The organism is Streptomyces tibetensis, assembly GCF_007655005.1.
In the GTDB taxonomy this organism is placed as follows: Bacteria; Actinomycetota; Actinomycetes; order Streptomycetales; family Streptomycetaceae; genus Streptomyces; species Streptomyces tibetensis.
The window spans coordinates 112443-168617 of sequence record NZ_SZVW01000007.1 but is presented as its reverse complement, the minus strand read 5'-3'; the positions used below and the strand labels follow the sequence as shown (position 1 = coordinate 168617).

56 protein-coding genes and 2 tRNA genes (2 of these 58 running past the window's edge) are annotated in these 56175 nt (G+C 71.0%); 25 read left to right on the top strand and 33 right to left on the bottom strand.

Annotated elements, in window-relative coordinates; genetic code table 11:
• Positions 1-391 carry the 3' end of a S41 family peptidase gene (locus FDO69_RS14205; RefSeq protein ID WP_234387933.1) on the top strand. The gene continues 3188 nt to the left of window position 1, outside the view, so only the last 391 of its 3579 coding nucleotides appear in the window; its start codon lies beyond the left edge, outside the window; the stop codon is at positions 389-391.
• Between the two features lie 92 nt (positions 392-483).
• Here the strand turns inward: FDO69_RS14205 and FDO69_RS14195 are convergent, their stop codons facing one another.
• The 4 genes from FDO69_RS14195 to FDO69_RS14180 all read right to left on the bottom strand — a co-directional run bounded on the left by FDO69_RS14195 (position 484) and on the right by FDO69_RS14180 (position 4208).
• Positions 484-708: a hypothetical protein gene (locus tag FDO69_RS14195; RefSeq protein ID WP_104780154.1), complete on the bottom strand. Its 225-nt coding sequence runs from the start codon at positions 706-708 to the stop codon at positions 484-486.
• Between the two features lie 76 nt (positions 709-784).
• A complete protein-coding gene (locus FDO69_RS14190) occupies positions 785-1669 on the bottom strand; it encodes an SDR family oxidoreductase (RefSeq protein ID WP_104780153.1) in 885 nt (294 codons plus the stop codon).
• Complete coding sequence (locus tag FDO69_RS14185) at positions 1666-2697, bottom strand: alpha/beta fold hydrolase (protein WP_234387932.1); 1032 nt, start codon at positions 2695-2697, stop codon at positions 1666-1668. The genes FDO69_RS14190 and FDO69_RS14185 overlap by 4 nt, the downstream gene beginning before the upstream one ends.
• Positions 2694-4208 carry a flavin-containing monooxygenase gene (locus FDO69_RS14180; RefSeq protein ID WP_104780152.1) on the bottom strand — a complete coding sequence of 505 codons (1515 nt, stop codon included), beginning with the start codon at positions 4206-4208 and terminating at the stop codon, positions 2694-2696. The genes FDO69_RS14185 and FDO69_RS14180 overlap by 4 nt, the downstream gene beginning before the upstream one ends.
• 130 nt (positions 4209-4338) lie before the next feature.
• On the opposite strand from FDO69_RS14180, the gene FDO69_RS14175 reads away from it, so the two are divergent.
• The gene (locus FDO69_RS14175) at positions 4339-4980 is read left to right on the top strand and encodes a MerR family transcriptional regulator (RefSeq protein ID WP_104780151.1); all 642 of its coding nucleotides are present in this window, start codon (positions 4339-4341) and stop codon (positions 4978-4980) included.
• Here FDO69_RS14175 and FDO69_RS14170 read toward each other — a convergent pair.
• Positions 4977-5780, bottom strand: coding sequence for an exodeoxyribonuclease III (locus FDO69_RS14170; RefSeq protein ID WP_104780150.1), 804 nt, complete (start codon positions 5778-5780; stop codon positions 4977-4979). The genes FDO69_RS14175 and FDO69_RS14170 overlap by 4 nt on opposite strands.
• A gap of 60 nt (positions 5781-5840) precedes the next feature.
• On the opposite strand from FDO69_RS14170, the gene FDO69_RS14165 reads away from it, so the two are divergent.
• On the top strand, positions 5841-6317 hold the full coding sequence (locus FDO69_RS14165; RefSeq protein WP_104780149.1) for a GNAT family N-acetyltransferase: 477 nt from the start codon (positions 5841-5843) through the stop codon (positions 6315-6317).
• Between the two features lie 19 nt (positions 6318-6336).
• Here FDO69_RS14165 and FDO69_RS14160 read toward each other — a convergent pair whose 3' ends face one another.
• The 8 genes from FDO69_RS14160 to galU form a co-directional block, all read right to left on the bottom strand.
• Positions 6337-6783: a hypothetical protein gene (locus FDO69_RS14160; RefSeq protein WP_104780148.1), complete on the bottom strand. Its 447-nt coding sequence runs from the start codon at positions 6781-6783 to the stop codon at positions 6337-6339.
• A 153-nt stretch (positions 6784-6936) separates the two neighbouring features.
• A tRNA-Ala gene (locus FDO69_RS14155) sits at positions 6937-7010 on the bottom strand.
• An 83-nt stretch (positions 7011-7093) separates the two neighbouring features.
• Entirely contained in the window at positions 7094-8344 is a 1251-nt protein-coding gene (sepX, locus tag FDO69_RS14150; RefSeq protein ID WP_104780147.1) for a divisome protein SepX/GlpR, read from the bottom strand.
• Between the two features lie 172 nt (positions 8345-8516).
• Positions 8517-9134: a GNAT family N-acetyltransferase gene (locus tag FDO69_RS14145; protein WP_104780299.1), complete on the bottom strand. Its 618-nt coding sequence runs from the start codon at positions 9132-9134 to the stop codon at positions 8517-8519.
• 26 nt (positions 9135-9160) lie between these two features.
• Complete coding sequence (locus tag FDO69_RS14140) at positions 9161-9661, bottom strand: MogA/MoaB family molybdenum cofactor biosynthesis protein (protein WP_104780146.1); 501 nt, start codon at positions 9659-9661, stop codon at positions 9161-9163.
• Complete coding sequence (gene moaC, locus FDO69_RS14135) at positions 9658-10167, bottom strand: cyclic pyranopterin monophosphate synthase MoaC (RefSeq protein ID WP_104780145.1); 510 nt, start codon at positions 10165-10167, stop codon at positions 9658-9660. Before moaC ends, FDO69_RS14140 begins: the two co-directional genes overlap by 4 nt.
• 85 nt (positions 10168-10252) lie before the next feature.
• A complete protein-coding gene (glp, locus tag FDO69_RS14130; protein WP_104780144.1) occupies positions 10253-11590 on the bottom strand; it encodes a molybdotransferase-like divisome protein Glp in 1338 nt (445 codons plus the stop codon).
• A gap of 4 nt (positions 11591-11594) precedes the next feature.
• Positions 11595-12518, bottom strand: a complete 924-nt coding sequence (galU, locus tag FDO69_RS14125; RefSeq protein ID WP_104780298.1) for a UTP--glucose-1-phosphate uridylyltransferase GalU — start codon at positions 12516-12518, stop codon at positions 11595-11597.
• A 168-nt stretch (positions 12519-12686) separates the two neighbouring features.
• On the opposite strand from galU, the gene FDO69_RS14120 reads away from it, so the two are divergent.
• The gene (locus FDO69_RS14120) at positions 12687-13235 is read left to right on the top strand and encodes a 5-formyltetrahydrofolate cyclo-ligase (protein WP_420878507.1); all 549 of its coding nucleotides are present in this window, start codon (positions 12687-12689) and stop codon (positions 13233-13235) included.
• Positions 13236-13513: 278 nt separating this feature from the next.
• On the opposite strand, the gene FDO69_RS14115 is transcribed toward FDO69_RS14120, so the two are convergent.
• Positions 13514-16387 carry a penicillin acylase family protein gene (locus tag FDO69_RS14115; RefSeq protein WP_104780142.1) on the bottom strand — a complete coding sequence of 958 codons (2874 nt, stop codon included), beginning with the start codon at positions 16385-16387 and terminating at the stop codon, positions 13514-13516.
• A gap of 238 nt (positions 16388-16625) precedes the next feature.
• Between FDO69_RS14115 and FDO69_RS14110 the strand changes: the two genes are divergently transcribed.
• From FDO69_RS14110 to mscL, 6 genes are all read left to right on the top strand, one after another.
• Complete coding sequence (locus FDO69_RS14110) at positions 16626-18155, top strand: potassium/proton antiporter (protein WP_104780141.1); 1530 nt, start codon at positions 16626-16628, stop codon at positions 18153-18155.
• Between the two features lie 282 nt (positions 18156-18437).
• The gene (locus tag FDO69_RS14105) at positions 18438-19730 is read left to right on the top strand and encodes an MFS transporter (protein ID WP_104780140.1); all 1293 of its coding nucleotides are present in this window, start codon (positions 18438-18440) and stop codon (positions 19728-19730) included.
• Positions 19731-19797: 67 nt separating this feature from the next.
• Positions 19798-20118 (top strand): FmdB family zinc ribbon protein, encoded by a 321-nt coding sequence (locus tag FDO69_RS14100; RefSeq protein ID WP_104780139.1) that lies wholly within the window; start codon positions 19798-19800, stop codon positions 20116-20118.
• 77 nt (positions 20119-20195) lie between these two features.
• Entirely contained in the window at positions 20196-21056 is an 861-nt protein-coding gene (locus FDO69_RS14095; RefSeq protein ID WP_104780138.1) for an S-methyl-5'-thioadenosine phosphorylase, read from the top strand.
• A 151-nt stretch (positions 21057-21207) separates the two neighbouring features.
• Entirely contained in the window at positions 21208-21798 is a 591-nt protein-coding gene (locus FDO69_RS14090; RefSeq protein WP_234387931.1) for a CpaB family protein, read from the top strand.
• Between the two features lie 96 nt (positions 21799-21894).
• Positions 21895-22353: a large conductance mechanosensitive channel protein MscL gene (gene mscL, locus FDO69_RS14085; protein ID WP_104780136.1), complete on the top strand. Its 459-nt coding sequence runs from the start codon at positions 21895-21897 to the stop codon at positions 22351-22353.
• An 82-nt stretch (positions 22354-22435) separates the two neighbouring features.
• Here the strand turns inward: mscL and FDO69_RS14080 are convergent, their stop codons facing one another.
• A complete protein-coding gene (locus tag FDO69_RS14080) occupies positions 22436-22615 on the bottom strand; it encodes a hypothetical protein (RefSeq protein WP_053675926.1) in 180 nt (59 codons plus the stop codon).
• 56 nt (positions 22616-22671) lie between these two features.
• On the opposite strand from FDO69_RS14080, the gene FDO69_RS14075 reads away from it, so the two are divergent.
• The 4 genes from FDO69_RS14075 (at position 22672) to FDO69_RS14060 (ending at position 27351) form a co-directional block, all read left to right on the top strand.
• On the top strand, positions 22672-23901 hold the full coding sequence (locus tag FDO69_RS14075) for a low temperature requirement protein A (protein WP_104780135.1): 1230 nt from the start codon (positions 22672-22674) through the stop codon (positions 23899-23901).
• Positions 23902-24002: 101 nt separating this feature from the next.
• Positions 24003-25031: a P1 family peptidase gene (locus FDO69_RS14070; RefSeq protein WP_104780134.1), complete on the top strand. Its 1029-nt coding sequence runs from the start codon at positions 24003-24005 to the stop codon at positions 25029-25031.
• 166 nt (positions 25032-25197) lie between these two features.
• Positions 25198-26415 (top strand): L,D-transpeptidase, encoded by a 1218-nt coding sequence (locus FDO69_RS14065; RefSeq protein ID WP_104780133.1) that lies wholly within the window; start codon positions 25198-25200, stop codon positions 26413-26415.
• Positions 26416-26604: 189 nt separating this feature from the next.
• Positions 26605-27351: a DUF6227 family protein gene (locus FDO69_RS14060; protein ID WP_104780132.1), complete on the top strand. Its 747-nt coding sequence runs from the start codon at positions 26605-26607 to the stop codon at positions 27349-27351.
• A gap of 424 nt (positions 27352-27775) precedes the next feature.
• Here FDO69_RS14060 and FDO69_RS41165 read toward each other — a convergent pair whose 3' ends face one another.
• From FDO69_RS41165 to FDO69_RS14040, 5 genes are all read right to left on the bottom strand, one after another.
• Complete coding sequence (locus FDO69_RS41165; RefSeq protein ID WP_159030613.1) at positions 27776-27934, bottom strand: hypothetical protein; 159 nt, start codon at positions 27932-27934, stop codon at positions 27776-27778.
• Positions 27935-28051: 117 nt separating this feature from the next.
• Complete coding sequence (locus FDO69_RS14055; protein ID WP_104780131.1) at positions 28052-30196, bottom strand: PTS fructose transporter subunit IIABC; 2145 nt, start codon at positions 30194-30196, stop codon at positions 28052-28054.
• A 154-nt stretch (positions 30197-30350) separates the two neighbouring features.
• Positions 30351-31298 carry a 1-phosphofructokinase gene (gene pfkB / locus FDO69_RS14050; RefSeq protein ID WP_104780130.1) on the bottom strand — a complete coding sequence of 316 codons (948 nt, stop codon included), beginning with the start codon at positions 31296-31298 and terminating at the stop codon, positions 30351-30353.
• Entirely contained in the window at positions 31295-32056 is a 762-nt protein-coding gene (locus FDO69_RS14045) for a DeoR/GlpR family DNA-binding transcription regulator (protein WP_104780129.1), read from the bottom strand. Before FDO69_RS14045 ends, pfkB begins: the two co-directional genes overlap by 4 nt.
• Before the next feature lie 220 nt (positions 32057-32276).
• A complete protein-coding gene (locus tag FDO69_RS14040) occupies positions 32277-33782 on the bottom strand; it encodes an MFS transporter (protein ID WP_104780128.1) in 1506 nt (501 codons plus the stop codon).
• A gap of 62 nt (positions 33783-33844) precedes the next feature.
• On the opposite strand from FDO69_RS14040, the gene FDO69_RS14035 reads away from it, so the two are divergent.
• Positions 33845-34864, top strand: coding sequence for a helix-turn-helix transcriptional regulator (locus FDO69_RS14035; protein WP_104780127.1), 1020 nt, complete (start codon positions 33845-33847; stop codon positions 34862-34864).
• A 10-nt stretch (positions 34865-34874) separates the two neighbouring features.
• Here FDO69_RS14035 and FDO69_RS14030 read toward each other — a convergent pair whose 3' ends face one another.
• Positions 34875-35615, bottom strand: coding sequence for a TetR/AcrR family transcriptional regulator (locus tag FDO69_RS14030; RefSeq protein ID WP_104780126.1), 741 nt, complete (start codon positions 35613-35615; stop codon positions 34875-34877).
• 418 nt (positions 35616-36033) lie between these two features.
• Positions 36034-37032 carry a sigma-70 family RNA polymerase sigma factor gene (locus FDO69_RS14025; protein WP_104780125.1) on the bottom strand — a complete coding sequence of 333 codons (999 nt, stop codon included), beginning with the start codon at positions 37030-37032 and terminating at the stop codon, positions 36034-36036.
• A 194-nt stretch (positions 37033-37226) separates the two neighbouring features.
• Between FDO69_RS14025 and FDO69_RS14020 the strand changes: the two genes are divergently transcribed.
• Positions 37227-37745 (top strand): GNAT family N-acetyltransferase, encoded by a 519-nt coding sequence (locus tag FDO69_RS14020; protein ID WP_104780124.1) that lies wholly within the window; start codon positions 37227-37229, stop codon positions 37743-37745.
• A 37-nt stretch (positions 37746-37782) separates the two neighbouring features.
• Here FDO69_RS14020 and FDO69_RS14015 read toward each other — a convergent pair whose 3' ends face one another.
• Positions 37783-38568: a dioxygenase family protein gene (locus FDO69_RS14015; RefSeq protein WP_053675960.1), complete on the bottom strand. Its 786-nt coding sequence runs from the start codon at positions 38566-38568 to the stop codon at positions 37783-37785.
• Positions 38569-38658: 90 nt separating this feature from the next.
• On the opposite strand from FDO69_RS14015, the gene FDO69_RS14010 reads away from it, so the two are divergent.
• Positions 38659-39192 (top strand): MarR family winged helix-turn-helix transcriptional regulator, encoded by a 534-nt coding sequence (locus FDO69_RS14010; protein ID WP_104780296.1) that lies wholly within the window; start codon positions 38659-38661, stop codon positions 39190-39192.
• A gap of 96 nt (positions 39193-39288) precedes the next feature.
• Here the strand turns inward: FDO69_RS14010 and FDO69_RS14005 are convergent, their stop codons facing one another.
• Positions 39289-40836 carry an MFS transporter gene (locus FDO69_RS14005; protein WP_104780123.1) on the bottom strand — a complete coding sequence of 516 codons (1548 nt, stop codon included), beginning with the start codon at positions 40834-40836 and terminating at the stop codon, positions 39289-39291.
• 317 nt (positions 40837-41153) lie between these two features.
• The gene (locus tag FDO69_RS14000) at positions 41154-41798 is read right to left on the bottom strand and encodes a TetR/AcrR family transcriptional regulator (protein WP_104780122.1); all 645 of its coding nucleotides are present in this window, start codon (positions 41796-41798) and stop codon (positions 41154-41156) included.
• Between the two features lie 293 nt (positions 41799-42091).
• Here FDO69_RS14000 and FDO69_RS13995 point away from each other — a divergent pair, with 293 nt between their 5' ends.
• The 4 genes from FDO69_RS13995 to FDO69_RS13980 all read left to right on the top strand — a co-directional run bounded on the left by FDO69_RS13995 (position 42092) and on the right by FDO69_RS13980 (position 45931).
• Entirely contained in the window at positions 42092-43435 is a 1344-nt protein-coding gene (locus FDO69_RS13995) for a M6 family metalloprotease domain-containing protein (RefSeq protein ID WP_104780295.1), read from the top strand.
• A gap of 87 nt (positions 43436-43522) precedes the next feature.
• Positions 43523-45193, top strand: coding sequence for an IclR family transcriptional regulator domain-containing protein (locus tag FDO69_RS13990; protein ID WP_167526587.1), 1671 nt, complete (start codon positions 43523-43525; stop codon positions 45191-45193).
• A 203-nt stretch (positions 45194-45396) separates the two neighbouring features.
• Positions 45397-45469 (top strand) — tRNA-Arg (locus FDO69_RS13985).
• A 114-nt stretch (positions 45470-45583) separates the two neighbouring features.
• Entirely contained in the window at positions 45584-45931 is a 348-nt protein-coding gene (locus FDO69_RS13980) for a hypothetical protein (RefSeq protein WP_104780120.1), read from the top strand.
• Between the two features lie 90 nt (positions 45932-46021).
• Here the strand turns inward: FDO69_RS13980 and FDO69_RS13975 are convergent, their stop codons facing one another.
• Entirely contained in the window at positions 46022-47260 is a 1239-nt protein-coding gene (locus FDO69_RS13975) for a tyrosine-type recombinase/integrase (RefSeq protein ID WP_167526586.1), read from the bottom strand.
• A complete protein-coding gene (locus FDO69_RS13970; RefSeq protein WP_170320876.1) occupies positions 47261-47542 on the bottom strand; it encodes a helix-turn-helix domain-containing protein in 282 nt (93 codons plus the stop codon). It lies immediately after the preceding gene.
• Between the two features lie 465 nt (positions 47543-48007).
• On the opposite strand from FDO69_RS13970, the gene FDO69_RS13965 reads away from it, so the two are divergent.
• The 4 genes from FDO69_RS13965 (at position 48008) to FDO69_RS13950 (ending at position 52562) form a co-directional block, all read left to right on the top strand.
• The gene (locus FDO69_RS13965) at positions 48008-48241 is read left to right on the top strand and encodes a helix-turn-helix transcriptional regulator (RefSeq protein WP_170320875.1); all 234 of its coding nucleotides are present in this window, start codon (positions 48008-48010) and stop codon (positions 48239-48241) included.
• Between the two features lie 678 nt (positions 48242-48919).
• On the top strand, positions 48920-50086 hold the full coding sequence (locus FDO69_RS13960; RefSeq protein WP_104780117.1) for a DUF3631 domain-containing protein: 1167 nt from the start codon (positions 48920-48922) through the stop codon (positions 50084-50086).
• A gap of 521 nt (positions 50087-50607) precedes the next feature.
• The gene (gene mobC, locus FDO69_RS13955) at positions 50608-50895 is read left to right on the top strand and encodes a plasmid mobilization relaxosome protein MobC (protein ID WP_324826431.1); all 288 of its coding nucleotides are present in this window, start codon (positions 50608-50610) and stop codon (positions 50893-50895) included.
• Positions 50892-52562, top strand: a complete 1671-nt coding sequence (locus FDO69_RS13950) for a relaxase/mobilization nuclease domain-containing protein (protein WP_104780115.1) — start codon at positions 50892-50894, stop codon at positions 52560-52562. The genes mobC and FDO69_RS13950 overlap by 4 nt, the downstream gene beginning before the upstream one ends.
• A gap of 25 nt (positions 52563-52587) precedes the next feature.
• Here FDO69_RS13950 and FDO69_RS13945 read toward each other — a convergent pair whose 3' ends face one another.
• From FDO69_RS13945 to FDO69_RS13920, 6 genes are all read right to left on the bottom strand, one after another.
• Positions 52588-52887, bottom strand: a complete 300-nt coding sequence (locus FDO69_RS13945) for a DUF6087 family protein (protein ID WP_104780294.1) — start codon at positions 52885-52887, stop codon at positions 52588-52590.
• A 31-nt stretch (positions 52888-52918) separates the two neighbouring features.
• A complete protein-coding gene (gene tgmC, locus FDO69_RS13940; RefSeq protein ID WP_104780114.1) occupies positions 52919-54106 on the bottom strand; it encodes an ATP-grasp peptide maturase system methyltransferase in 1188 nt (395 codons plus the stop codon).
• Positions 54096-55058 carry an ATP-grasp ribosomal peptide maturase gene (gene tgmB, locus FDO69_RS13935; protein WP_104780293.1) on the bottom strand — a complete coding sequence of 321 codons (963 nt, stop codon included), beginning with the start codon at positions 55056-55058 and terminating at the stop codon, positions 54096-54098. Before tgmB ends, tgmC begins: the two co-directional genes overlap by 11 nt.
• 5 nt (positions 55059-55063) lie before the next feature.
• Positions 55064-55366: a putative ATP-grasp-modified RiPP gene (gene tgmA, locus FDO69_RS13930; RefSeq protein WP_104780113.1), complete on the bottom strand. Its 303-nt coding sequence runs from the start codon at positions 55364-55366 to the stop codon at positions 55064-55066.
• Between the two features lie 104 nt (positions 55367-55470).
• Positions 55471-55803, bottom strand: coding sequence for a hypothetical protein (locus tag FDO69_RS13925; protein ID WP_234387929.1), 333 nt, complete (start codon positions 55801-55803; stop codon positions 55471-55473).
• A 23-nt stretch (positions 55804-55826) separates the two neighbouring features.
• Positions 55827-56175 carry the 3' portion of an ATP-binding protein gene (locus FDO69_RS13920; RefSeq protein WP_104780112.1) on the bottom strand. Its footprint extends 74 nt past the window's final position, so only the last 349 of its 423 coding nucleotides appear in the window; its start codon lies beyond the right edge, outside the window; the stop codon is at positions 55827-55829.

The window sequence follows — 56175 nt, the reverse complement described above, 5'->3', positions numbered from 1 at the left end:
CGCCCTGGCGGACGAGGCGACCTCCTCCGACGGCGACATGATCACCGCGGCGTTCAAGCTGCTGAAGCTCGGCCCGGTCGTGGGACAGCGCACCTGGGGCGGTGTGGTCGGCATGACCGGCCGTCACGAACTGGGCGACGGCACGGTGATCACGGTGCCGATGAACGCGGCCTGGTTCGACGCGTACGGCTGGTCGATCGAGAACAAGGGCGTCGCCCCCGACATCGACATCCTGCGCACCCCGCTGGACTGGGCCGAGGGACGGCACGCCCAGCTGGCCGACGCGGTGGAACTGGCGCTCGGACTGCTGGACACCAACCCACCGGCGACACCGCCGACCTACAGCGACGTACCCGACCGCTCCCGTCCGAAGCTGCCGCCCCGGGCGTGAACCGGACGTCAGTCCAACCGACGGCGACACGGGGGCAGAAGGGGAAAAGGGGCGCCCCGCTCGGGGACACCCCTTTCCTTCGGCACGCAACGTCAGGCGTCGTAGTCCTGGTCGAAGCGGTCCTCCTGGTCACGCTCACGCTCACGGTCGCGCTGCGGCTCCGAGCGCTCACGGTCGCGCTGCGGCTGCGAGGGGTCCATGTCCTCGTCGCGCCGGCGACCGCGGCCCTGCATCTGCTCGCGAGCCTGGTCCGCCTTCTGGCGAGCCTGGTTCTGCCACTGCTCGGACTTCTCCTGGAACTGGTCCTTCATACCCATGTGGGTTCACTCCCGTTGGGGGTGAGGGGATCTGGCTCGATCAGATTCACACGGGTCGTGACCCTGCGCATGTCGATCACTTACGGAGCGTAGTCCGCTGCTGTTCGTCGGCCGCTCCACCGGCCCCGACGAGGCCCGTGCGCATGCCCGTCAGCCGGTCCGCGAACCGCCGCATCTCGCGCTGACCCACCGTCCCGATGACCGCGGGCAGGTAGCCGCGCACGCCCTGCATCCCGCGCAGCCACCACTGCCCGTACACATGGCTCGACCTGCGCTCGATCCCCTCCACGAGCCGGTCCACGGCCGGCCCCAGCGGGTAGGTCTTGTTGGACGGCCAGGGCAGCCGCTGCCTCAACTCCCGCATGACGTCGTCCCTGTCGGCCCCGCGCACCATGTCGGTGTCGGTCCACGACAGATAGCCGACACCCACCTTGACTCCCCGGTGCCCGACCTCGGCCCGCAGGCTGTGCGCGTACGCCTCCACGCCCGACTTGGACGCGCAGTACGCGGTCATCATCGGCGCCGGGGTGATCGCCGCGAGGGAGGCGATCTGCAGCAGATAGCCCCGGCTCCGCGTCAGCAGCGGCAGGAAGGCCCGGGCGGTCACCGCGGAACCGATCAGGTTCACCTCGATCACCCGCCGCCAGGACTCCGGGTCGGAGTCCGCGAACGGCCCTCCGGTGGCGACACCGGCGTTGGCGACGACGATGTCGACCCGGCCGAAGCGCTCCTCGACCTCGCTCGCCACGCGGGCCATCGCCTCGTGGTCGGTGACGTCGGCGTGCCAGTGGTCGCTGTCGCTGTGCAGCCGGCCGGAGACCTCCTTGAGCGCGTCCGGCTCCAGGCCGACCAGCGCTACCTTCACGCCCCGTGCGGAGAGCTTGCGGGCCAGCAACTCCCCGACGCCGCGCGCCGCTCCGGTCACCACGGCGACCTTGCCCTCGAGGTTCACCCTGCTCATGCGCTCTCCTCGGTTGCGACCCGGATGTGTGCGTGGGACTCGACGTATGCGTGGGACTCGACGTGTGCGTGGCCCTCGACGTGTGCGTGGCCCTCGACGCGTGTGTGGGCTTCGTTGTGTGCCCGGACCTCGACGTGTGCCCGGACGAGTTCCCGGATGGTGTCGCTGACCAGGTCGGGTGCCTCGACGGGCGTCATGTGGCCGATGCCGGGCAGTTCGACGAGCCCGGTGCAGTGCGGGAGGGCGGCGGCCAGGGCCCGGGCCTGCACCGGCGGCGTCAGCCGGTCCGCCGTACCGACGAGCACGGCCGTGGGCACGTCCAGCTCACGCACGCCGTGGTCGAGGTCGAGCAGGTCCAGCACCTGCGACCAGGAGTGGCGGACCTCGCGGGGGCAGGCGTGCACGATCCGGGCACACGCCTCGATCATGTGCGGGGCCGAACCGGGGCCCATCGTCCCGTACTTGAGGATGCGGCGGGCGAGCGGCGTGACCGGCCCGAGCGGGGCGCGGGAGCCGAGGATCCGCCGGGTCAGCCAGGTCCGTATCCGCCCGGGCCGCATCGGGACGACCGTGGAGGCCGCGACCAGCTGCGAACTGCCCGTGCTGCACAGCAGGACGGCAGCCGCGTGCGCCCGGAAGGCGGCTCTGCCGGAGGCCGCCATCACGGTCATCCCGCCCATGGAGTGCCCCGCGATGACGGCCTGTTCGCCGGGCGCGAGGGTCGCCTCGAGGACCGCTTCCAGGTCGTCGGCGAGCGCGTCGGAGCTGCTCGCGGGGCTCGCGGGGCTGCGGCCGTGACCGCGCTGGTCGTAGGCGATGACCCGGTGGTCGGCGGCCAGGTCACGCAGCTGCGCCGCCCAGAAGGCGGTGGAGCAGGTCCAGCCGTGGGCCAGGACGACGGCGGGGGCGCCCTCGGGCCCGTGGATCTCGACGTGCAGCCGGGCCCCGTCGGCGGAGACGGCGGTCAGCTCGCGCGCCGGGGCGGGCGGGGCGTAGGGCCCGGAGTCGACGTGCGGGAGGCGGCTCACGCGTCCACCCCGGCCGTCTGCGCGGCGGGCCTGCCGGTCACGGGTGCCCGCAGGACCTCGTACTCCGCGAGGTCCACCCGCCGCGTCGCCCGCCGGAACTCCCCGGTGGTGCCGGGCCAGATGGTGGTGTTGCGGCCGCTCGCGTCGAGGTACCAGCTGGTGCAGCCGCCGGTGTTCCACACGGTGCGCTTCATGCGCTCCTGCACCCGGTCGTTCCAGGTGCGCACGGCGTCCGGGCGGGCGTCGAGGGCGACCCGGCCGCCGAGGACGTCGAGCTGGCGGAGGTAGTCGGCGAGGTAGTTCAGCTGGGACTCGATCATCAGGATCATCGAATTGTTCCCGAGGCCCGTGTTGGGCCCGATGACCGTCATCCAGTTGGGGAAACCGGCCGCCGAGGCACCGCGCAGGGCCTCCATGCCCCCCTTCCAGGTCTCGGCGAGGGTCCGCCCGTCGGCGCCCACGACCCGCTCGGCGATGGGCATGTCGGTGACGTGGAAGCCGGTACCGAAGACGATCGCGTCCACCTCGGCCTCACTGCCGTCGGCGGCGACGAGGGTCGAGCCGCGGACCTCGGCCAGCCCGCTCGCGATCACGTCCACATTCGGCTGTGCGAGCGCCGGGTAGTAGTCGCTGGACAGCAGGATCCGCTTGCAGCCGATGCGGTAGTCGGGGGTGAGCTTCGCCCGCAGGGCCGGATCCTTGATGGACCGGGCCATGTTGCGCCGGGCCAGGTCCTCGACGAGCCCGAGCTGCTTCGGACGCTTGGTGAACGCCTGGACCTGCAACTCGCGGATGCCCCACAGCAGTCCGCGCCGCACCTGCGAGGTGAAGGGGAACCGCCGGTGCACCCACCGCTCGGCGTCGCTGATCGCCCGGTCCATGCGGGGCATCACCCAAGGGGCTGTGCGCTGGAACAACGTGAGCCGCGAGACGTCGGGCTGGATCGACGGCACGATCTGGGCGGCCGAGGCGCCGGTCCCCACCATCGCGACGCGCTTGCCACGCAGGTCGTAGTCGTGGTCCCAGCGGGCCGAGTGGAACACCTTGCCCGGGAAGGACTCCAGCCCGGGGATGTCCGGCACCTTCGGGTCGGACAGCGGCCCCGTCGCCGACACGACCAGATCCGCCGACAGGTTCCCGCTGCTGGTCTCGATGTCCCAGCACAACCGCTCGCCGTTCCAGCTCATCCGCTTCACCTCCGAGTCGAAGCGGATGTGCGGCCGCAGCCGGAACACGTCCGTCACGTGCTCCAGGTAGGCGCGGATGTGCTCCTGCCCCGAGAAGGTGCGCGGCCAGTCGGGATGGGGCGCGAAGGAGAACGAGTAGAGGTGCGAGGGCACGTCACACCGGCATCCCGGGTAGCTGTTGTCCCGCCAGGTGCCGCCGACACTGCTCGCCCGCTCCAGGACGACGAAGTCGGTGACACCCTCGCGACGCAGCCGCACGGCGGCCCCCAGCCCGCCGAACCCGGACCCGACCACCGCGACCCGCACATGCTCGCGCTCGCCCATGCCGACACCTCCACGCACCACGAGAACCGTGCCAGTGAACACTGGCGCAATGGGAGCGTAGGGCAGCGGCGTACTGATGGGTAGGGGGCGAGGCGAGGAAGTTACCCGCAGTACGCCTTAAGGTGCCCAGGTGGCCGAGAAGCGTGAATACCGCATGGAAGAGCTGGCCCGGCTCGCCGGGATCACGGTGCGCACCCTGCGCTTCTACCGCGAACGCAAACTGATCCCGCCACCCCGCCGCGAGGGCCGCATCGCCTGGTACGACGACCATCACCTGGCCAGGCTGCGCACGATCACGGCACTGCTGGAGCGCGGCCACACCCTCAACGGCATCGCGGAACTGGCGGAGGCCTTCGATCACGGCCGGGACGTCGGCGACCTGCTCGGCGTCGGCGGCCCCACCGAGGAGGAGCCCGTCCACCTCACCCCCGAGGAACTCGCCGACCACTACGCGGGCGAGGCCACACCCGAGAACCTCGCCGCCGCGATGGAACTCGGCTACCTCGGCACCGACGGCGAGGAGATCGTCCACATAAGCCGCCGCCTGCTGGACGTCTCATCGGCCCTGGTCCACGAGGGCATCCCCCTCGCGGAGGTCCTCCGCGCCGCCCAGCAGGTCCGCACCCACGCCGACGCCCTCGCCGACCTCTTTACCGACCTGGTCCTGCGCCACACCTCCGCCCAGGACCTCCCCCGCCTGCGCCCCCTGGCCCGCAGCGTGGTGGAGGCGGAGCTGTCACTGGCGCTGGACCGGAGGATGCGAAAGCCCTAGCGGTCGTAGACCACGGTCACCGGCGCGTGGTCGGACCACCGCTCGGCGTGCGTGGCCGCCCGCTCCACGAACCCCTTGACCGCGCGCTCGGTCAGCCCCGGGGTGGCCACGTGGTAGTCGATCCTCCATCCTGAGTCATTGTCGAAGGCCCGCCCCCGGTACGACCACCACGAGTACGGCCCCTCGGTGTCCGGGTGCAGGGCGCGTACGACGTCGACGTACCCGCCGTCGGCCGGGTCGAGCACCTGGCCGAGCCACTCGCGCTCCTCGGGCAGGAACCCGGAGTTCTTCTGGTTGCCGCGCCAGTTCTTCAGGTCGGCCCGCTGGTGGGCGATGTTCCAGTCGCCGCAGACGAGCACCTCGCGCCCGTCGGCGGCCGCACGCTCCCGCAGCCCCTTCAGGTGGACGAGGAACTCGCCCATGAAGCGTTCCTTCTCGTCCTGCCGCTCGGTGCCGACCTCACCGGAGGGCAGGTAGAGGGACGCCACGGTGACGCCCGGCAGGTCGATCTCCACGTACCGCCCGCTGCCGTCGAACTCCTCCGAGCCGAAGCCGATCCGGACCCGGTCGGGCTCGCGGCGGCTGTACAGGGACACCCCGGCCCGGCCCTTGGCGGCGGCCGGCGCGTGCACCACATGCCACCCCTCGGGCGTGCGGACGTGCTCCGGCAGCTGCTCCGGCTCGGCGCGCACCTCCTGCAGGCACAGCACATCGGCTTCGGTGTCGGCGAGCCACTCCACGAAGCCCTTCTTCGCGGCGGCACGCAGCCCGTTCACATTCACAGTTGTCACAGTGAGCACCCCGGCACGATACCGGCACGCTGGACGAGGTCCAGTTCCAGATCGAATACGGTAGCGGCCATGCACATACGCCGGGTCTCCTTCGACCACCCCGACGCCATGAAGCTGAACGACCAGGTCCAGGCCGAGTACGCCGTCCGCTACGGCGACGACGGCGACGCCACGCCCATGGCCGCCGCGGACTTCGACCCGCCGAACGGCGTCTACCTGATCGCGTACGACGAGCACGGCACCCCCGTCGCCTCGGGCGGCTGGCGCTCCCAGGACAGCAACGGCGAGGGCAACCTCGACGGCGACGCCGAGCTCAAGCGCATGTACGTGGTCGACGCCATGCGCGGCCGGGGTCTGGCCCGGCGCGTCCTGGCCGCTCTGGAGGAGGACGCCCGCGCCGCGGGCCGCCGCCGCATGGTCCTGGAGACCGGCACCAAGCAGCCCGAGGCCATTGCCCTGTACACGTCCAGCGGTTACGAGCCGTGCGCCAAGTTCGGCTATTACCGCTTCCACGACGCGAGCCGCTGCTTCGCGAAGCGACTCTGACCACACGGCTGACGAGGGCTCAGCGACCGTCCCGGGCGCGGCCCTTGTCACGCGCCGCGCGCTGCCCGCGCTGCCGCCACCACTCGGTCACCGAGCCGCTCTCGCCCCGCCGGTGCGGCGGCACCAGCGCCTTCGGCCAGTTGAACCAGGCGATCGTCAGATGCAGCGCCGTCCAAGGGAGCGAGCCAAGGATGAAGAGCGCACTGACATGCACCAGTGCGAGCCCCGCGACGCCCTCGGCAGCGGTGGCGGCGGCGACTCCGACCGTGAGGCAGACCGCCCAGGCGGCGAGGGCGACGATGCCGCGCTCGTGCCCGCGTACGACCGACGGGTTCCACGAGTACCCGTACGGGATGTCGGGCGCACGGTCGGAGCCGATCCAGTGCAGCCACGCCGCCCGGACGAGGAACAGGTCCATCCCGCCTGCGAGGACGGCGGCGACGGCGTCGGGAACGAGGTGTGCCACGGCAGCTCCGCGGTGAGCGCATCGGCTGGACGCCCCAGTGTCCGCGGTGAGATCGCGAAGGAGATCCATGGCCCGGCCAAGCTTGGGCAATGGTGTGGCGCTGAACACACGTCAGAGCCCCGATCGGTTTCCCGACCGGGGCTCTGAGCTGCGTGGACCTGAGGGGATTTGAACCCCTGGCCCCCTCGATGCGAACGAGGTGCGCTACCGGACTGCGCCACAGGCCCTTGCAACGAGTGAAACTTTAGCACCCCGATCGGCCTGCTTGGAAATCCGTTCCCCAGGGGCGGTCACCTGCGACTTCGCGGCGCTACTCATTCGCGGCCCGGGGCCGCTCCCCGTCCTCGTACTGGTCGAACAGCGGGGTGCGGCCGCGCTCCCGGGCCCGTCGGGCGGAGGCCGCCCTGGGGGTCCCCCCGCGCGAGCGCGTGCGTGCATGGGGGAGGGCGTCGGTGTGTCCGTCGCCGTCACCGGCGTCCGGGTCGGACGGGTGCGGCTCGCCCGGGTGGTCGGCGGCGCCTGAGTCGTTCTCCGCGTCCGGGGTCACCGTGCTCGACCGGGCCGAGCTCCAGGTGTCGGGTGCCCCGAGGTCCACGTCGCTGGTGGCGCGCGGGGCGACCGGAGCCGTCACATAGGTCGGCAGGGGGACCGGCACCGGCTCCCAGCTGTCGCCGCCCTGCCCGGGCCGCCGCCGGCGCTCGCGCTGCTGGTCGACCCACTCCGCGTGGTCGGTCTGCTCGACGAGGGCGCGCCGGTCCGCCGCGAGGGCCGAGAGGCCGGGGTCGGTCACCGACTCGGGTCCCTCCTCCGTTTCGTCGCTCTCCTCGTCGGCCAGGGCGCGTCGGCGGGGCTGGCGCTGCCGCTCCCGCAGGCGCTGGGCCGCGGCCTCGGCCATCCGCCGGTCCATCTGGTAGGTGAAGCGACGGCGCTCCTGGGAGCGCAGATAGGCGATGTAGACGCTGAGCATGACCGCGGGCACGCCGGGGGCCCACAGGAACGCGAGTCCCCCGACCGCGGCGACGATCGCGCCGAGAGTGAAGGCGAGGAACAGCATGGTGGTGGTGCGCCGACGGCGCGCGAGGACCTTCGAGCGCCGGGCTCGTGCCGCGGCCGCCTGGTTCGCCTGCGCCGAGGGGCCGCGCCGGGCGGCGGGCACCCGCTCCCGGGGGCGCCCGGAGCGCGCCGCGTTGGGTGCGGGCGACTGCCGGGCCTGGGGTTCGGGGGCCGCCGGGCGGGCCGGCTGCTCGGGGGCGGGCGACGGTACGGGTGCCTGGGTCTGCGGACGGGTCTTGGACACGGCGAAGGCCCGGACGTCCACCGAGTCGGTGACGGCGTCCGGGTTCTCGGCGCCCTGCTCCCCCTCGTCGGTGGAGCGCGCCCGCAGGTCCTTGGCGTACCGGCGCTCCATTCCCGCCCGTCCGGACAGCAGCCGGATGGCGGTGCTGAAGCGTTCCGTCGGACGGGCCTCGTTCAGCTCGTCCTGCCTACGGAGCCACATCGGCACCAAGTAGGCGGCCCAGGCCCCGACAATGACTGCGTAGATGAGGCCGCTGCTGCTCACGTCTCACACCGTAGAGGGGTTTGTGTGAGGCCATCTGCCAATTGAGCCGGTGTGTCGCACGATCTGGCTGATATTTCTAACTTTTTTTGTGACCGATGCGATCAGCAGACCACTCGGGCCGGGAATTCATTGCCCTGAGATGGTCATCGGCCGATCAATTTCGAACATGTATTCAATTTCCGGGGTGGCGCCGCATTCCGGGGTTGCTCTGCGACCGTGCCCGGTGCCAGCGCTTCAGCAAGCCGTCCGGCACCTCCTCGGCCGTCAGGGCGAAGACGAGATGGTCGCGCCATGCTCCGTCGATGTGGAGATAGCGCGGCCGCAGCCCCTCCTCGCGGAATCCGAGTTTTTCCACGACCCGGCGGCTGGGCCCGTTCTCCGGGCGAATGCAGACTTCGATGCGGTGCAGTCCGACGGTGCGGAAACAGTGGTCCACGACGAGCGCCACCGACGTCGGCATCACCCCGCGGCCGGCCACCGACTCGTCCACCCAGTACCCGACGTGCCCCGAGCACATCGAGCCCCAGGTGATCCCGGCGACGGTCAACTGCCCGACCAGCCGCCCCTGGTACTCGATGACGAAGGGCAGCATCCGGCCCGCGTTCGCCTCCGACCTCAGATGGCGGACCATCTGGCGGAAGGTGGGGCGGTGCGCCATCGGCCCGCCCGGTGCGGGCGGCGGGATCGTCGCCTCCCAGGGGCGCAGCCAGTCGCGGTTGCGCCGGTTGACCTCGCGCCATGCCCGCTGGTCGCGCAGCTTTATCGGCCTGAGGACGATGTCGCCGTCCACCAGCTCCACGGGCCAGGATGGGCTGTTCAGCTCGCACCCCCGGTGCCCGGTCTGGGGTGGTCGCCGCCCCGGAGCTGCTCGACTGCGTGGACGAGCAGCGGCTCCAGGACGGCGAGGCCGTCCTTCACGCCGCCGCTGGAGCCGGGCAGATTGACGATCAGCGTGCCGCCCGCCACTCCGGCCAGGCCCCGGGAGAGCGCCGCGGTGGGCACCTTCTCGCGGCCGAACGCCCGGATGGCCTCGGCGATGCCCGGCACCTCGTGGTCGATCACGCGGCGGGTCGCCTCGGGCGTGCGGTCGGTGGGCGAGATGCCCGTGCCGCCGGTGGTGACGATGACGTCGTAGCCGGCGTCGACACCGGCGCGCAGGGCCGCCTCCACGGGGTCGCCGTCGGGGACGACCTGGGGGCCGTCGACCTCGAAGCCGAAGCCCTTCAGGCCGTCCGAGACCATCGGGCCGCCCTTGTCCTCGTAGATCCCGGCGGCGGCCCGGTTCGAGGCCGTGACGACGAGAGCGCGGTACGTCATGACCGACTCCAGTCGCCCGACTTGCCGCCCGTCTTCTCCTCCACCCGTACGTCCGTGATGACCGCTCCCTTGTCGACCGCCTTGACCATGTCGATCACGGTGAGCGCGGCGACGGAGACCGCGGTGAGGGCCTCCATCTCGACACCCGTGCGGTCCGTCGTCTTCACGGTGGCCAGGATCTCCACGGCGTCGTCCGCGACCGACAGGTCCAGTTTCACACCGGACACCGACAACGGGTGACAGAGCGGGATCAGGTCGGGGGTGCGTTTGGCGCCCATGATCCCCGCGATCCGCGCGGTCGCGAGGGCGTCGCCCTTCGGGACGCCCTCGCCGCGCAGCAGTTCGATCACACGGGGCGAGACGAGGACGCGTCCGCTGGCGCGGGCGGTGCGCGCGGTCACGTCCTTCTCCGACACGTCGACCATGCGGGCGGCGCCCGCCTCGTCGATGTGCGTCAGCCGGTCCGGCGTACGGCCGTCCTGCGGGGGTGGGTCCTGCGTGCTCATGCTGTGTGGCGCTCCCGGTCCGGGCCCGTCGCGGTGCGGCGCACGGGCCTGTTGTGCGCGACACGGTACCCCCAACCAGCGGCTATCAGCCGAGCAGGACCACCTCGACCTCGGTGCCGGGTTCGACGCAGACGGTGTCCTCGGGGACGGCGATCAGGGCGTCCGCGTGGGCGAGGGCGGCGACCAGGTGGGACCCGGCGCCACCGACCGGCGTGACCTCGCCGTCGGCGTAGGTACCGCGCAGGAACTGCCGGCGGCCCTTCGGGGAGGTCAGGGCCTTGCCGGCGGACAGGGTCGCCCGGGTCGTCGGGCGGTGGACGTCCTTCAGCCCCATGAGGGTGCGGATCGCGGGTCGCACGAACAGCTCGAAGGAGACGTACGACGACACCGGATTGCCGGGCAGGGCCAGCAGCGGGGTGTGGTCGGGGCCGATGGAGCCGAAGCCCTGGGGCTTGCCGGGCTGCATGGCCAGCTTGCGGAACTCGATGCCGCTGCCGGCCTCGTCCTCGTCGCCGACGTGGGACAGCGCCTCCTTGACCACGTCGTACGCGCCGACACTCACGCCTCCGGTGGTCACCACCAGGTCGGCGCGGACCAGCTGGTCCTCGATGGTGGAACGCAGGGTCTCGGCGTCGTCGGCGACGGCTCCCACGCGGTAGGCGATCGCGCCGGCGTCGCGGGCGGCGGCGGTGAGGGCGAAGCTGTTGGAGTCGTAGATCTGACCGGTGCCCAGTTCCGTGTCCGGCTGGACGAGTTCGCTGCCGGTGGAGAGCACCACCACGCGCGGGCGCGGGTGTACCCGGACGGTGCCGCGGCCGATCGCGGCGAGCAGGGAGATCTGAGGCGGGCCGAGGACGGTGCCGGCCTCCAGGGCGCGGTCGCCGGCCTTCACGTCGCTGCCCTTCGCGCGCACGTGCGCGCGTGCCTCGGCCGGGCGGTACACGTGCACGTGCCCGGTGGCGCCCTCGGGGCCGAGGCTGCGGGCACGCATGCCGTGCACCGGGCCCTCGCCGAGACCGCCGTCGGTCCACTCGACGGGCACGACCGTCTCGGCGCCGGGCGGCAGCGGGGCGCCGGTCATGATGCGGGCGGCCTGACCGGGGCCCACGGGGAGCAGTTCGGCCTGGCCCGCGGCGACGTCCCCGACGACCTCCAGGGCCGCCGGGAACTCCTCGCTCGCGCCCGCGACGTCCGCGACCCGTACCGCGTAGCCGTCCATCGAGCTGTTGTCGAAGGGCGGCAGGGACACCGGCACCGTGATGTCCTCGACGAGGACGCAGCCCTGGGCGTCGAGCAGGTGCAGCTCGATGGGTTCCAGGGGCCGGACGGTGGCGAGGATGTCCTCCAGGTGCTCGTCCACCGACCAGAGGTGGTCGGGGCCGAAGTCGTCCTGGCCGGTGACGTGGGGCGCGGCGCTGCTCAACGTGCTACATCTCCTCGGCTACGTAACTGCGAAGCCAGGTCCGGAAGTCCGGGCCCAGGTCTTCACGTTCGCATGCGAGTCGGACAATGGCACGCAGGTAGTCGCCGCGGTCGCCGGTGTCATAGCGGCGGCCCTTGAAGACGACGCCGTGCACCGGGCCGCCGATCTTCTCCGCGGCGGGAGCCGCTGATGTATACGTTTCGGCGAGCTGCTGGAGGGCGTCGGTGAGCTGGATCTCGCCGCCGCGGCCGGGCTCGGTCCGGCGCAGTATGTCGAAGATGTGCGGGTCGAGGACGTAGCGGCCGATGACGGCGTAGTTGGAGGGCGCGTCGGCCGGTTCGGGCTTCTCGATGAGGCCGCTGACCTGGACGACGTCGCTGTCCTCGGTGGTCTCCACGGCCGCGCAGCCGTAGAGGTGGATCTGCTCGGGGTCGACCTCCATGAGCGCGATGACGCTGCCGCCGCGCTGCTCCTGGACCTCGACCATGCGCTGCAGCAGCGGGTCGCGGGGGTCGATGAGGTCGTCGCCGAGGAGGACCGCGAAGGGCTCGTCACCCACGTGCGGGGCGGCGCACAGGACGGCGTGGCCGAGGCCCTTGGGGTCGCCCTGGCGGACGTAGTGCATGGTCGCGAGGTCGCTGGACTCCTGCACCTTGGCGAGACGACCGGCGTCGCCCTTCTTCTGGAGAGCCGACTCCAGCTCGTAGTTGCGGTCGAAGTGGTCCTCGAGGGGGCGCTTGTTGCGGCCCGTCACCATGAGGACGTCGTCGAGACCCGCCGCGACGGCCTCCTCGACCACGTACTGGATCGCGGGCTTGTCCACGACCGGCAGCATCTCCTTGGGAGTGGCTTTGGTGGCCGGCAGGAACCGGGTGCCGAGGCCTGCTGCGGGAATGACAGCCTTGCTGATCCGAGGGTGCTGAGTCATGTCGGCCACCCTATCCGGTGCCTTTGCATGGAATCTGTGGCTCCGGTTCATAGGAGCTCATATGAGCGTATTGCGACGGTACGGGAGCAACCATTGAGGCCTATCGCACGTCCGGGCGAGCCTGACAAGCGGAGTTTGCGGCGCGGGTTCCTCGCGGTGAGGAGCAGGTTGACGGCGGATGACCTGCGGGAAACGTCGGCCGCGCTGGCCGGGCGGGCGCTGGAGCTGCCCGAGTTGGCGGGGGCCGGCACGGTCGCGGCGTACGTCTCCGTGGGGAGTGAACCCGGCACTCTCGCGCTGCTGGACGCGCTGCGTGCCCGGGGCGTGCGCGTGCTGCTTCCGGTCCTGCTGCCCGACAACGACCTCGACTGGGGCGCGTACGAGGGCGAGAGCTCACTCGCGCCCGTCCGGCACGGCGGCAGGATGGCCCTCCTGGAGCCCGTGGGCGAGCGCCTCGGGCCGGACGCGGTGACCACCGCCGACGCCGTGCTGCTGCCGGGCCTCGCGGTGGACGCGCGCGGAATGCGGCTCGGGCGGGGCGGCGGCTCGTACGACCGGGTCCTCACGCGGCTGGAGCGGGCGGGCGCTCATCCCGCCCTGGTGGTGCTGCTGTACGACTCCGAGGTCGTCGGACACGTCCCGGAAGAGCCGCACGACCGGCCGGTGCACGCGGTGGTGACACCGTCGGGAGTACGGCGGTTCGGGCAGGCGCCCTGACAAGGCAGTCGCTCTGAGCGGGTTGGCCCTCTGAGGCGTTGGTGCCCTGAGCAGGTTGGGGCCCTGAGCAGGTTGGGGCCCTGAGCAGGTTGGCGCGCTGAGGAGGTTGGTGCGCTGAGGAGGTTGGTGCGCTGCCAGGATCGGCGCCCTGACCGGCTTGGCGCCCTGAGAGGGTTGGCGCGCTGCCAGGATCGGCACCCAGACCGGGTTGGCGCCCTGACGCGAAGCGGCCCTCCACGCGTGCGTGGAGGGCCGCTCGTCCTGCCGGCGTCAGTGGCTCACGGCTTGAGCACCAACTTGTCGGCCGTGCTCTTCTCGACCGCCTGGTCCGAGAAGGCCCACGGCAGCAGTTCGCCGTCGGCCCACTTGTCGGTCTGGTCGACGTAGTGGGCGCTGTAGGCGTGCCCGGAGGCTCCGGTGAGGTTGATCCACTTCGACTTGTCGAGGTCGCCGAGGTTCACCACCATACGCATCGACGGCACCCACACCACCTCGTAGCCGCCGGCCGCGTTCCAGCCGGTCGCGTTGACCGTGGCCTCGCCGCCGCCGAGCTCCCAGGGGCCGCGGTTGAGGGCGTACTGGATGAAACCGGGGCCCGCGGTGCCGAGGGTCTGGTTCTTCAGGAACAGGCGGTGCAGCCGGCCCCAGCTCCAGGTGTCGATGTCCTTGCCGAGCTTGGCGGTCAGCTCCCAGCGGGCGTCGATCATGGCCCGCTTGAACAGCTGGTCGCGGTTGTGGGCGGCCGGGCGGGTGCCCACCTCGGGGGTCGTCCACCAGTCGCTGTCCGGCTGGTTCATGAGCCCCCGGACCACCTCGAACCACCGGTCGCCGCCGTCCGGCTGCGCCTGGTCGGGGTCGCGCTGGCCGCACTCGCGGACCTTCTCGGCCTCGTCGGCCGGGCCGGTGTCGTTGACCGGCTCGACCCACAGGCACTGGCCCTTGGGCCGCAGCTCCTTGGGCAGCTTGTTGCCGAAGGAGAGCTTGAGGATGTTGCGCCAGACGGCGTTGAAGTAGGCGGCCGCGGCGGAGTCGGCGTCCTGGGTGTAGTCCCAGCCCTCCAGGAGCTTCTGCGCCTCGCGGACGTCCTTGTTCTCCGGGTCGATCTTCAGCAGCGTGGGCACCAGCAGCCGGGCGATCTCGCTGCTGTTGTCCAGCTGCATCTGGCGCATGTCGTCCGTGGAGATCTTGCCGCCGTCCTTGATCTTCGACTGGATCAGGTCGGTGATCCGCTGGCTGCGCGCGCCGTAGCCCCAGTCCGCGGTGAGCGTGTAGGGGTACTTGTCCGGGTCGATCACGGCCTGGTTGGCGGTGACGATGTAGCCGCGCTCCGGGTCGTACTCGTAGGGCAGCGCGTCCTGCGGGATGTAGCCGGTCCAGCGGTACTCGGGGTCCCAGCCGGGCGCCGGGATGGAGCCGTTGTCCTTCTTCGCGCGGAGGGGGATCTTCCCCGGCAGCGTGTAGCCGATGTGGTTCTCGTTGTCGGCGTAGACCAGGTTCTGCGAGGGCACCTCGAACTGCGACGCGGCCTTGCGGAAGTCGCCCCAGTTCTTCGCCTTGTCCATGGCGAAGACGGCGTCCATGGTGGTGCCGGGCTGCAGGGCGGTCCAGCGCAGCGCGACGCCGTAGCCGTCGCCTCTGTCGGGCGCGGCGGTGTCGACGGTGGCCTTCTTGCCGACCTTGACGAGCTCCTCGTCGCGGTCGGACAGCAGGGGGCCGTTGTTGGTCTCGCGGACGACGATCTTCTTGGGTGAGCCGCCGGCGACCTTGATGGTCTCCTCGCGGGTCTCGAAGGGCTTGACCTTGCCGTCGTACAGGTAGCCGTTGCCGTTGATCTTCTCCAGGTAGAGGTCCGTGACGTCCACGCCGGAGTTGGTCATGCCCCAGGCGATGTCCTGGTTGTGACCGATGATCACGCCGGGCATACCGGCGAAGGTGTAGCCGCTGACGTCGTACTGGCAGGTGCTGGAGACGCTGCGGCAGTGCAGGCCCATCTGGTACCAGACGGACGGCAGGGAGGGCGACAGGTGCGGGTCGTTGGCCAGCAGCGGCTTGCCGGTGATGGTGTACTTCCCGCCGACGACCCAGGAGTTGGAGCCGATACCGTCGCCGTTCACTCCGACGGCCGGCGGGAGGTCGTCCAGGACCCGGGTCAGACCGCCGAGCTGGCTGTCCAGGCCCGCGGTGCCCGAGGCGCCGGAGGCGGTGCCCGCCGTACCGGAGGCGGTGCCCGCCGTACCGGAGGCGGTGCCGCCGGTACCCGAGCCGCCGGACGCGGCGCCGGTGGAGGTGCCGCCGGTTCCGCTCGTGCCGGAGGCGCCGCTCGGACCGGACGTGCCACCCGTGCCGGACGTGCCGCTCGTGCCGCCCTGCTCGAACGCCCCCGTCAGCTCGTTGTACTGGCCCTCCTGGACGATCGCCTTGTTCCGGCTGTACGGGTACTGCGGGTACAGGTCGGCGATCTGCTTCGGGCCGAGGCGGCTGGTCAGCAGGGCGCGGTCGATCTCGTCCTGCATGTTGCCGCGCAGGTCCCAGGCCATCGCCTTCAGCCAGGAGATCGAGTCGACCGGGGTCCACGCCTGCGGCTTGTAGTCGTTGGTGAAGCCCAGCGCCGCGTACTCCAGGGAGATGTCCTCGCCGTCCTTGCCCTGGAGGTAGGAGTTGACGCCCTGGGCGTAGGCCTGGAGGTACTTCTTCGTGGAGGCCGACAGCTTGGTGTCGTACTCCTGCTTGGCGACCCGGTCCCAGCCGAGGGTGCGCAGGAACTCGTCGTTGTCGACCTGGCTCTTGCCGAACATCTCCGACAGCCGGCCGGAGGCCATGTGGCGGCGGACGTCCATCTCGTAGAACCGGTCCTGCGCCTGGACGTAGCCCTGCGCCATGAACAGGTCCGCGTCGGAGGACGCGTAGATCTGCGGGATGCCGTAGTTGTCGCGTTTGACCTCGACGGGACCCGAGAGGCCCTTCAGTGTCAGGGTGCCCTTGGTCTGCGGGAAGGAGGCCCGGACGGTACTGATGGACCAGTACGACCCGTACGCCACGCCCCCGATGAGGGCCAGCACCAGGACGAGCACGAATAGGCGGGCTTTGCGCCCCTTTCTCCTGCCGGACTTGCCGGGCTGCTGACCCGTGGAGGCGGTGGTGTTGGGGGGCATCGCTGTCCTTGCTGTCCTAACGCGAGCGGCAGGTTCGGCTGTGCTTTTAACTGAGCGCTGGAGCAACGATAGGCGCAGGGCCTTGCGCCCCTTGACGCGGAGTCGGGATCAAGCCCGGACGGACGTTCGATCTTGCCCCCGGAAGCGTCAAGAAATCGTCAAGAGTTAGGTAAGGTAACGAAGTAGTTGGCGCGCTGCGCCACAGCTTCATGTGCGATGTACGTGAGCCCACGCGCGCGTGCGTGCGGGCCAGGGAAGGATTCGGCCGCTGACTGTTCACCACCTCAACCAGCTCCTGCTCGTCTGCTCGCTCGTCCTGCTCGTCGCCGTCGCAGCGGTACGGATCTCCTCGCGCAGCGGGCTCCCCAGCCTGCTCGTGTACCTGGGGATAGGCGTCGCCATGGGCCAGGACGGCGTGGGCGACATCCACTTCGACAACGCCGAACTGACCCAGGTCATCGGATACGCGGCCCTGGTCGTGATCCTGGCCGAGGGCGGTCTGGGCACGAAGTGGAAGGAGATCAAGCCGGCCCTGCCGGCCGCCACGGCACTGGCGCTGGCCGGTGTCGCGGTGAGCGTCGGGGTCACGGCGTCGGCCGCGCACTATCTCATCGGACTGGAGTGGCGGCAGGCGCTCATCATCGGGGCGGTCGTCTCCTCGACGGACGCGGCGGCCGTCTTCTCCGTGCTGCGCAAGATCCCGCTGCCCGCGCGCGTGACGGGCACGCTGGAGGCGGAGTCCGGCTTCAACGACGCCCCGGTGGTCATCCTCGTGGTGTCCCTGTCCACGGCCGGTCCCGTCGACCACTGGTACACGCTGCTGGGCGTGATCGTGGGGGAACTGGCCATCGGCGCGGCCATCGGCCTCGCGGTGGGATGGCTGGGCTCCTGGGGCCTCAGGCACGTGGCCCTGCCCGCGTCCGGCCTCTACCCGATCGCCGTCATGGCGATCGCCGTGGTGGCGTACGCGGCCGGCGCGCTGGCGCACGGCAGCGGCTTCCTCGCGGTGTACCTCGCCGCGATGGTGATGGGCAACGCGCGGCTGCCGCACTGGCCGGCCACGCGCGGATTCGCCGACGGGCTCGGCTGGATGGCCCAGATCGGCATGTTCGTGCTGCTCGGCCTGCTGGTCACCCCGCACGAGCTGGGCGACGACATCGTCCCCGCACTGGTCATCGGGCTGGTCCTGACCATGGTGGCCCGGCCGCTGAGCGTGGTGCTCTGCCTGTCGCCGTTCCGGGTGCCCTGGCAGGAGCAGACCCTGATGTCGTGGGCGGGACTGCGCGGCGCCGTGCCCATCATCCTGGCGACCATCCCCATGGTGCAGGGCGTCGACGCCAGCCGCCGGATCTTCAACATCGTCTTCGTGCTGGTCGTCGTCTACACCCTGGTCCAGGGCCCGACACTGCCCTGGCTGGGCCGCAAGCTGCGGCTCGGCGACGGCTCGGAGGCCGCCGACCTCGGCATCGAGTCGGCACCGCTGGAGCGGCTGCGCGGCCATCTGCTGTCCGTGGCCATCCCCGGCGAATCGAAGATGCACGGTGTGGAGGTGGCCGAGCTGCGGCTGCCGCACGGCGCCGCCGTGACGCTCATCGTGCGCGGGGGCGAGTCCTTCGTGCCGCTGCCGACGACGATTCTGCAACGCGGGGACGAGCTCCTCGTGGTCGCCACGGACCCCGTCCGGGACGCGACCGAGAACCGGCTGCGGGCCGTGGGACACGGCGGCAAGCTGGCCGGCTGGCTGGGGACGGGCGGGACCAGCGCCTGAGAGGGCGGTGCCTGAGAGGGCGGTTTGCGCCCTTTGTGATTCACAGGGCGGCCAACCCATGGTGCTCACTTTCACAGGCACACGCCCCCTTGATCCCTGTACGATGAAGGCGTTACCCAGATCGAACCAACTCTGCCTGACGCAGAGCTGGCGCGACCGTATGGCGGTCGGGACACCCCTCCTCACCGGGCCCCGGCATCTACCGCAGTTCCGCGCAAGAGGACAGCTCTCGGCGCCGCCCGCTACGGGGCCGCGCTACCAGGCGGCAGAAAGGCACGGGCCGTGGTGTCCACGGTCACCTCGAAGGCGTCGGAGAACCCGACGGCTTCCGCCCGCCCGGGATACGGCCGGCTGCTGCGCACCCGCGGCGCCTGGACGTTCCTGATCCCCGGCTTCGCGGCACGCCAGCCGTTCGCGATGCTGACCATCTCCATCGTGCTGCTGGTGCAGCACACCACCGGCTCCTACGGAGCCGCGGGCGCCGCCGCGGCCGTCACCGGTGTCTCCATGGCCGTGTTCGCGCCCTACAGCGGCCGCCTCGCCGACCGCCACGGGCAGCGCGCCGTGCTGATCCCCGGCGTGCTGCTGCACGCACTGGCCGGGCTGACGCTGACTGCCCTCGCGCTGCTGGACGCGCCCTTGTGGGCGGTGTTCGTGGCGGCCGTCCCGACCGGTGCCTCGGTGCCGCAGGTCGGCCCGATGGTGCGGGCCCGCTGGGGCGTGAAGCTCAAGGACTCGCCCCTGATGACCACCGCGGCGGCCTTCGAGTCCGTCACGGACGAGCTGACCTTCGTGGTCGGACCGCTGCTGGCCACCGCCCTGTGCACGGCCGTCGACCCGGCCGCCGGACTCGTCACCGAGGCCTCGCTGACCCTGATCGGCGGCCTGCTGTTCGCCGCGCAGAAGAGCACGCAGCCCTCGGTCGCCGGCAGCGGGCACGCGCGCGTGGAGCACGCTTCGGCCCTGCGCGTCCCCGGGGTGCGCGTGCTGATCGTGACCTTCCTGGGCATCGGCACCGTCTTCGGCGGCATGCAGGTCTCCCTGGCCGCGTTCACCGAGTCGATCGGCGAACCGGGCCTGAACGGCGTCCTCTACGGCGTCTTCGCCGCGGGCAACATGCTCTCCGGCGTGGTCTGCGGCGCGATCGCCTGGAAGGCGGCCCCGCAGCGGCGCCTGGTCGTCGGCTACGCGGCGCTCGCCCTGACCGCGTCGGGCCTGTGGGCCGCCCACTCGGTGCTGGTCCTCGCGGGCCTCGGCCTGCTGGTCGGCATGTGCATCGCGCCCTCCCTGATCACCGGCTACACCCTGGTCGACAGCCTGGTCCCGGCCGGTGCCCGCACCGAGGCCTTCACCTGGCTGACCGGAGCGGTGGCGCTCGGCCAGGCCGCCGCCGTCACGGTCGCGGGACAGCTGGAGGACCGCTTCTGGGGAGGTGCCGGTTTCCTGGTGCCGATGGGCGGCACGCTGCTGGCCCTGGTGACCCTCCTGGCCCTGCGTTCCCGGCTGGTGGCGCGGGGCAGCGGCCGGACCGTCGCACGTGGCGTGGGTCACCGCGTGCCGGTGGCAGTGGACTGAGCGGCCGGAATACGTCACTATGGATCGTCGTTAGCACTCATCGAGTGAGAGTGCCAGGAGGAAGACAGTGCCGACCTACCAGTACCAGTGCACCGAGTGCGGCGAAGGCCTCGAGGCGGTGCAGAAGTTCACCGACGACGCCCTCACCGAGTGCCCCAACTGCCAGGGCCGCCTGAAGAAGGTGTTCTCGGCGGTCGGCATCGTCTTCAAGGGCTCCGGCTTCTACCGGAACGACAGCCGCGGCTCCTCGTCGAGCAGCTCCCCGGCGAAGTCGTCGAGCACCTCGTCCTCGGGCTCGTCGTCCTCCGACTCCGGCTCGTCGAGCTCCGGCTCGAGCTCGTCGTCGAGCACCAGCAGCTCCTCCAGCAGCAGCACCACCGCCGCGTAAGGCCTGATTCTTACGGGACCCTGTCACCTTCGGGCGACGGGGTCCTCGGCGTTTCCGCCTGCGGTTAGGGTGCGGGCATGGCGAACAAGGCGAACGCGACGGACCAGGCAGGCGCCGGGATCGGCGTCATCGGCGGCTCGGGGTTCTACTCCTTCCTCGACGACGTGACCGAGATCCAGGTCGACACCCCGTACGGGCCGCCCAGCGACTCCCTCTTCCTCGGTGACGTCGCCGGCCGGCGGGTCGCCTTCCTGCCGCGGCACGGACGGGGGCACCACCTGCCACCGCACCGGATCAACTACCGCGCCAACCTGTGGGCGCTGCGCTCGGTCGGGGTGCGCCAGGTCCTCGCCCCGTGCGCCGTGGGCGGTCTGCGCCCCGAGTACGGGCCGGGCACGCTGCTGGTCCCGGACCAGCTGGTCGACCGCACGAAGTCCCGCACGGGCACCTTCTTCGACGGGCTGCCGCTGCCCGACGGCTCGGTGCCGAACGTGGTGCACGTGTCGCTGGCCGACCCCTACTGCCCCGCCGGGCGGGCCGTCGCGCTGAAGGCGGCGCGCGGCCGGGACTGGGAGCCGGTGGACGGCGGCACGCTGGTCGTCGTCGAGGGGCCGCGCTTCTCCACCCGTGCGGAATCGTTGTGGCACCAGGCGCAGGGCTGGTCGGTGGTGGGCATGACCGGCCATCCCGAGGCGGCGCTCGCCCGTGAGCTGGAGCTCTGCTACACGTCCCTGACCCTGGTCACCGACCTCGACGCGGGTGCCGAGACGGGTGAGGGGGTCTCGCACGACGAGGTGCTCCGGGTGTTCGCGGCGAACGTGGACCGGCTGCGGGGGGTGCTGTTCGACGCGGTGGCCGGGTTGCCCGGGGAGGGCGAGCGGGACTGTTTGTGTGTGAGCGCGCTGGGCGGGATGGATCCGGGGTTCGTGCTGCCGTAGGGGTCGGCTCGACGTACCAACCCGGAAGTCGCCGTTCGGGTGAGGGAGTTGTCCACAGATTCGCTGTGGGTCCACAGGCCTGAGCGGGCGGTGGCGCGAGGCCTCATCGTGGGGAGCGCAAGCCGGTCCCTCGTCGCAGGTGGTGGTCTCCGTGCCCTTCCCTCGTTCCTCGGTCGTGTCCTCTCCTCCCTCCTGGTCGCTCGCCTCGGGCCCGCCCGGGGCGGAGGTGCCCGCGACCCGTGAGGTGCCGCGGTTCGACCCGGTACGGGTACGCGGCGGTCACCGCTCCGGCCGGCTCGTCCGGCACCGGCGGCGGGCCCTGGCCGTCGGACTCGCGGTCACGGCGACGGCGCTCGTGGCGGCGGGTCCGCGCGACACCGACGGGGCCCGTGGTCATCCCCGGGCCCGGCCTCCCGCGGACACGGCGACGATGTCCGGGCAGCAGCCCGCGCACCCGCGTCGTGCCGCGGGGTCGGTCACCGCCCCGGTCCGGATCTCGGACGCGGCCACCGTGCGGCTGCTGCGGCCCGGTGACCGGGTCGACGTCATCGCCGCGGAGGGGGCGGTGCCGGGTGGCGATGCCCGGGTGGTCGCGCGCGGGGCCAGGGTGACGACGGTGCCGGAGCCGGTGGAGGGCGCGGGCGACAGCGGGGCGCTGGTCGTGCTCTCGGTGCCCCGGGCCGTCGCGGCGCGGCTGGCCGGTGCCGGTGCCACCGGGCGGTTGGCGGTGACGTTGTGGTGACTCCGGAGGGACCCAGGTGCTCGGTGCGGGCCGGCGTTGACGTAGGTTGCGGAGCGTTTTGTTCCACAAGCTGCTCGTGTGAGGAGACGCCCCGAGGTGAGAGAGAAGAAGGAGCCGAGCGTCCTGCAGGGCTTCAAGGCCTTCCTGATGCGCGGGAACGTCGTCGATCTGGCGGTGGCGGTGGTGATCGGTGCCGCCTTCACCAACATCGTGAACGCCGTGGTGAAGGGGATCATCAACCCGGTCGTCGGTGCCATCGGGACCAAGAACCTCGACCACTACAGCTCGTGCCTGAGCTCGAAGTGCCAGGGCGAGAAAGGCATCCAGATCCTGTGGGGCTCCGTTCTGGGTGCCGCCCTGAGCTTCGTGATCACCGCAGCGGTCGTCTACTTCCTGATGGTCCTGCCCATGGCGAAGTACCTGGCTCGGCAGGAGGCCCGCCGGAAGGCCAAGGAGGGCACGCAGGAGATCATCGAGGTGACCGAGCTGGAGGTCCTGAAGGAGATCCGGGACGCCCTGGTCGCCCAGCGCGGCTCGGGACACGACCGGCAGTAACAGCGCTGCGGGCGGCGGTCCGGGCGGCTCGGAAGCGGGCGCGGGCAGCTCGGAAGCAGGCGGGGGCGGCCGCCCGGCCGGTTCAGATGTGGTGGGGCGGCTTCTCGTCCAGGAAGCGCTTGAGGTCCGCCGCGCTGCCGCCGGAGTCGGTGCGCTCGCCCCATCCGCGGTCGGTGTCGTCGGAGGACTGCTGGTCGAGCGGGTCGTCGAAGACCAGCGCGGGCTTCGGCTCGCGCGGCTCGGGGCCGGGGACGGTACTCATGCAACCAGGGTACGGTCGCGGAGACATTCCCCGTGCCTTCTGCTGTGCTGGGACGCATGACGTCCAGCCCCACTCCCCCGCCCGTCCCCTCCGGCGCGCCCGGCGACCGGGGACCGCTGCGCAGTCTCAGGGCCCGCGGCCGCGACGAGGCGCACCGGACGGCCTCGCCGCTGGAGCTCTTCTTCGACCTGTGCTTCGTCGTGGCCGTCGCCCAGGCCGGCATCGGACTGGTGCACTCGGTCGCCGAGGGGCACGCGGGCCAGGGGATCCTCGACTACGCGATGGTGTTCTTCGCCCTGTGGTGGGCCTGGATGAACTTCACCTGGTTCGCCTCGGCGTACGACAACGACGACGTGCTCTACCGGGTCGTCACGCTGGTGCAGATCGCGGGTGTGCTGGTCCTCGCGGCAGGGGTCTCGCAGGCGTTCCAGGAGCACGACTACCTCGTGGTCTGGCTGGGCTACGCGATCATGCGGGTGGCCATGGCGACGCAGTGGCTGCGGGCGGCCCGGGCCGGGGAGGGCCCGGAGCGCACGACTGCCCTGCGCTACGCCGGCGGCGTGCTGGCGTGCCAGGTCGGCTGGCTGGGGCTGCTGTTCCTGCCCGAGGGGGCCCGGCCCTGGTGGTTCCTGGTGATGGCGCTGCTGGAGATGTGCGTGCCGCCCCTCGCGGAGAGGGGTCACACCACGTCCTGGCATCCCCGTCACATCGCGGAGCGGTACGGGCTGTTCACCATCATCGTGCTCGGCGAGACGATCGCGGCGGCCACGATCGCGGTGAAGTCCGGCATCGACGAGAACGACGCGCTGGGCGAGCTCCTCCCCATCGCGGCGGGCGGGCTGCTGGTCGTCTTCGCGGCCTGGTGGATCTACTTCGTGGTGCCTATCCACGGCCATCTGCGATCCAACCGGCAGGCGTTCCTGTGGGGGTACGGCCACTACCTGGTGTTCGCCTCCGCCGCGGCGATCGGGGCCGGGCTGGAGGTCGCGGTGGAGGAGACGGTCGGCAAGGCGCACATCTCCACGCTGGCGGCGTCGGCTGCCGTGACCCTGCCGACGGCTCTGTACCTGCTCACCGTGTGGGCCCTGCACTCGCGCCACTTCAAGCGGGGCATCACCCAGCAGCTGGTGCTGCCGACGACCGCCCTGCTGGTGATCTGCTGCACGTTCCTGGGGCACTGGGCGGTGTTCGCGGCAGGCGTGGTCTGCGCGCTGTCGGTGGTGGCCGGAGAGAGTGTGGCCGCGCGCCGGGCGGCCGGGGAGAGCGGGCCGGCGCGCACCGGATGAGGGCGCCGGCTTTTCCCTCCATGCGCACGTCGACCGGCTGACGCGGCGCTCACCGGCTCGGTGCGTCCACGCGGGCCGACGGCTGGACGAGACTGTGCCTCATGACAGTTGACGCACTGACGGATGTCTCCGGCCTGCGGGTGGGGCACGCGACACGCACCGGCGACGGTTGGCTCACCGGCACCACGGTCGTACTCGCCCCGGAGGGCGGGGCCGTGGCGGCCGTGGACGTGCGGGGCGGCGGCCCCGGCACCAAGGAGACCGACGCGCTCGACCCGCGCAATGTGGTGCGCAAGGTCGAGGCGGTCGTGCTGACCGGCGGCAGCGCCTACGGGCTCGACGCTGCGGCGGGGGTGATGGCCTGGCTGGAGGAGCGGGGGCGTGGGATCCGGGTCGGGGCGGATCCGGCGCATGTGGTGCCGGTGGTGCCCGCCGCGTGCGTGTTCGACCTGGGGCGGGGCGGTGACTTCCGGGCCCGGCCGGACGCGGCGACCGGCCGGGCGGCGGTCGAGGCGGCCGCGGCGAGCGAGCCGGGCGCCCAGGTGCCCCAGGGGTGCGTGGGCGCGGGCACGGGAGCCGTGGTCGGGGTGGTGAAGGGCGGTGTCGGCAGCGCGAGCACGGTGCTCGGCTCGGGGATCACCGTGGCCGCGCTGGTGGTCGCCAACGCGGCGGGGTCGACGGTGGATCCGGAAACAGGGGTGCTGTACGGGGAGTTGTTCCAGGGCCGGGTGGAGTACCCGGGGTCGGAGGTCCACGCGGCCGCGCAGCGGCGTCTCGCCGAGACGGCCGCGAGGAGCACGCCACCGCCGCTCAACACCACGCTCGCCGTGGTCGCCACGGACGCGGATCTGTCCAAGGCGCAGGCGCAGAAGCTGGCCGGCACGGCGCACGACGGCATCGCCCGCGCGGTGCGTCCGGTGCATCTCCTCAACGACGGGGACACCGTGTTCACGCTGGCGACCGGCGAGCGCGCCCTGGACGCCGCGGACCCGCTCGCCCTGAACGAGATCCTGGCGGCGGGCGCCGACACGGTGACGCGCGCGATCGTCCGGGCCGTGCGCGCCGCGGAGCCGGTGGACGGTCCGGGCGGGGCGTGGCCGTCGTACGGGGAGTTGTACCCGGGCCGCTGAAAAGGCCCGCGACGCACAGCGGTTGCACAGCGCACCCGGAAATTGTCGCGGTTCTGTCACGTCACGGCCTTCATGGGGAACGAACGGAACCCGACCGGCCGCCGGGCCCCTCTACTCCCACGTACTGGAGCGGATCACGCAACATCACACGAACTGGGAGCAGCCCGTGACAACGCCGAACATTTCAGCGCGGCGCACTCTGGGGGCCTGTGCCGCCCTGGTGGTCGGCGCCCTGACCCTCACCGCCTGCGGTGGCAGCGCCAACGCCAAGGACGACGACAAGGGCGGCAAGGGCGGCACCAAGACGTCCGTCGCGAAGATCGCCATCTCGGCGAAGGACGGTTCGACGGGCGCGTCCATCAACGCGACCGGCGTGAAGGTCAGCGACGGGAAGCTGACGGACGTGAAGATGAAGGTGGCGGGCAGCGACCAGGCCGTCGCGGGGTCGCTCTCCGGCGACGGCAAGGTCTGGAAGCCGAAGGAGCAGCTGGAGCGCGGGACCAAGTACCAGATATCCGCGACCGCCAAGGACGCGGACGGCCGGACGGCGGCGGCCAACTCCATCTTCACGACGGTGACGACGTCGAACAGCTTCATCGGCACGTACACGCCGGACAACGGCACGACGGTCGGCGTGGGGATGCCGGTGTCGTTCACCTTCGACAAGGCCATCACCGACCGCAAGGCCGTGCAGTCGCACATCACGGTGACGTCCAGCAGCGGGCAGCAGGTCGTCGGGCACTGGTTCAACGGGCAGCGGCTCGACTTCCGGCCGGAGGAGTACTGGAAGGCCGGCTCCAAGGTCACGATGAAGATCGACCTGGACGGGGTCGAGGGTGCGAACGGCATCTACGGCGTGCAGAAGAAGACGGTCACCTTCACGGTGGGCCGTTCGCAGGTCTCCACGGTGGACGTCAACACGCAGACCATGACGGTGGTCCGGGACGGCAAGACCCTCAAGACGATCCCGATCTCGGCGGGCAGCCCGGAGCACACCACCTACAACGGGCAGATGGTGATCTCCGAGAAGTTCGTCCAGACCCGGATGAACAGCCGGACGGTCGGACTGGGTGGCGAGTACGACATCCCGGACGTGCCGCACGCGATGCGTCTGACGACGTCGGGCACGTTCATCCACGGCAACTACTGGTACAACAAGGGCAACCCGCCCTTCGGCCGCCAGGGCACCAGCCACGGCTGCGTGGGGCTCGCCGACGTCCAGGGCGCGGGGGGCAGCACGCCCGCCAAGTGGTTCTACGACAACTCCCTCATCGGGGACGTGGTGATCGTGAAGAACTCCCCCGACAAGACGGTGGCGCCGGACAACGGGCTCAACGGCTGGAACATGGCGTGGAGCCAGTGGACCGCGGACAGCGCTTCCTGACCGGCCGGGAGACAGCTGAATACCGTCCCAACTGGGGTTTTTGACGGACCGAACGGGTCGCGCGGGAACTGTTCGCGCGGCCCGCGCGTTTTACCGGACGTACGTTTTCTCGGTTCCCGGGCATGATGTCCGACCGAGGGGCTACGGTATGCACCCACAAGGTGACATGCAGCAACGCCGGGAGAAACCTTGAGCGTTCCGTACGAGACGGCAGCGTACGAACCCCACGACTCGCCCGTGACTCCGGAGGAGCACCTCGCGCGACTCCTCGGCCGCGCCCTGAACTCCTTCGAGCTACCGGACGAGGCCATAAGGCGGCTGGACTGCGCGCTGGCGCACGACGGTTCACTGCATTCCGCGCACCACAGCGCGGGCCTGCACCGGGAGACGTACCGGCACACGTGGCTGCTCGCCGACGGTTCGGCGCTCACCCTGTGGGAGCTCGTCCACAACACCGCGCCGGGCAGCGAACCGCAGCACGAGGTGTACGTCGACGAGGAGGAGCTGCGCGCCGCCACCACGCGGCTGCCGCTGCCGCCGGACACCCCGGACTTCGAACTGCCGGTGGCGGTGCAGCTGTCACCGGTCCCCACCCCGCGGCACGCGTACGCCGCGGAGGACTCGGCGGACCACGCGCGCAGGTTACTGCGCAGGGCGGAGAACGTGGACCGGCCGGGCGTGGACACGGCGGCCCTGCTGGCCACGGCGTCCGGGCACCAGATCACCCAGGCCTTCGGCCGACCGTGCCGCGCGGGCCGGGCGGGGCTGGGTTTCTCGCTCTACGAGCACGCGTTCCTGCTGCGCGACGGCGACGAGGTCTCCCTCTGGGAGGTCGAGCACACGGCGACGCCGGACGGGCGGCACATGTGCGAGGTGTACGCCAGCGAGGACGCGGCGCGCGAGGCGATGGAACGGCGGGCGGCGCAGCTGTACTAGGTCGGTCGGAGAACGTCGGGCTGCGCAGCATCGCCTCGAAGCGGGTGAACGCGGCCGATGTGTCCCAGGTCAGAAAGGCAGAGGTGTCCTGCACGGGGCGCGCGCCGAGCGAGGCGGGGACGGATACCGTGAGCGGCACGGCGAACGCCTTGCTGGTGTACACGACGGGCGAGGCCGACTCCGACACGGCCCGGGCGGCGGGCGACGACGAGACCTCCTCCGCGGTTCCACCACCGCACCCGCGACAGCACCCAGCAGGGTCACGGTCACGACAGCCGCCGGGCGGTACGCGCCGCGCTGCACACCGTGGAGGGACGAGCCCACACACGCCTCACCTCAGCACGACTGTGAACCGCCGCACAGGGCACGGCAACCGCAGACGCGGGAAGGCGAGCGAGGAAACGGCGTGACCGCCGGAGGGGCGTCAGGCCGCCCCGTCACCCAGTTGACGCGCCAGCTCGGTGAAGGTGTCTCTCTCCTCGGCGGTCAGCTCCACGGACTCCGACCGGGGGCCCGTCTTCCGCTGTTGCGGGAGGGCGGGGAGAGGGTGACCTTCGGGCCATCGGGAGACGTGCTCGGGCATGCGCCCCAGTAGACACCACGGCCCGGGACTTCGGTCCCGGGCCGTGATTTTCGTGATCTATCTCGCAGGTGGCATGAACGGTTCACACACCCCGAAAGGGGCGAACCTCCAGCTACTTCAGGCCGCGACGGGCTGCTTCTCCTCCTCCGCCCGGACCGCGCCGCTCTCACCGGAGGCCGGTGCGGCGCCCGGGGCCGGCTTGCGCATGCCCTTCAGGACGACGACCAGGGCCGTCGTGACACAGACGCCCGCGGCGATGGCGATCAGGTAGAGGAACGGGTTGCCGATCAGCGGGACCACGAAGATGCCGCCGTGCGGGGCGCGCAGGGTGGCGCCGAAGGCCATCGACAGGGCGCCGGTGACCGCGCCGCCCGCCATGGAGGCCGGGATGACGCGCAGCGGGTCGGCCGCCGCGAAGGGGATCGCGCCCTCGGAGATGAAGGAGGCGCCGAGCACCCAGGCGGCCTTGCCGTTCTCGCGCTCGGTCTGGGTGAAGAGCTTGCCGCGCACGGTCGTGGCCAGGGCCATGGCCAGCGGCGGGACCATACCGGCCGCCATCACCGCGGCCATGATCTTCATCGCCGAGTCGCTGGGGCTGGCCACCGCGATACCGGCCGTGGCGAAGGTGTAGGCGACCTTGTTGACGGGGCCGCCGAGGTCGAAGCACATCATCAGGCCGAGGAGGGTGCCGAGCAGGATCGCGTTGCTGCCGGACAGGCCGTTCAGCCAGTCGGTCATGCCCTTCTGAGCCTCGGCGATGGGCTTGCCGATGACGACGAACATCAGGAACCCGACGATCGCCGAGGAGATCAGCGGGATCACCACCACGGGCATGATGCCGCGCAGCGCCGCCGGGACGTTCACCTTCTGGATCGCCATCACCACGCCACCGGCGATCAGGCCGGCCGCCAGGCCGCCGAGGAACCCGGCGTTGATGTTGAACGCGATCATGCCGCCGACGAAGCCGGGCACGATGCCGGGCCGGTCGGCCATGCCGTAGGCGATGTAGCCGGCCAGGACCGGGACGAGGAAGCCGAAGGCGACGCCGCCGATCTGGAAGAGCAGGGCCGCCCAGCTGTCGGCCTGCGTCCACAGGAAGTGGTCCATCACCGACGGAGCCTTGTTGATCTTGTAGCCGCCGATCGCGAACCCGAGGGCGATGAGCAGACCGCCCGCGGCGACGAACGGCACCATGTAACTGACGCCGGACATCAGCCACTTGCGCAGCTTGGTGCCGTAGCCCTCGCCGGACTCGCCCGCGCGCTCCACGGGAGTGGCGGGGGCGGATCCGGAGGTGACCTCACCGCGCGCGGCCTTCTCGCGGACCTCGGTGATGAGTTCGGCGGCGCGGTTGATGCCCGCCTTCACCCCGACGTCGACGGTGGGCTTGCCGGCGAACCGCTCCTTCTCCCGTACGGGCACGTCGTGCGCGAAGATCACGGCGTCGGCCGCCGCGATGACCTGCGGGTCGAGCCGGGTGAAACCGGCCGATCCCTGGGGTTCCACGGTGAGTTCGACGCCCGCCTCCCGGCCGGCGTTCTCCAGCGACTCGGCCGCCATGTAGGTGTGGGCGATGCCGGTGGGGCAGGAGGTGACGGCGACGATGCGGAACGGCCGCTCCTCGCCCCCGGCCGCGCCGCCGCCTTCGGCCGTGCCACGGCCTTCCGCGGTGCCCCCGGCTTCCGCCGTGCCGCCGCCTTCCGCCGTGCCTCCGGCTTCAGCTGCGTCGTCGGCTTCGGCTGTGTCCGTGGCGGCGGCGGGAGAGGCCGCTCCCGCCGACGCCACGGGGTCTTCGGAACCCGCGGGTGCGGGTGCGTCCGGCTCGTCGCCGCGGATCAGCGCGGCCGCGGCCTGCGCGTCGCCCACCGCGCGCAGGGCGTCGGTGAACTCGCTGTTCATCAGCTGCCGGGCCAGCGAGGACAGGATCGTCAGATGGGCGTCGTCCGCGCCGGCGGGCGCGGCGATCAGGAAGATCAGGTCGGCGGGGCCGTCCGCGGCGCCGAAGTCGATGCCGTCGGCGCTGCGGCCGAAGGCGAGCGTCGGCTCGGTGACGTGCTCGCTGCGGCAGTGCGGAATGCCGATGCCGCCGTCGAGGCCGGTCGGCATCTGGGCCTCACGGGCTGCCACGTCGGCGAGGAAGCCGTCCAGGTCGGTCACCCGGCCCAGGGCCACCATGCGCTCGGCGAGGGCACGCGCCGCCGCTTCCTTGGTGTCGGCGGACAGGCCGAGGTCGACCAGGTCCGCCGTGATCATGTCGCTCATCGCGGGCTCCTTAGCACGCGTATCGCCCGGTGGGAGGGGTGGGCGGGGAGGGGGACGGGGGTGCGGTGGGGGGTGACGGGGGTGGACGCGGGGCCCGCGAGTAACGGGGAGGGGGCCAGCCGCTCGAGCGACGGTGCGCCCGGCTCGTCATACGTCATGACACCGGTTCCTTCAGCACACGGTCCGCCGGGACCTCGGCCGTGACCGTCACCGCTGCCGGGTCCAGGTCGTGCGGCGTCGGCATCACGCTGCCGGGCAGCTGGACGGCCGCCGCGCCGTGTGCGACCGCGGAGGCCAGGGCTTCGGGGCCGTTGCCGCCGGCGATCAGGAATCCGGCGAGGGAGGAGTCGCCGGCACCGACGTTGCTGCGGACGGCGGCCACGCGGGCGCTGCCGAACCAGGCGCCCTCCGCGCAGACGAGCAGCTGCCCGTCGGCCCCGAGGCTCGCGAGGACGGCCCGGGCGCCCATCTCGCGCAGTTCCTCAGCGGCCTTGACGGCGTCACCGACGGTGACGAGGGGGCGGCCGACGGCTCCGGCGAGTTCCTCGGCGTTCGGCTTGACCACGTCGGGCCGCTCGCGCAGGGCCGCGAGCAGCGCGGGCCCGGAGGTGTCCAGGGCGATCCGGGCCCCGGCGGCGTGCGCGCGGGCGACGAGGTCGGCGTACCAGGAGGGGCCGAGGCCACGCGGGAGGCTGCCGCAGCAGGCGATCCAGGATGCGTCACGGGACTGCTGCCGTACGGTCTCCAGGAGCAGTTCGCGCTCGGCGTCGGAGAGTTCGGGGCCGGGCGCGTTGATCTTCGTCAGGACGCCGTCGGACTCGGCGAGGGCGATGTTGGAGCGGGTGGCCCCGGCGACGGGAACGGGCGCGACCTCGATGCCCTGCTGGTCCAGCAGGTCGGCGACCAGGGCGCCCGGGGCGCCGCCCAGGGGCAGGACCGCCACCGTGCGCTGACCGGCCGCGGCGACGGCGCGCGAGACGTTCACGCCCTTGCCGCCCGGGTCCATCCGCTCGCCGGTGGCGCGGATGACCTCGCCGCGGTCGAGGGACGGCACCTCGTAAGTGCGGTCCAGGGACGGGTTGGGGGTGACGGTGAGGATCATGCGCGCACTACTTCCGTGCCGCCGCGCTCGATCGCGACGGTGTCTTCGGGGCTCAGCCCGCTGTCGGTGATCAGCAGGTCCACATCGCTCAGGTCGCCGAAGCGGGCGAAGTGCTCCTGGCCGTGCTTGGAGGAGTCGGCGAGCAGCACCACCCGGCGGGCGGCGGCCACGGCCGCGCGTTTGACGGCGGCCTCGGCGAGGTCGGGGGTGGTCAGGCCGTGTTCGGCGGAGAAGCCGTTGGCGGCCACGAACAGCACGTCGGCGCGGATCTCGCCGTATGCCCGCAGCGCCCAGGCGTCCACGGCGGCGCGCGTGCGATGCCGCACGCGCCCCCCGATGAGGTGGAGCTGGATGCCGGGGTGGTCGGCGAGGCGGGCCGCGATGGGGAGGCTGTGCGTGACGACGGTGAGGGATGCCTCCAGGGGGAGGGCGGCGGCCATCCGGGCCACCGTCGTCCCGGCGTCGAGGATCACCGTGCCCTCGGCGGGCAGTTCCGCGAGGGCCGCCTTGGCGATGCCGTCCTTCTCGTCGGCGGCGGTCGTCTCCCGCTCGGCGAGATCCGGCTCGAAGTCGAGGCGCCCGGCCGGGATGGCTCCGCCGTGCACCCGGCGGACCAGTCCGGCGCGGTCGAGGGCCTTCAGATCCCGGCGGATCGTCTCCGCCGTCACCTGGAACTCCTCGGCCAGCGACACGACATCCACTCGGCCGCCGTCACGGGCGAGCCGGAGGATCTCCTGCTGCCGCTCCGGTGCGTACATGTCCGTTCGCCTCCGCCTCATGCCCGAACGTGTGGTTTCAGCGGGAGGCTACGCCGAGATTTCCGCAAAGTAAACAGGTTCGGACCCAATCGGGCATGTAAAGAAAGCGGGAGCGGAAAGCGGGAGCGGGGATCGGCAGCGGACACGCGAACGGGCCCGCGCCGAGGTGCCGGACACGCGAACGGGCCCGGCACCGAGGTGCCGGGCCCGTTTCCCGCGGTCAGACCAGCACCGCTTCCTTCTCCCCCGCCGACGCCTGCTCGCCCTCCACGTGCTGGGCGGGCCGCTTCGGCAGCGCGAACATCAGCAGGAAGATGGCGCCCATCACCGCGGCGACCCAGCCGAGCGCGTTCTGGAAGGCGTCCACGAAGGCCGGACCCACCTGCTCCGGCCGCAGACGGTCGGAGATCGAGCCGAAGAACACCACCGACACCAGAGCGAGCCCCAGCGCGTTGCCCATCTGCTGCACGGTGTTGATCAGCCCCGACGCCGAACCGGCGTGCTCGCGCGGCACCTCCGAGAGGATCGCGTCGGTCAGCGGCGCGACGATCAGGCCCATGCCGACGCCCATCACGACGAGCGGGAGTGCCATCTGCCAGGGGGTGATGGCGAGGCCGTAGTGCCCGGACTCCCAGATGTAGAGGAGCACTCCGGCCGCCATCACCAGCGCGCCCGCCTGGAGCACCTTGCGACCGAAGCGCGGGACCAGCATCTGCACGGACATCCCGGCGGCCGCCGACACGGCGATCGAGAACGGCACCCCGGTCAGGCCCGCCTTCAGCGGCCTCCAGTTCAGCCCGACCTGCATGTACAGCGTCCACACGAGGAAGAACACGCCCAGCGCGACCCCGAAGACGGTCTGCACGGCGATCCCGGCGGCGAAGCTCTTGACCTTGAACAGCGGCAGCTCGACCAGCGGGGAACCGTCCCGTGCGGCCTTGCGCCTCTCGTACGCCACCAGCACAGCGAGGACGACGAGCGAGCCGGCCATCGAGACGTATCCCCACACCGGCCAGTCCAGCTCGCGGCCGCGGATGAGCGGGTAGAGCAGCATCAGCAGGCCCAGCGTCACCAGCGCGACGCCCACCAGGTCCAGCTTCAGGGCGCGCGGCGCCTTGGACTCGGTGATGAAGCGGCTGCCGAGGATCAGTCCGGCGACACCGACGGGCAGGTTGATCAGGAAGATCGACCGCCACTCCCAGCCGAACAGGTTCCACTCGGTCAGCAGCGCGCCGAGCAGCGGACCGGACACGGCCCCGAGTCCGACGACCGCGCCGAACAGCCCGAACACCTTGCCCCGCTCGTGCGCCGGGAAGGTGGCGTGCACGATCGACAGCACCTGCGGCACCATCAGCGCCGCCATGCCGCCCTGGAGGAACCGTGAGGCGACCAGCATCTCCGGGTTCACCGCGAGGCCGCACAGCGCGGAGGCGACCGTGAATCCGCCGATGCCGACGAGGAAGATCCGCTTGCGACCGTGGATGTCGCCGAGCCGCCCCCCGGTGATCAGGCCGGCGGCGAAGGCGAGGGCGTAACCGGCGGTGATCCACTGGATCTGGCTGAAGGAGGCGCCGGACTCCCGCCGGATCGACGGTATGGCGATGTTGACGATGGTCACGTCGACGAGGTCCATGAAGGCCGCGGTCATCACGATCGCGAGAGCGAACCAGCGTCGGCGGTCGGTCCCGCCGCCCGCCGTGCCGAGGGTGCTGTCGGTGGAGTTCATGCTTTGAAGTTAGACCCCTAATAGGTCAGATCGTGTCCTAGTGGTGCTGCATCCTCATCGGTATGACGACGGACACTCCGGCTCGGCTGCTGACGCTTCTCTCCCTCCTCCAGACGCCCCGCGAATGGCCCGGCGGTGAGCTCTCCGAGCGGCTCGGGGTCTCCCGCCGCACGGTCCGGCGGGACATCGACCGGCTGCGCGAGCTCGGCTATCCCGTGCAGGCGACCAAGGGCGCCGACGGCGGCTACCGGCTGGTCGCCGGCAAGGCCATGCCGCCGCTCGTGCTCGACGACGAGGAGGCCGTGGCCATCGCGGTCGGACTGCGCGCCGGGGCAGGACACGCGGTGGAGGGCCTGGACGAGGCCTCGGTGCGGGCACTGGCCAAGCTCGAGCAGGTCCTGCCGGGCCGGCTACGCCACCGCGTGACCACCCTCCAGGCCGCGACGACGCCTCTGACCAGCGGGGACGGGCCGAGCATCGCGCCCGAGACGCTGACCGTCATGGCCTCGACGGTGGCCGGGCACGAGCGGCTGCGGTTCGCCTACCGGGCCGCGGACGGCACCGAGTCGCGACGCCTGACGGAGCCCTGCCGGCTGGTGTCGACGGGCCGCCGCTGGTACCTGGTGGCGTACGACATCGACCGGGACGACTGGCGCACGTTCCGCGTCGACCGGGTCAGCGAGCCGTTCGCCACCGGAGCCCGCTTCGTGCCGCGCGAGCTGCCGACGGGCAGCGCGGCGGAGTACCTGCGGCGCTCCATGCAACACCGGCAGCAGTCCTACGACTTCGACGTCACGTTCGCCGCACCGGCCGACTTCGTCGCCGCCCGGGTGCCCGACTGGCTGGGCACGCCCGAGCCGTTGGACGACCGCAGCTGCCGACTACGGGGATCCGTCGGCGACGCCGTGCAGTGGGTGGCGTTCCGGCTGGCGATGCTGGAGTGCGACTTCGTGGTGCACGAGCCGGAACAACTCGTGACGGCGGTCAGGGAGTTGGGGGCACGGTTGAGCAGGGCGGCAGGGGCTCCGGACGCGTCCGGAGGGCGGGACGCGGGCGGGGCGCCGGACGCGGGCGCGGTGTAGAGCGGTCGCGTCACTGTCCCCACGGGAAGTCCCGCAGGGCCGCGAGATTGCGCAGGGCGAGTTCCACCGGGCCGTCCGGACCCTCGACGGGCCCGTCCCCCGCGGCCCAGGCCTCCAGCGCGGCCCGTACGGCGGCACCGGCGACGGCGGCGGCGAAGCGGAGGTCGGGGGTGACCACGGGTGCCTCACGGGCCACGGCAACGTTGTCGCCGGCTCCAGAGCCTCCGCCGGCTCCCGAGGCCCCGCCGGTTTCGGACACCCCGCCGCCCCCGGAGGAACCGGCACGTGTCACCCGTTCCGCCAGTACCTCCCCCAGGCGCCGCTCGGACGCCTGGCACACCTCCGCCCACACCCTGCCCAGGGACGGGGTCGCCTCGGCCAGGCGCAGGAGTGTGCGGACCCACTCCCAGGAGGACACCGAGACGCCCACGCCCGGAGTGAGGGTGTGGTGCACCCCCTCCTCCAGTGCTCGCAGCACCCCGCCGTCGGGAGGGGCGGCACGCACCGCCTCCACCCAGCGCTGGGCGCCGGTCGCATAAAGCGGGGCGACGGCTTCTTCCTTGGTGGCGAAGTACCGGTAGAAGGTGCGCGGGGCGATACCGGCGGCCTGGGCGATGTCCTCCGCGCGGGTGGCGCGCAGGCCGTGCCGTACGAAGAGACCGGCTGCCACCCGGGCGATCTCCATACGTGTTTCGGCCTTCCGCCGCTCGGTCAGTGAGGACGGAGGCGGGGTCGGGGTGGTGCTGCTCACGCCCGGCAGGCTATGCCCATGTGACACAATCTGCCACTGGCGGGCCACCCCGTGGTTCAGGTACGGGGTGGCCCGCCCTCCAGAAACTGAGAGCCGGGCCTCGGCGTCCGGGGGGAAGGACGCCGAAGCCCGGTCTCGGGGAACGTCCCGGCGCCGGGGGGAGTGCGACGGGACGTGGCTGTAGGGGTTCGAGGGGCGTGGCCCCGGGCCCGAACTGGTGGACCCAGAAGTCTTGTTCCCTGAGTCCGCGGATTGAAGCGGCGTTACACCGCCATGTTTGCGCGGTCTTTCGCCACCCGGCGTACGCGGTGCGCCCCGGGCGCACACGGTCCGTCACCACTGGCCGTGGGAACGAGTCGTACGCCCGGACACTCACCGCGCTGACCGGTGCCCGCCACCGGGGACACGGGGTCGAGGGTTACGCCGCCGCGTCGAACCCGGTGCTTCGGGCCAGCTTCTTCAGCTCCAGCAGCGCGTGCTTCTCGATCTGCCGGATGCGCTCGCGGGTCAGACCGTGCTCCTTGCCGACCTCGGTCAGGGTGCGCTCGCGGCCGTCCTCGATGCCGTAGCGCATCTTGATGATCGACGCCGTGCGCTGGTCGAGCCGGCCGATGAGGTCGTCGAGCTCCTCGCTGCGCAGCAGGGTGAGCACCGACTGCTCGGGCGACACGGCCGAGGTGTCCTCCAGGAGGTCGCCGAACTGGGTCTCGCCCTCGTCGTCCACCGACATGTTCAGCGAGACCGGGTCACGGGCCCAGTCCAGGACGTCGGTGACGCGCTCCGGCGTCGAGCCGAGCTCGGCCGCGATCTCCGCGGGCTCCGGGTCCCGGCCGTGCTCGCGGTTGAACTCGCGCTGCACACGGCGGATCCTGCCGAGCTCCTCCACGAGGTGGACGGGCAGGCGGATCGTGCGGGACTGGTCGGCTATCGAGCGGGTGATGGCCTGGCGGATCCACCACGTCGCGTACGTGGAGAACTTGAAGCCCTTGCGGTAGTCGAACTTCTCGACCGCGCGCACCAGGCCGGCGTTGCCCTCCTGGATCAGGTCGAGCAGCGGCAGGCCGCTGCGGGGGTAGCGGCGGGCGACGGCGACGACGAGGCGCAGGTTGGAGCGGATGAAGATGTCCTTGGCGCGCTCGCTCGCGTCGACCAGGGCCTGCAGCTCCTCCGGGGATGCTCCGGCCTTGTTCTCCTCCAGGCCGTCGAGGATCTGCTGTGCGAACACACCCGCTTCGATGATCTGCGACAGCTCGACCTCCTTGGCGGCGTCGAGCAGCGGTGTGCGCGCGATCTCGTCGAGGTACATGCCGACCAGGTCGCGGTCGGCGATCTCGCCGCCATGGGCGCGAACACTGCTTGCCGCGTCGGCCGTCTCGCCGGTGGCGGACTGACGACGGGCGACGGCACGGGTTGCCATGCGAGCTCCCTTGCGATGGTGAGGTCAGCGGGTGGTCCTTCGGACGCTGGACTCCGTCTTCCGGGACTCTCCGGACTCTCCTCGGGTGCCCTGCATCCGATGGAAACAACGACTGGAATCAGGACAGAATTCCCAACCCGGCCCCCGATTTTCCTGATCATGCAGTACCCTGTCCGGCCACGCGGGGAGGCCAGATGCCGTCACAGTCCAAAGAGGTGCAGGTCAGGCCCGGGGTCGAGGGTGACCTCGAAGCCCTCACGGTCCTCTACAACCACTATGTAGGTGAGACGGCAATCACATTCGATACCGCGATCTTCACTCCGGAGGAGCGCCGTCCTTGGCTGCTCTCCCACCCTGAAGACGGGCCGCACCGCCTGATGGTTGCCACGGAGCCGGATACACAGGAGATCCTGGGCTACGCCACTTCCAGCCCTTTCCGAATGAAGCCCGCTTATGCCACCTCCGTGGAGACGACCGTGTACGTCGCCCCGGGCTCCGGCCGGCGTGGCGTCGGCACACTCCTCTACACGGCCCTCTTCGAGGCCCTGTCGGGTGAGGACATCCACCGTGCCTACGCGGGCATCGTGCCGCCGAACGAGGCATCGGTCCACCTGCACGAGCGGTTCGGATTCCGGCACGTCGGCACGTACCGGGAGGTCGGCCGCAAGTTCGGCCGGTACTGGGACGTGGCCTGGTACGAGAAGCCGCTGTAGCGCGCCTGTGCGGGCACGCCGCCCGCCCTGGCCCGCCTCAGCCGAACTGGACCGACCGCTTCGCCAGCCCCATCCAGAACCCGTCGATCACGGACTTCTGCGTGTCCAGCTCACCGGCCGCGTCGGCCGCGCCCATGGTCACGAACAGCGGGGCGAAGTGCTCGGTGCGCGGGTGGGCCAGCTGCCCCGCGGGTGACTTGCGGGTGAAGTCGAGCAGGGCGTCCACGTCGCGCGCCTCCAGCGCCCGCCGGCCCCAGTCGTCGAACTCGGCCGACCACGCGGGGATGCCGCCCTGCCGCAGCGCGGCCAGGTTGTGGGTGAAGAAGCCCGAGCCGACGATGAGCACGCCCTCGTCCCGCAGCGGGGCGAGCTTGCGGCCGATCTCCATCAGCCGGACCGGGTCGAGCGTCGGCATGGACACCTGCAGGACCGGGAGGTCGGCCTCCGGGTACATCTCGACCAGCGGGACGTACGCGCCATGGTCGAGGCCGCGGTCGGGGACGTCCTGGACGGGGATGCCGGGGGCGCGCAGCAGTTTGCGTACGGACTCCGCGAGCTCCGGTGCGCCGGGGGCGTCGTACTTCACCCGGTAGTAGTGCTCGGGGAAGCCCCAGAAGTCGTAGACGAGCGGGACGGTCTCCGTCGCGCCGAGGGCGAGCGGGGCCTCCTCCCAGTGGGCGGAGACGATCAGGACGGCCTTGGGCCGAGGCAGACCCGCCGACCAGGCGGCCAGCTCACCGGGCCAGACCGGGTCGTCCGCCAGGGGCGGCGCGCCGTGGCTGAGGTAGAGAGCGGGCATGCGCTCCTGGGTGGCGGCGGACATGCTGCGGCTCCTTCCAAAACGTGGTTCCCTAACAAAACTGTACGGGCCATTTGTTTAAAGTTCAAGGAGGGGCCACGTAGAGTGGAACGCATGAAGGCACCCGCATCCGCACCGACAACCGGCTCGACCGCCCCACCTCAGGAACCGCGCTGGCTCACCGACGAGGAGCAGCGCGTCTGGCGCTGGTTCATGGAGGGCGCCACCCTCCTCGACGACCATCTCGACCGTCAGCTCCAGCGCGACGCGGGCATGCCGCACGTCTATTACGGCCTTCTGGTCAAGCTCGCCGAGGCGCCGCGGCGGCGCCTGCGGATGACCGAGCTGGCGATGCTGGCGAAGATCACCCGCTCCCGTCTCTCGCACGCCATCGCACGCCTGGAGAAGAACGGCTGGGTACGCCGGGAGGACTGCCCCGACGACAAGCGGGGCCAGTTCGCCGTACTCACCGACGAGGGCCTGAAGGTGCTGCGGCAGACCGCGCCCGGGCATGTCGAGGCCGTACGCCAGGCCGTGTTCGACCGGCTCTCGCAGGAACAGCAGAAGTCCCTCGGCGAGATCATGCGGATCATCGCCGAGGGACTTCAGCCGGCCGAAGCGGGTGCGGACCTGCCCTGGCTCCGCTGAGCCGCGCGGAGCCGGGGCAGGTCCTGGATTCCGTAGGTGCGAGGCGTCCCCTTCCTCGTGCCTACGGGTGGCCCGAAGGGGTGCGGTGCGCGGCCGTCAGTGGGCGACGACCGGGATCTGCACCTCGTCCGCCACGTCCTGTCCGGAGTCGCTGCCGGTCACGGTACCGGTGCCCGGGCGGCCGGCGTTGACGAACGTCAGGGCGATCGCGGCGGCCACCACGAGGATGCCGACGGCGAACCAGATGGCGCTGGTGTAGCCCTGAACCATGGCCTCCAGCTGGACCAGCTGCTGCTGGGACCGGCTGGTCGCCCCGGCGATGTGGTCGGCGACGTACGCCGTGGTCGCCGAGGCGGCGATGGTGTTCAGCAGGGCCGTGCCGATCGCGCCGCCCACCTGCTGCGAGGTGTTGACCATCGCGGAGGCGACACCGGCGTCCCGCGGCTCGACGCCCTGGGTGGCCAGCGACATGGCCGGCATGAACGCCGTACCCATGCCGAGGCCGAGCAGCAGCATCGCGGGCAGCAGCAGAGCGGCGTAGGAGGAGCCGATCTCCAGCTGGGTCAGCAGCAGCATGCCGAGCGCGGCGACCAGGAAGCCGGGGCCCATCAGCAGGCGCGGAGCGACCCGGGTCATCAGACGGGCGCCGATCTGGGTGGAGCCGGTGATCATGCCCGCGATCATCGGCAGGAAGGCGAACCCGGTCTTGACCGGCGAGTAGCCCTTCACGATCTGCAGGTAGTAGGTCAGGAAGAGGAACAGGCCGAACATCGCGATGATCGCGAGACCGAGGGAGAGGTAGATCCCGCCGCGGTTGCGCTCGGTGACCACCCGCAGCGGCAGCAGGGGGGCCTTGACCTTCGACTCGACGAGCACGAAGGAGAGCAGCAGCACGGCCGAGGCGACGAACATGCCGACGGTGAGGGAGTCGCTCCAGCCGCTCGACTCGGCGCGGGTGAAGCCGTAGACGAGGGCGACCAGGCCGAGGGTGGACAGGATCACGCCGGGGATGTCGAGCGGGGAGCGGTTGCGGCCGCCCTCCGGCTCACGGATGACGAAGTACGCGCCGGCCGCGGCGACGATGGCGAACGGGATGTTCACGAAGAACGTCCAGCGCCAGTCCAGGTACTCGGTGAGGAAGCCGCCCAGGATCAGGCCGACGGCGCCGCCGCCACCGGCGATCGCGCCGTAGATGCCGAATGCCTTGGCGCGCTCCTTGGCGTCGGTGAACATCACGGCCAGCAGGGAGAGCGCGGCGGGCGCGAGCAGCGCGCCGAAGACGCCCTGGAGGGCGCGGGCGCCGAACATCATCGCCTCGTTGGTGGCCGCGCCGCCGAGCGCGGAAGCCGCGGCGAATCCGCCGAGCCCGAGGACGAACGCCCTCTTGCGCCCCCACAGGTCGGCTATCCGGCCGCCGAACAGGAGCAGACCGCCGAAGGCGAGGGCGTAGGCCGTGACGACCCACTGCCGGTTGCCGTCGGAGATGCCCAGGTCCTGCTGGGCGGAGGGCAGGGCGATGTTCACGATGGTGGCGTCCAGGACGACCATCAGCTGGGCGAGCGCGATGAAGACGAGCGCTTTCCAGCGGCCGGCGTCCGGCTCTCTGGCCGGTGCGGCGAGGGTCTTCGAGGCTGTTTCAGACATGGGGATACCCACTTCGGGACTTCGTGACGGAAAAAGGGTGAAGAAAGGTGACGGCTCGTCCACGGGGACGGCCGCGGGGACTGTCATTCAGGGTTCAGACGGGTGGGGCGGCCTGAACTCATCGGGCTGAAGCGATCGGGCTGAGGCGATCGGGCTTAGGTGATCGGGCTTAGGTGATCGGGCTTAGGTGATCGGGCTTAGGTGATCGGGCTGAGGCGATCGGGCTTGGGTCGGGTCGGACGGATCCGGGTGTGCGGATCGGGCTGGGCGGGGTCTGGCTGAACGGATCGGTCAGGGCCGGCGCGGATCCTCCAGGGTCACGGCCGACGCAGGTCCTCCAGGGTCACGGCCGTACCCGGCAGGACCGAGCGAGCGGGAGCCCGCAGCCCGTCCAGGAACAGCTGAAGATGGCGATGGACGAAACGGTCGGCCCGGAAGCAGTCCGTACCGGCCGGAGGCCGGCTGAGCTGGGCCACGGCGATCATGACGTCGCCCACGTCCACGTCGGACCGGAGCTGTCCGGCCGACCTGGCGCGGTCCATGACCTCCGCGATCAGCCGCTCGACGCGTTCGCGCGCGGCCTCCAGATCCGGGTGGTTCTGGTCGAACGTGCTGGCGACCATCGGGCACAGCGCGCTGATCCGCTCGTCGGCGGCGGCGTGCACGAAGCGCTCCAGCGCCTCGAACGCGTCGCCGGTCTCGGTGAGCGCGACCTCGGCGGCCGCGGCCGTGCGGTCCATGACGGAGCAGACGACCTCGCGGACCAGTGCGTCGCGGTCCGGGAAGTTGCGGTACACCGTGGCATTGCCGACGCCGGCCCGGCGGGCGATCTCGTCGAGCGGCACCTCGGGGCCGTGCTCGACGAACATCTCCCGGGCGGCGGTGACGATCCGCTCCCGGTTGCGCAGGGCGTCGGCGCGGGGCCGGGGCACCTTGCGCGCTTCGGGGCTGGCGGTCTGCACGGCGTACTCCTCGTGGAAAGCGGCTGGTGCTCCGATCCGGGGAGCGGGTCCCCGTTTCGGTCTGACACATGGCTAAACGGGGAGTAGGTCCCCGGTATTTCCCACTCCCGCGGAAATTGTTTGTGACCTGTCTCACAAGACGGCTCGGCATCACCGGGCCACTACTGACGGGAAACCCACGATCGGTCTCTTCCAGCGCGCGTCCCCCCACCCCGCGACGCAGGGTGATCGGAAGGGTGCAGCCGGAGACGGGAGGCTGCCGCGGCGCGGGAGGTCCCTTGCAGGTCCCTTGCATACAGCCGCCGCCCCGGCGCCCCCGCCCGGGCGGCACGGGCCCGCCCGGCCGCCGGATACCCCGGCGCCGGCTGGCCGCCCTGGCCTGTGTGAGCGCCCTGACCTTCACCGTCAGCACCTCGGCCGGCACGGGCCGGCTCGGGCCGGACGCCGGTACGGCGGGAGCAGGCCCGATCGTCCTGTCCCACACCCCCGCACACGGCCCCTGCATGATCCGCGGCGCACGCGAAGTGCAGCTGTCCGAGGGCATCCCCACCGCCACCGGCTACACCCGCTCCACCGGCATCGTCCGCGCCCTCACCTTGATGGTCGACTTCTCCGACGCCCCCGGCGAGGGCGACGCCCAGGACCGCTTCCGCGAGTTCTTCCCACAGACCCGCGAATGGTTCCGCACCAGCTCCTACGGCCGCCTCGACTACCGCCCCGAGACGCCGATCCCCGGCTGGCTGCGGATGCCGAAGTCGTTCCGGGAGTACGGCATAGAGCGCGGGGCCCCGTTCGAGCCCGGCTACCGCACCCTGGTCCAGGACCTCGTGGAAGTGGCCGACCCGGACGTGGACTTCCGCGCCTACGACCTGCTGAACGTCCTGGTGAGCCCCAACGCAGGCCCCTCCGCCCTGGACACGGTCCTGTCCGTCACCTTCGCCGGCAACCCGGACGCCCCGGTGGCCGACGGCACACCCGTGGCCAACGCATCCTTCGTCTACTCCCGCCAGGACGACGGCTCCGGCTCCTACGACCGCACCGGCTACCGCGTCCTCCCCCACGAGAACGGCCATGTCTTCGGCCTCCCCGACCTGTACACCGCGGAGGGCGGGGGCGCGGTCGGCCACTGGGACATCATGAGCGAGGACTGGGGCGCCAACAACGACTTCCTCGGCTGGCACAAGTGGAAGCTGGGCTGGCTCGACGCCGCCCAGGTCCACTGCGCGGCGTCCCCCGGCACCACGGAGTACACCCTGACGCCCCTGGCCCGGGCCGGTGGCTCCAAGCTGGTCTTCGTCCCTCTCGACGGCCGCACCGGCTACGCCATCGAGGTGCGTACCCACGCCGGCAACGACGAGGCGGTGTGCCGGCCCGGTGTCCTGATCTACAAGGTCGACGCGGAGGTGGACACGGGCATGGGCCCGGTCACCGTCACGGACTCCCGCCGCAACAGCGGCGGCTGCACGCGCGCGCCGAACGTCCACGCGGAACTGTCGGACGCGCCGTTCACTCCCGGCGAGACGTTCCGTGACCCGGGCCGGGGCATCACGATCGAGGTGTCGGGGGTGGGGGCGGGAGTGGCGGAGGCGGGGACGGGAGTGGACGGGGGGTTTCGGGTGCGGGTCACGAGGGAGTAGTGCACGGGGGATTACTCGGATCACTTGGATCGCTCGGATTACGGTGGGCCGTGCCGCGACCGTCGCGAGCGCCGTACCGGAGAGCCGATGCCAGCGAAGCCCATGCCCGAGTCCCAGGAGGGTGCCGCCCCGCCGGCCGACGAGTCGGGGCAGAGGGGCGCCCCCGAGGAGGCGGTCACCCCCCTCATGCGCGGCATCGCGGTACTGCGGGAACTGACGGAGGCGGACGGCACGCTGAGCCTGAGCGGCCTGGAACGCGCCACCGGCCTCGCCCGCTCCACGGTGGACCGCATCACGGCCACGCTCGCCCGCATGGGCTACGTCCGCTTCGACGGCCGGGACGTCCACCTGTCCCCCCGCCTGATGGAACTGGGCAACGCCTACATGTCGGCGCTGCGCCTGCCCGCGCTGCTCGCCCCGCACGCGGACGCCCTGGCCGACGAACTGGACGAGTCCGTCTCGCTCGCGGTCGCCGACCTCGACGGCATCCGCTTCATCCACCAGGCGACCCGCCGCCGCGCGATGTCCCTCAGCTTCCGCATCGGCGACCTGCTCCCCGCCGAACGCACCGCGCCCGGCCCGCTGTTCGCGACGGAGTGGACGGCCACGGACTGGCAACGCTGGCGGCACCGCAGGGCGGCGGACCCGAGGGACCTGTCCTTCACGGCCGTACCGCCGCGCAGGTCCGGAGCGGACGCGCGGTACGACGAGACGTTCGCACGCCGCACGCAGGAGGCGTCGACGAACGGCTGGTCCCTGGACGACCAGCTGATCGAACCGGGTCTGGTGGCGATCTCGGTACCGGTCCGGGCCCCGGGAACGGGCGGCCGGATCGCGTGCGTGGCGAGCGTGGTCAGCCACACGAGCCGCCACACCGCACACCACCTGCGTACGGCGCTGCTCCCGAGACTGCGGTCCGCTGTCCGGGCCATGGAACGCGAACTCGACAACACCCCACCCCCCGAGCCCGGCCCGCCTGCCTCGGACCTGGCCCGCTGGACAGGCGCGTCCAAGCAGCAACTGGGCCGCGAGTTCATCGAATCCCTGGCCCGTGGCCTGACCGTCCTCACGGCCTTCGGCGAGGACAGGCCGGAGCTGACCCTCACGGAGGTGGCCCGGGCGACGGGCCTGGCCCGGGCGACGGCCCGCCGAGCTCTGATCACCTACGAACACCTGGGCCTGGTGGCCCAGACGGGCCGCACTTTCACCCTGACCCCCCGGGTCCTCTCCCTCGGGTTCCCGCCGCTGTCCCGTACGTCCCTCCCCGAGATCGCCCAGCCCCACCTGGCCGATCTGACGTCCCGCATCCACGAATCGACGGCACTGGCGGTGCTGTCGGAGTCCGGCGAGGAGATCCAGTACACGGCCCGGGTGGCGACGGCCCGGGTGATGAGCGTGAACATCACGGTGGGCACGCGCCTGCCGGCCTACGCGACGGCACTGGGCAGGGTCCTGCTGGCGGACGCGCCCGCCGGCACGGGCCCGCAGACCAGTGATGAGGGGGTCCTGGCCTCGGCCCGCTCCCGGGGCTACGCCCTGGTGGACGAGGAACTGGAAGAGGGCATCCGCTCGATCGCGGTCCCGATCCGTGACCGGTCGGGCCGGGTGGTGGCGGCCCTGAACACAGCGATGCACGCGAGCCGTCACACCCCGCAGGAGTGCGTGACGGACCTCCTCCCGGAACTGACGACCACGGCCACCCGCATCCAGACAGACCTCCACACGGCGTCCCGCTTCACCCGGGTCCCGGCGTCCTGACGGGCCCCTGCCGGGATCCTGACCGCGCCACCCGGCCTCTCCCCCTCCACCCACCGCCCGCCTCGCACCCCCGCCCCGCCCCCACACCCACCCACCGCGTCTCCCTGACCTGACCCCCACACCCGCCCGACCCACATCCGGTACGCTGACGCCTGTGGTCCTCCCAGACCACGGGCACGTCGCTGCTTGCGTCCACTGCCACTGCCTTCGTAGCTCAGGGGATAGAGCACCGCTCTCCTAAAGCGGGTGTCGCAGGTTCGAATCCTGCCGGGGGCACAGCAAAGCACCAGGTCAGAGGCCCTTCCGTCCATCGGGCGGGAGGGCCTTCGTACTCGCAGCACACATATGGCACACATGGGTGCTCCGGGCAGAGGTGGGGAGCTGTGCGATATGCCCGCAAAGGACGAGCTGGCTCGCCGCCGGCACGAGAGGCTGATCGACCGACTTGAGTCGATGATGCTGGCCGCGCTGAGGCCGGAGTACGAGGGGTACTACGGGCAGCTGATCCTTGGCGCTGACGATCTTGCAGAGATGGGCGAGCTCAAGGACGTCCGGCGTGCCGCCAGGGAAGCAGGACGGCGTCTCGGCTGGAAGACGACCACCCACCTCGTCGGCGGGAGGCTCTTCGTCCTCGACGAGCGCGAGGTGCCCGAGAGGATCGAGCGGTTGGCTGGGGATGCGGCCGCTGCTGCGATGGACCGGTTCTGGGACGAAAGCCGTCGGCCGCGTCTGACCTGATCCGAGGAAGACGAAGGGGGGTACCCCACCGCATCAGCGCGGTGGGGCGCCCCCTTCGGTTACGGCGCCCCGGCACGGGTCAGGCACACATCACGCGGCGTCTTCCTCCAGGGCGGCCACGGTCTCAGCGGCCTCACGGGCCTTCCGCTCCGCCTTCTCCAGCTTGGCCTTCGCCTTGGCCAGTTGCTTGGAGCGGCGCTTGTGCATCTTCTTCGAGACCTCGTCCAGGCGGTCGGGGAAGAGGTGCCCGTACGTGTCCAGGGTCAGCGTCGCGGACTTGTGGCCCAGCATCGTCTGGACGACGTTGACGTCCGCGCCGCTGGCGATGGCGAGCGAGGCTGCCGTGTGCCTCAGCTTGTGCGGGGTGACCTTGAGGTGCCCCAGTCCGGCCTTCACGACCGCCGGCGCGAAGAACCGCTGACGGAAGTTGCGGGCCCGCAGAGGCCCGCGCTGCGGGGCGGTGAAGAGCAGTTCCTCATCTCCCCGCCCCTGGACGTGAGGCTTCAGCTCCTCGGCCAGGAACCGCGGGATCGGTACGGAGCGACGCTCGTGGTTCTTGGGGGTGTCGAGGTAGAGCTTGCCGTTGTCCTCGACGTACGCCTCGACGATGTGCGCCCGGCAGGCGTCCAGGTCGACACGTCCCACCTTCAGCGCGGACGCCTCGCCCCAGCGCAGACCCGTGTAGGCCAGCAGCAGGATGAACACCCGGTAGGCGCCTGCCGCGTTGGCCAGCGCGTCGACCTGCATGTCGTCGAGGTACACGTGGTCAGCGGGCATCACCTTCGGCAAGGGCACGCCGACAGCCGGGTTGACCGCCAGACGACGGGCCTTGACCGCGTAGCCGAGAACGCGGCTGAGAACGACGTACGCCTTGCGGACCGACCGAGGGCTCAGCTTCCTGCCGCCGGTCGCCTCGCCGGACAGCAGGTCCGCGAGCCACTCGGCGATGTCCTCGAAGTGGATGCGGTCCAATGGCGTGGTGCCCCACTTGGGGATCACGTGGACGTCGAGAACACCGCGATAGCGGCCTCGGGTTGAACGCTTGAGATGGAGCTGCGCAGCCAGCCAGGACTCCGCTATCTCTGCGAACTTCGCCCGCGCGGCGGCTGGATCACGGTACGAGCCGTCGCTGAGGCGGGACTCCATCTTCGTCCGCTCCGCCTCGGCATCGACCTTGCGGGTGAAGGTCTTCATCTTCGGCTTGCCGTCAGGGTCGTACCAGCGCACGCGGTAGCGCCCCGGTGGCGTACGGCCCGCCCGCTTGGCTTCCGCCGCAGCGCGAACGTACGCCGCGTGCCCTATGCGGTCCTCAATCCAGACCCGCGCCAACTAGCACCCCCTCCGGTCATCACTGGGCCCTGACGGGAGTGGCAGGAGCAGGGTCGCGGGAGGAACGCCGAGCGCGGTGGCGATGGCGACGAGGTCGTCGATGTCGCAGCGGCGGCGGGCGCGTTTGGTGCGGCTGAGGGCGGTGTTGGCCATCGGGCGGCCCAGTGCGGTGCAGCGGGCGCCGAGCTGGTGCTGGGTCAGCCCGCGCACGAGGCGTAGGTGCTCGATGGCGCGGGCGGTGTGAAGGCCGGCGGGGCCTATTTCGACAGGTCGGTTGGGCATGACAGATAGCTGTAACTTGCAGCCGACCGTTATGGCAAGAGTTAGTTCTTAAACTCTCCAAAAGTCGTTCGGGGGCGAAGTGGTGTTCGTCTCGTCGAATTCCGGTACATCACGAGCCGTTTCAGCGGGGAGGTTGTGCTACCTTCCCCCCGCGTCAAAGAATTGGGCGATTTGAGCGCCTATCGAATGCAGTGTCCGGCGGGCTGGCGGCGTCACTCCTGACTGCTGCACGCCGCACCTGAGCTGCTGGGGTACCGGATTCCGGCACCTCGGCCGGTTGCTTCGCCGCAGAAAATTTCGGCTTCCGCGGGAGCGATTTCGGCAACCGGCGATCCGCCCTTACAGTTTTGGTCTTCCCCGGCGACGCCGAGGGAAGTAACCGGGAGTTTCAGAATTCACTCTGGACGCTTCCCAGGTGGTGTGGCTGTGTCGCCCACGCCTGCCATCAAAAACCCTGATTCCGGTATGGAGACCTCATTGCCGAACCACTCCCCGCGCCTTGCCGGCGCCGAGCGTGACCAGCTCGCCACTCCCGCCGACGTGGCCGCGTACCTCGGGGTACCGGTCAAGACCCTCTACCAGTGGAAGTACCGGGGCATCGGCCCCAGCGTCCACAAGGTCGGCCGGCACCTGCGCTACCGCTGGCGGGAGGTGGACGCGTGGCTGGATGCCCAGACGTCGTACGACCTCACGGCCTGACCCCGCGTCTGGCGCGGACAACGAAGCGGCCCCCGGCGCGCCAACGCCGAGGGCCGAAGACTTCCAACTGATCGCCCATCCCTGAACGAATGAGCTGGTGAGGGGCAGGACCTTGCCCGTCCTGCCTCTCACCGGAGAGGAACGCCTATGGAGGACTCTACGTCCCCCAGCACCACGAACACCTCCCCGACCGGCTGGCCCACTCCCGCGGTCCCCGGCGAGGGCGTCCCCTGGCGCCGCAGGGATCCGGCGGACACACGGTCCCCGGCGTCGGGGACCGTCGAGCACTCGGCGGATGTTGAAGCACACGGGGACCGTCCCCAGCCGTCTACTGATGCCGCTGTTGGGGACCGTCCCCGCGAAATGCCCGCTGCTCGGTCCCCGCACGTCCCGGTCCCCGTATCGGCATCCAGTGCAAACCCGCAGGTCAGCGGCGGGAAATCGGGGACCGGTCCCCAAGAGGCTGCAGTTGCACCAGGGGACCGCAATGGGGACCGTGATCACGGTCCCCGCCAGTCGCCAGGGTCTGACAACCTCGTGGCGGGAACCGCCCAGCAGGAGGGGACCGGTCCCGTCGACACACGGGGACCGGATCACGGGACCGGCTCCCGGCCTCCTCAGGGACCGGCAGACCCTGAGGAACGAGGTTCCGGTGAGGGTGCGGAACTGCTGGATGAGTTGCGGGCGGCGATCGGCAAGTACGTCGTGCTGCGCAGTGACGAGGCGCTGACAGCGGTCACCCTGTGGGTGGCGGCCACGCACATCCAGACCGCGTTGCAGCATGCGCCGCGTCTGGCGGTCGTAGGCCCGACGAAGGGCTGCGGCAAGTCCCGGGTTCTGGACGTGCTCCACGAGACCGTCCACCAGCCGATCATGACGGTGAACATGTCCACGGCGGTGCTCTTCCGCGTCATCGGCAAGAACCCGCGCACGATCCTGGTGGACGAGGCCGACACCATCTTCAGCAAGGCCGGCGACAACGAGGAACTGCGCGGCCTGCTGAACGCCGGACACCAGCGCAACCGGCCCGCCTGGCGCATCTCCGGCCCGGAGCACAAGCCGACCCCGTATCCGACCTTCGCCATGGCCGCACTGGCCTCGATCGGCGACCTGCCCGACACGATCACGGACCGGGCGGTCGTGCTCCGCATGCAAAAGCGCAAGCCGGGCGAGAAGGTGACCCCGTTCCGCTCGCGCTACGCCACACCAGAGCTGAACGCGCTGCGGGACAAGCTGGCCGCCTGGCTGGGCCCGCTGCGCGGCACGGCCGGCCGCATGGCGCCGACCATGCCGGTGGAGGACCGGGCGGCGGACACCTGGGAACCGCTGGTCATCATCGCCGACCTGGCCGGCGGCCACTGGCCCGCCAGTGCACGCGCGGCCTGTGTCGCGATGACCCGCTTCGAGGCCGTCCAAGACGAGCAGACCAACCTGAAGACGCGGCTGCTGCGCGACATCCACCGCGTCTTCGAAGCGCATGGCAACCCCGAAGCCCTCTCCTCCCTGGATCTGGTCACCGCCCTGCTCCAGGACCCCGACGCCCCCTGGGCAGAGCACGGCACCAACGGGCTCAACGCCTACCACCTGGGCAGAATGCTCCGGGACTTCGACATCCGCCCGGCCAACTACCGGTTCGACAAGGGCAGGCAGGCCAAGGGGTACGCCCGCAACCGGTTCCTCGACAGCTGGGCCCGACACTGCCCCGACCTCACCGAGACGGCGCCCGCCCCCGCGCACGACGCCACACCCGCGCGCCAGGCCCAGGGCAAGCCGCCCGCCGCCCCGGCGGGCCAGCCGCCCATCGGCCCGCCCGGCGGCCCCGCCGGCCCCAAACGCGCCCGCTGACCCACCTCCCCCTGGGTCCGTATCACTGCGTCGCATCCGTCCCCGCGCAGGTCAGCGCGGGGACGGATGTCATCACCGGGACGGACTTCTCCGTACCTGCCCGAGTGTCCGTACCTGTCCTGACCAGGCATGGGACGCATGCGACGCACGTGACACAGCCCCCGCCCCCTCACCACCGGAGCACCCCCATGGACGAACAGCACCACGAACTCCCCACAGCTCAACAGCAGACGCACACCACCTCAGCCCCAGACAGCGCAGCAAGTTGTCGGGTAAGGAGTCCTTACCCGGCCTCCGCCCCTGAGGTGGCGGAGGCAACTGGCGCCGAAAGGGCACCAGAGTCGGCCGGCCCAGGGGAGCCGACCGATTCGGGAGCCATCAGACCGTCGCCGAACACCGCGCAGACGCCCACCAAACGCCGTCGTCGCCTGCGTCAGCCACGCGTTCGTGAGCATCGCGTCCATCCGCGCTACGGCGAAAGCGAGTTCGCCGAACTTGCACGAGCCGCCGCACTCAGCCGTATGCAGCCAGGCGGCTACGTCGCCGAGTCATCGCTCGCCGCCGCCCGCGCCGAGGACCCCACGGCAGCGATCGCCGACTACCGCGCCATGGTGCAGGTGTTGATGGCCGCCAACCGGCAGCTCGCCGGCGTCGGCAACAACCTCAACCAGCTGACCTGGCACCTCAACAAGGACGGCGCCTGGCCTCAGCCCGACAGCGTCCAGCGACTCCTGGACCGCATCGAGGCGTCGATCACCGAGCTGGACACCGCCATCGCCCAAGTCACCGAGGGGAGGCAAGGCCGGTGATACCGAAGATCATCACGGGCAAGGGCAGCACCCGCCGTCTGATCGCCTATCTCTTCGGCAAGGGCACCGCCAACGAGCACGTCGACCCCCACCTGGTCGCCTCCTGGAATGACTTCGCCCCCGACCCCGGTCGCAGCCCCCACCGCGACCCGAAGGAAGTGGAAAAGCAGCTCTTCACGCAGCTCGACCAGCCGGTGAACATGCTCGGCCGCCGGGCTCCCCAGGCCACGGTCTGGCACTGCCCGGTCCGCGCCGCCCCGGAGGACCCGATCCTGTCCGACGCCCAGTGGGCCGAAATCGCCCGCAGGATCGTGGCCGCCGCCGGCATTGCCCCCGCCGGAGACACGGAAGCCTGCCGCTGGGTGGCCGTACGACATGCCGACGACCACATCCACATCGCCGCCACCCTCGTCCGGCAGGACGGCCGCCGCGCCAAACGGGACCACGACATCCGGGCCATCCAACGCGAAGCCCGCCAGATCGAATTCGACTACGGACTACGGAGGTTGAAGCCGGGCGACGGCTCAGCTGCCAAGCGCCCCACCAGCAAGGAGCACTTCAAGGCCCGGCGCCTGGGCCAGGACTCCACATCCCGCGAGATCCTGCGCCTGCGCGTCCGCCGCGCGATGGCCGCCGCCTCCACCGAGGCCGACTTCTTCGCCCTGCTGGAAGCGACCGGTGTGAAGGTCCGTCCCAAGACCGAACCGTCCGGAGACGTAACCGGTTACAGCGTCTCCCTGCCCGGCGACGTCAACAAGCAGAAAGAGCCCATCTGGTACGCCGGCTCCACCCTGTCCGGCGACCTCTCCCTGCCCAAGATCCGCCAACGCCTCGCCGCTACCACCCCCGAGCCGGTCGCCGTCCGGCCGGGCAACCCTTGGCACCAGGCCACCGCCGCCGCCGAACGCGTCCCCCACCACCTCACCCACGGCGACGATGAGGTGGCCCAGGGACAGCTGGCCGCACTCGGCGGAGCACTCGATCTGCTGTTGCTCGCGGCCCCGGCCACAGCGCAGGCCGAGCTGGAACGAGCCGCCGTGGCGTTCGAGCGGGCCACTCGCTCCCGCATCACCGCCGACCACGCCAGTGCCCGCGCCCTGCGCCGCAGCATCCAGACGATCTGGAACGGCCCCGCACGACATGGCGACGGTGCCGGACTGGCGATGCTGATCGACGCCGCGCTCACCGCCGTCGCCTACGCCGTGCACTGGCACCGCACTCGTCAGCACGCCCAGCAGGAGTCAGCAGCGGAACAGGCCCTGGTCCATCTGCAGGCGGCGTACGCGCAGATCGCGGAACCAGTCCTGATGGGTCTGGCCAGCCGGGCACCAAGCCCGCAGACCAAGCGCCGATACGCCCACCACCTACAGCAGGCGGTTCCCGACCACGTCGAGCGCATCCTCGACGACCGTGCCTGGGATGCCCTGGCCACCGTGCTCGCCGAGGCCGAGGCTGCGGGCCACAACGCGTCCACCATCCTCGACCAGGCACTCAGCCAGCGCACCCTGGACGACGCCCGAAGCCCGGCCCGCGCGCTGACCTGGCGCCTCCGCCGCCTTGGCGAACGCCACGCGCCCGGCCCACGAGCCCAGGCAGCCAACGCCCACCAAGCCGCAGAGCGGCCCACCGCTCCGTCGCCGGAGCAGCCTCCGGCTCGGCGGCGCTGATCCCGTCCGCGCCCGCCTCGCCGTCCTACATGGGCGGCTGGGGTTTGCGGTGCTTGCCGGTGCCGGAGCCGAGCGGCTTCGGCGCCGGCCCTGAAGGCGGAAGCCGGCGGGAATCCGGGTAGAGGATCGCCTTTGCCTCGGCCAGGTTGGCGGCGAAGCCGTGCGGCTCCCACACATGTCCGTTCCATCGCTCGATGGCGCGTGGTGCGTCCGGATGCAGATGCGATGCCCTGGGGCCATCGCCGGAGACAGCAGGCACGGCGCGCAGACGGCCGATCTTCGCGTCACGGCGTTCCGCCCAGTCCTTCAGCGGTTCGTCGTCCATCATGGCGTTCCTCGCGTCGGTGGTGGCTGTCTCAGGTGGGTAGCGGCCACTGCGGGCCGTTCGGGTTCCCGAGCCATACCACCTGTTGGCCGTGGGAGACCGTCACGCCGAACGCCGCGGCGTTCGGTGATCCGTACTCCTCCCAGGTTGTCACCGCCGACTCGACCGCGTCCCAGAGGCGGCGCGGGCCGCCCTGGCGGACCTCCCAGCCGCTGTCGGTGGGAGCGAGCACTGCGAAGGAATCGGTGACGCTGTCCAGCAGGAACGTGCAGACCGGTCCGCCATCGACCGGCATCGCGAAGAAGCGGGCGTCCGGGGCCGCGAGCTGTGCCATGAAGGCCGGCCCTGAGCTGGTGAGGACCTCTGGCCCGTGGGTGGCTTTCCGCGTCGTTCCATCGCCGGGCCCTGGGACCATGCCGAGGCTCTCCGGCGCGTCCTGCTGGCGGGCGATCATGAAGCTCGGGTCGTCGTCGCTGAACCAGCCGCTCGCGCTGTCCCCGGTGACAATGAGTTTGACCAGGCCGAGGGAGCGCATCCAGCCGCGCAGGGTGGTGAGGATGACGCCGCCCGGTCGCACCTGTTCCAGCCAGGCGGGAGGAACGTTGCGGAAGCCGCACGTGGCGATCAGCCGTTCGTAGGGGGCTCCGTCGAGGTGGCCGGCGCGGCCGTCCCCCACCAGCAGTCGGGGGATATAGCCGGCCCTGGTGAGAGCCTGACGGGCTCGCCGCGCCACTCCCTCGTCTGTCTCGATCGAGGTCACACTCTCGACGCCGAGCCGGTGGCACATCAGTGCCGTCGAGTAGCCGGTCCCCGTCCCGATCTCCAGCACGTTCATGCCCTCGTGCACGTCCAGGTCTTCGAGCATCCGCACCACGAGGCTCGGCAGCGTCGACGACGAGGTGGGAGCCGCGTTGCTGACCGGCTTCGGATCAGCCCAGTCGATGTCCCGGCCGTCGAACTGGGTCATCCAGGTCTCGTCGCTGTAGACGAGCCGCAACCACTCCTCCTGCCCGACGGTCTCCGGTGTGACCGGCTCCCAAGTGGTGACGCCGGGGCCGACGCTCTCCCGGTAGAACCGCGGAATGAACACATGGCGGGACACCGCCTCGACGGCGGCCCGCCATTCCGGCGACCGCAGCCAGCCGTCCTTCTCCAGTCGGGCTGCCAGCTGCCGCCGGAGGTCGGCCGCAGCTGTCTCGACATCGGACTCACTGGCCACGGAGCCCTCCTTCCAGGAGATCTGCGAGTGCGGCGGTCATGGGCAGCCCCGTCGACGGTTCCATCCATGCCCACTGTCCCGAGGGGTTGCACTCGATGAAGATCCATTCCCCGGAGTCGGTCAGGGCGAAGTCGAACGCCCCGAAGACGAGTCCGAAGTGCCTCAGGTACGCACGCATCGCTCGCTCCGCCTCAGGTGGTGCGGTGACGGGCGTGTAGGTGTGGGTGCCGTAGTCGGTGCGCCAGTCGAGGAGGCCCGAGTCGATCCGTACCGAGAAGATCTGTTCGCCGATCACCGTGACCCGGACGTCCGCGACCTTCTCCACTCGTTTCTGGAAGAGGTGCATGGTGCCGGCCACGGCGTCGTCGATCTCGTCAGTGGTCACCTCGGTGACGGGCACAGTCTGGGCCTTGCCTTCGACCAGGTAGAGCGGAACCGAGATCGGTTTGAAGATGGCCGGGCCGTGCTCCTTGATGAACGCCCGTGCATCGTGGGGAACGTTGGTAATCAGAGTGAGCGGCAACACGAAGCCGGCCGCCGCTGCCGCGGCGAGCCCGGCCGGTTTGTACTCGGCGTCGCCGATCCGGTTGGGGTGGTTGACGTACAGGCAGCCGGGCAAGGAGGTCAGGATGCCGCCCAGCCCGTATCGCGCCTGGGCGATGGCGAACCGCTCGTCCTGCTTGTCGAGGTGCGGGAAGGCGAACCCGGACGGCCGCCGGTAGTACATGGACCGCACCGAGCCCAGCTCGGCACGTCGGCTCGGGGTCTGCACGCTTCCCCGCCACCTGTCGGCGTCGCCGATGGCGGCCGAGCACGACAGGGTGGCCGGGAAGTCACCGGAGTCGAACCGCACGACCGGGACACCCCGGTCGTGCAGCTCGGCGATCACGAAGTCCGCGGTCGGGTCGTCGAGATTCGTGACGACCAGGACCGGACGATCGTCGTTCGTCACCGAAGTCACTGGTCGGTGTCGTTGCCCGTGTCGCTGTCCGGGGAGTCGCTGTTGCGGTCGCCCTGCCCCGTGGTACCGGTCGACGGATTGGTCCCGGAAGACGTGCCGTGCCCCGGGGCCATGGTGGGCGCCCCGGAGGCGTCGAAGTACCGGGCGGTCTGCGTCACCGGGTCCAGCTCCACCTTCACGTAGCCGGGGCTCTCGACGCACGGGTACGGGGCGATGCGGCGCAGGCCCCAGGGAGCGACGGTGAAGTGGCCCTGCGGCAGCGGGCTGCCGGTGGGAAAGCGATCCATGTGATTGAACACGGTCTTCCTTTCGCTGTGGAAAGTGCCTGTGCTTGCCCGCTCGACACCTCGGACACCAAGCTGTCCAGCGGGAGTTGTGGAGCGCCGGTCGTCTTCGAACGAAGTCAGAGCGGCGCGCGAACTTGCCGACGTAGCCCTTCGATCACGCGTATGAGAAGGGTTACCTCCGGCTCCCTCGACTCGGCCGCGACCCGGCCCTCCTCGTACCAGCGACGGAGGCTCCGTTGCCACGTGATCTCCGCCCGCACGGCCTCGGTTCGGATCGCGCTGAGCATCAGGTCGGATTCCAAGTGCAGCCGCACGAGGTCCACAGGCGTCATGCGCAAGGACTCGGCGAGCATTGCGGCGTGGGAGTCGCTCATCGAGCCGAGGGGGTCGAGGGTGAGTTCCACGCATGCCTCGGGACTGGGGTCGTTCACCAGCTCCGCCGCCTGCACGAGCCGTAAGGAAATGCGCGGCCTCAACACGAGGCCGACGCCTTCAACTCGGCCCATACGACCTTGCCCCAGCGCTTCCGGTCGCAGCCCCACCGCCAACTGAGAGCATCGACCAAGAGCAGCCCGCGCCCCTCCTCGGAGTCCTCATCGGGGCTACCCACCTCCGGCATGTCCCGACAGGTGTCGGCGACGCCGATGCGCACCACGCCCCCTGTCGAACGCGTGACCAGGACACGGACATTGCGGCACCGGGCGTGGTCGACGGCGTTGTTGACGAGCTCGGCCACTATCTGTACCCCGACCTCGGCCAACTCGCCTATGCCCCAGGTGTTCAGGGCGGCGGACACGAGCAGTCGGGCACGGCGAGCGGAT

What these genes read in the sequence shown, in the direction of transcription:
- FDO69_RS14195 (WP_104780154.1), bottom strand. Translation starts at nt 708, where the DNA reads ATGGGTATGAAGGACCAGTTCCAGGAGAAGTCCGAGCAGTGGCAGAAC.
- FDO69_RS14190 (WP_104780153.1), bottom strand. Translation starts at nt 1,669, where the DNA reads ATGAGCAGGGTGAACCTCGAGGGCAAGGTCGCCGTGGTGACCGGAGCG.
- FDO69_RS14180 (WP_104780152.1), bottom strand. Translation starts at nt 4,208, where the DNA reads ATGGGCGAGCGCGAGCATGTGCGGGTCGCGGTGGTCGGGTCCGGGTTC.
- FDO69_RS14165 (WP_104780149.1), top strand. Translation starts at nt 5,841, where the DNA reads ATGCACATACGCCGGGTCTCCTTCGACCACCCCGACGCCATGAAGCTG.
- FDO69_RS14140 (WP_104780146.1), bottom strand. Translation starts at nt 9,661, where the DNA reads ATGACGTACCGCGCTCTCGTCGTCACGGCCTCGAACCGGGCCGCCGCC.
- moaC (WP_104780145.1), bottom strand. Translation starts at nt 10,167, where the DNA reads ATGAGCACGCAGGACCCACCCCCGCAGGACGGCCGTACGCCGGACCGG.
- galU (WP_104780298.1), bottom strand. Translation starts at nt 12,518, where the DNA reads ATGACTCAGCACCCTCGGATCAGCAAGGCTGTCATTCCCGCAGCAGGC.
- FDO69_RS14115 (WP_104780142.1), bottom strand. Translation starts at nt 16,387, where the DNA reads ATGCCCCCCAACACCACCGCCTCCACGGGTCAGCAGCCCGGCAAGTCC.
- FDO69_RS14095 (WP_104780138.1), top strand. Translation starts at nt 20,196, where the DNA reads ATGGCGAACAAGGCGAACGCGACGGACCAGGCAGGCGCCGGGATCGGC.
- FDO69_RS14080 (WP_053675926.1), bottom strand. Translation starts at nt 22,615, where the DNA reads ATGAGTACCGTCCCCGGCCCCGAGCCGCGCGAGCCGAAGCCCGCGCTG.
- FDO69_RS14075 (WP_104780135.1), top strand. Translation starts at nt 22,672, where the DNA reads ATGACGTCCAGCCCCACTCCCCCGCCCGTCCCCTCCGGCGCGCCCGGC.
- FDO69_RS14070 (WP_104780134.1), top strand. Translation starts at nt 24,003, where the DNA reads ATGACAGTTGACGCACTGACGGATGTCTCCGGCCTGCGGGTGGGGCAC.
- FDO69_RS41165 (WP_159030613.1), bottom strand. Translation starts at nt 27,934, where the DNA reads ATGCCCGAGCACGTCTCCCGATGGCCCGAAGGTCACCCTCTCCCCGCC.
- FDO69_RS14055 (WP_104780131.1), bottom strand. Translation starts at nt 30,196, where the DNA reads ATGAGCGACATGATCACGGCGGACCTGGTCGACCTCGGCCTGTCCGCC.
- pfkB (WP_104780130.1), bottom strand. Translation starts at nt 31,298, where the DNA reads ATGATCCTCACCGTCACCCCCAACCCGTCCCTGGACCGCACTTACGAG.
- FDO69_RS14045 (WP_104780129.1), bottom strand. Translation starts at nt 32,056, where the DNA reads ATGTACGCACCGGAGCGGCAGCAGGAGATCCTCCGGCTCGCCCGTGAC.
- FDO69_RS14040 (WP_104780128.1), bottom strand. Translation starts at nt 33,782, where the DNA reads ATGAACTCCACCGACAGCACCCTCGGCACGGCGGGCGGCGGGACCGAC.
- FDO69_RS14035 (WP_104780127.1), top strand. Translation starts at nt 33,845, where the DNA reads ATGACGACGGACACTCCGGCTCGGCTGCTGACGCTTCTCTCCCTCCTC.
- FDO69_RS14025 (WP_104780125.1), bottom strand. Translation starts at nt 37,032, where the DNA reads ATGGCAACCCGTGCCGTCGCCCGTCGTCAGTCCGCCACCGGCGAGACG.
- FDO69_RS14020 (WP_104780124.1), top strand. Translation starts at nt 37,227, where the DNA reads ATGCCGTCACAGTCCAAAGAGGTGCAGGTCAGGCCCGGGGTCGAGGGT.
- FDO69_RS14015 (WP_053675960.1), bottom strand. Translation starts at nt 38,568, where the DNA reads ATGTCCGCCGCCACCCAGGAGCGCATGCCCGCTCTCTACCTCAGCCAC.
- FDO69_RS14010 (WP_104780296.1), top strand. Translation starts at nt 38,659, where the DNA reads ATGAAGGCACCCGCATCCGCACCGACAACCGGCTCGACCGCCCCACCT.
- FDO69_RS14005 (WP_104780123.1), bottom strand. Translation starts at nt 40,836, where the DNA reads ATGTCTGAAACAGCCTCGAAGACCCTCGCCGCACCGGCCAGAGAGCCG.
- FDO69_RS13990 (WP_167526587.1), top strand. Translation starts at nt 43,523, where the DNA reads ATGCCAGCGAAGCCCATGCCCGAGTCCCAGGAGGGTGCCGCCCCGCCG.
- FDO69_RS13980 (WP_104780120.1), top strand. Translation starts at nt 45,584, where the DNA reads ATGCCCGCAAAGGACGAGCTGGCTCGCCGCCGGCACGAGAGGCTGATC.
- FDO69_RS13970 (WP_170320876.1), bottom strand. Translation starts at nt 47,542, where the DNA reads ATGCCCAACCGACCTGTCGAAATAGGCCCCGCCGGCCTTCACACCGCC.
- FDO69_RS13965 (WP_170320875.1), top strand. Translation starts at nt 48,008, where the DNA reads ATGGAGACCTCATTGCCGAACCACTCCCCGCGCCTTGCCGGCGCCGAG.
- mobC (WP_324826431.1), top strand. Translation starts at nt 50,608, where the DNA reads ATGCAGCCAGGCGGCTACGTCGCCGAGTCATCGCTCGCCGCCGCCCGC.
- FDO69_RS13945 (WP_104780294.1), bottom strand. Translation starts at nt 52,887, where the DNA reads ATGGACGACGAACCGCTGAAGGACTGGGCGGAACGCCGTGACGCGAAG.